This window comes from Rhizobium sp. CFBP 13644 (genome assembly GCF_014842165.1).
GTDB lineage: Bacteria > Pseudomonadota > Alphaproteobacteria > Rhizobiales > Rhizobiaceae > Agrobacterium > Agrobacterium tumefaciens_C.
Map to the genome: position 1 here is coordinate 173015 of NZ_JACYVF010000003.1, position 57671 is coordinate 230685.

46 protein-coding genes and 1 riboswitch (2 of these 47 running past the window's edge) are annotated in these 57671 nt (G+C 56.9%); of the genes, 26 read left to right on the forward strand and 20 right to left on the reverse strand.

Features of this window, described 5'->3' with window-relative positions; translation table 11 throughout:
• Positions 1-1375: the 5' portion of a serine hydrolase domain-containing protein gene (locus tag IFT53_RS10325; protein ID WP_192064626.1), read on the reverse strand. 140 nt of this gene lie to the left of the window's left edge; 1375 of the gene's 1515 nt are visible here — the first part of the coding sequence; the start codon lies at positions 1373-1375; its stop codon lies beyond the left edge, outside the window.
• Between the two features lie 116 nt (positions 1376-1491).
• Here IFT53_RS10325 and IFT53_RS10330 point away from each other — a divergent pair, with 116 nt between their 5' ends.
• From IFT53_RS10330 to thiD, 9 genes are all read left to right on the forward strand, one after another.
• Entirely contained in the window at positions 1492-2529 is a 1038-nt protein-coding gene (locus IFT53_RS10330; protein WP_192064627.1) for a dipeptidase, read from the forward strand.
• A gap of 220 nt (positions 2530-2749) precedes the next feature.
• Entirely contained in the window at positions 2750-5350 is a 2601-nt protein-coding gene (gene mprF, locus IFT53_RS10335; RefSeq protein WP_192064628.1) for a bifunctional lysylphosphatidylglycerol flippase/synthetase MprF, read from the forward strand.
• On the forward strand, positions 5347-6714 hold the full coding sequence (locus tag IFT53_RS10340) for a virulence factor family protein (protein WP_192064629.1): 1368 nt from the start codon (positions 5347-5349) through the stop codon (positions 6712-6714). The genes mprF and IFT53_RS10340 overlap by 4 nt, the downstream gene beginning before the upstream one ends.
• An 86-nt stretch (positions 6715-6800) precedes the next feature.
• A complete protein-coding gene (locus tag IFT53_RS10345) occupies positions 6801-7943 on the forward strand; it encodes a M24 family metallopeptidase (RefSeq protein ID WP_192064630.1) in 1143 nt (380 codons plus the stop codon).
• 76 nt (positions 7944-8019) lie between these two features.
• Complete coding sequence (locus IFT53_RS10350) at positions 8020-9357, forward strand: telomere resolvase (protein ID WP_192064631.1); 1338 nt, start codon at positions 8020-8022, stop codon at positions 9355-9357.
• 120 nt (positions 9358-9477) lie between these two features.
• The gene (gene iolG, locus IFT53_RS10355) at positions 9478-10470 is read left to right on the forward strand and encodes an inositol 2-dehydrogenase (RefSeq protein WP_192064632.1); all 993 of its coding nucleotides are present in this window, start codon (positions 9478-9480) and stop codon (positions 10468-10470) included.
• Between the two features lie 79 nt (positions 10471-10549).
• Positions 10550-10653, forward strand: a riboswitch (TPP riboswitch).
• 64 nt (positions 10654-10717) lie between these two features.
• Positions 10718-11455, forward strand: coding sequence for a hydroxyethylthiazole kinase (locus tag IFT53_RS10360; RefSeq protein ID WP_192064633.1), 738 nt, complete (start codon positions 10718-10720; stop codon positions 11453-11455).
• A complete protein-coding gene (gene thiE / locus IFT53_RS10365) occupies positions 11442-12101 on the forward strand; it encodes a thiamine phosphate synthase (protein ID WP_192064634.1) in 660 nt (219 codons plus the stop codon). The genes IFT53_RS10360 and thiE overlap by 14 nt, the downstream gene beginning before the upstream one ends.
• The gene (thiD, locus tag IFT53_RS10370) at positions 12098-12898 is read left to right on the forward strand and encodes a bifunctional hydroxymethylpyrimidine kinase/phosphomethylpyrimidine kinase (RefSeq protein WP_192064635.1); all 801 of its coding nucleotides are present in this window, start codon (positions 12098-12100) and stop codon (positions 12896-12898) included. Before thiE ends, thiD begins: the two co-directional genes overlap by 4 nt.
• 4 nt (positions 12899-12902) lie before the next feature.
• Here the strand turns inward: thiD and IFT53_RS10375 are convergent, their stop codons facing one another.
• The gene (locus tag IFT53_RS10375) at positions 12903-13364 is read right to left on the reverse strand and encodes an Lrp/AsnC family transcriptional regulator (protein ID WP_192064636.1); all 462 of its coding nucleotides are present in this window, start codon (positions 13362-13364) and stop codon (positions 12903-12905) included.
• A 125-nt stretch (positions 13365-13489) separates the two neighbouring features.
• Between IFT53_RS10375 and alr the strand changes: the two genes are divergently transcribed.
• Together alr and IFT53_RS10385 are read left to right on the forward strand one after the other, a co-directional pair.
• Positions 13490-14644, forward strand: coding sequence for an alanine racemase (gene alr, locus IFT53_RS10380; RefSeq protein ID WP_192064637.1), 1155 nt, complete (start codon positions 13490-13492; stop codon positions 14642-14644).
• A gap of 6 nt (positions 14645-14650) precedes the next feature.
• The gene (locus tag IFT53_RS10385; RefSeq protein ID WP_192064638.1) at positions 14651-15907 is read left to right on the forward strand and encodes a D-amino acid dehydrogenase; all 1257 of its coding nucleotides are present in this window, start codon (positions 14651-14653) and stop codon (positions 15905-15907) included.
• A 6-nt stretch (positions 15908-15913) separates the two neighbouring features.
• On the opposite strand, the gene IFT53_RS10390 is transcribed toward IFT53_RS10385, so the two are convergent.
• Positions 15914-16624: a GntR family transcriptional regulator gene (locus IFT53_RS10390; protein WP_192064639.1), complete on the reverse strand. Its 711-nt coding sequence runs from the start codon at positions 16622-16624 to the stop codon at positions 15914-15916.
• A 265-nt stretch (positions 16625-16889) separates the two neighbouring features.
• Here IFT53_RS10390 and IFT53_RS10395 point away from each other — a divergent pair, with 265 nt between their 5' ends.
• The 6 genes from IFT53_RS10395 to IFT53_RS10420 all read left to right on the forward strand — a co-directional run bounded on the left by IFT53_RS10395 (position 16890) and on the right by IFT53_RS10420 (position 22463).
• Positions 16890-17975: an ABC transporter ATP-binding protein gene (locus IFT53_RS10395; RefSeq protein WP_192064640.1), complete on the forward strand. Its 1086-nt coding sequence runs from the start codon at positions 16890-16892 to the stop codon at positions 17973-17975.
• A 29-nt stretch (positions 17976-18004) separates the two neighbouring features.
• On the forward strand, positions 18005-19294 hold the full coding sequence (locus IFT53_RS10400; protein ID WP_192064641.1) for an ABC transporter substrate-binding protein: 1290 nt from the start codon (positions 18005-18007) through the stop codon (positions 19292-19294).
• Positions 19295-19367: 73 nt separating this feature from the next.
• Positions 19368-20279 carry an ABC transporter permease subunit gene (locus IFT53_RS10405; RefSeq protein ID WP_192064642.1) on the forward strand — a complete coding sequence of 304 codons (912 nt, stop codon included), beginning with the start codon at positions 19368-19370 and terminating at the stop codon, positions 20277-20279.
• A gap of 1 nt (position 20280) precedes the next feature.
• Complete coding sequence (locus IFT53_RS10410) at positions 20281-21099, forward strand: ABC transporter permease (protein ID WP_192064643.1); 819 nt, start codon at positions 20281-20283, stop codon at positions 21097-21099.
• 8 nt (positions 21100-21107) lie between these two features.
• A complete protein-coding gene (locus tag IFT53_RS10415) occupies positions 21108-21854 on the forward strand; it encodes an aspartate/glutamate racemase family protein (protein ID WP_192064644.1) in 747 nt (248 codons plus the stop codon).
• A 129-nt stretch (positions 21855-21983) separates the two neighbouring features.
• Positions 21984-22463, forward strand: a complete 480-nt coding sequence (locus IFT53_RS10420; RefSeq protein ID WP_192064645.1) for a BA14K family protein — start codon at positions 21984-21986, stop codon at positions 22461-22463.
• A gap of 32 nt (positions 22464-22495) precedes the next feature.
• Here the strand turns inward: IFT53_RS10420 and IFT53_RS10425 are convergent, their stop codons facing one another.
• Both IFT53_RS10425 and IFT53_RS10430 read right to left on the reverse strand, forming a co-directional pair.
• Positions 22496-23854 carry a sigma-54-dependent transcriptional regulator gene (locus tag IFT53_RS10425; protein WP_192064646.1) on the reverse strand — a complete coding sequence of 453 codons (1359 nt, stop codon included), beginning with the start codon at positions 23852-23854 and terminating at the stop codon, positions 22496-22498.
• Between the two features lies 1 nt (position 23855).
• Positions 23856-25676, reverse strand: coding sequence for a sensor histidine kinase (locus tag IFT53_RS10430; protein ID WP_192064647.1), 1821 nt, complete (start codon positions 25674-25676; stop codon positions 23856-23858).
• Between the two features lie 254 nt (positions 25677-25930).
• Here IFT53_RS10430 and IFT53_RS10435 point away from each other — a divergent pair, with 254 nt between their 5' ends.
• Positions 25931-27271 (forward strand): dicarboxylate/amino acid:cation symporter, encoded by a 1341-nt coding sequence (locus tag IFT53_RS10435; RefSeq protein ID WP_192064648.1) that lies wholly within the window; start codon positions 25931-25933, stop codon positions 27269-27271.
• An 89-nt stretch (positions 27272-27360) separates the two neighbouring features.
• Here IFT53_RS10435 and IFT53_RS10440 read toward each other — a convergent pair whose 3' ends face one another.
• The 5 genes from IFT53_RS10440 to bcsN form a co-directional block, all read right to left on the reverse strand.
• Entirely contained in the window at positions 27361-29613 is a 2253-nt protein-coding gene (locus IFT53_RS10440; RefSeq protein WP_192064649.1) for a cellulose synthase, read from the reverse strand.
• Positions 29604-30653, reverse strand: coding sequence for a glycosyl hydrolase family 8 (locus IFT53_RS10445; protein WP_192064650.1), 1050 nt, complete (start codon positions 30651-30653; stop codon positions 29604-29606). Before IFT53_RS10445 ends, IFT53_RS10440 begins: the two co-directional genes overlap by 10 nt.
• A complete protein-coding gene (locus IFT53_RS10450) occupies positions 30650-33028 on the reverse strand; it encodes a cellulose biosynthesis cyclic di-GMP-binding regulatory protein BcsB (protein ID WP_192064651.1) in 2379 nt (792 codons plus the stop codon). The genes IFT53_RS10445 and IFT53_RS10450 overlap by 4 nt, the downstream gene beginning before the upstream one ends.
• Positions 33025-35220 carry a UDP-forming cellulose synthase catalytic subunit gene (gene bcsA / locus IFT53_RS10455; RefSeq protein WP_192064652.1) on the reverse strand — a complete coding sequence of 732 codons (2196 nt, stop codon included), beginning with the start codon at positions 35218-35220 and terminating at the stop codon, positions 33025-33027. Before bcsA ends, IFT53_RS10450 begins: the two co-directional genes overlap by 4 nt.
• Positions 35221-35331: 111 nt before the next feature.
• A complete protein-coding gene (gene bcsN / locus IFT53_RS10460; RefSeq protein WP_192064980.1) occupies positions 35332-36216 on the reverse strand; it encodes a cellulose biosynthesis protein BcsN in 885 nt (294 codons plus the stop codon).
• A gap of 338 nt (positions 36217-36554) precedes the next feature.
• Here bcsN and IFT53_RS10465 point away from each other — a divergent pair, with 338 nt between their 5' ends.
• A complete protein-coding gene (locus tag IFT53_RS10465; protein WP_274604077.1) occupies positions 36555-37742 on the forward strand; it encodes an AGE family epimerase/isomerase in 1188 nt (395 codons plus the stop codon).
• Between the two features lie 49 nt (positions 37743-37791).
• Here the strand turns inward: IFT53_RS10465 and IFT53_RS10470 are convergent, their stop codons facing one another.
• The 5 genes from IFT53_RS10470 to IFT53_RS10490 all read right to left on the reverse strand — a co-directional run bounded on the left by IFT53_RS10470 (position 37792) and on the right by IFT53_RS10490 (position 43980).
• A complete protein-coding gene (locus IFT53_RS10470) occupies positions 37792-39795 on the reverse strand; it encodes an aldo/keto reductase (protein ID WP_192064653.1) in 2004 nt (667 codons plus the stop codon).
• A 37-nt stretch (positions 39796-39832) separates the two neighbouring features.
• A complete protein-coding gene (locus IFT53_RS10475; RefSeq protein WP_192064654.1) occupies positions 39833-40918 on the reverse strand; it encodes an ABC transporter ATP-binding protein in 1086 nt (361 codons plus the stop codon).
• Positions 40919-40933: 15 nt separating this feature from the next.
• Positions 40934-41770: a carbohydrate ABC transporter permease gene (locus IFT53_RS10480; RefSeq protein ID WP_192064655.1), complete on the reverse strand. Its 837-nt coding sequence runs from the start codon at positions 41768-41770 to the stop codon at positions 40934-40936.
• Positions 41767-42627, reverse strand: coding sequence for a carbohydrate ABC transporter permease (locus tag IFT53_RS10485; RefSeq protein ID WP_192064656.1), 861 nt, complete (start codon positions 42625-42627; stop codon positions 41767-41769). The genes IFT53_RS10480 and IFT53_RS10485 overlap by 4 nt, the downstream gene beginning before the upstream one ends.
• 78 nt (positions 42628-42705) lie before the next feature.
• Complete coding sequence (locus IFT53_RS10490) at positions 42706-43980, reverse strand: ABC transporter substrate-binding protein (protein WP_192064657.1); 1275 nt, start codon at positions 43978-43980, stop codon at positions 42706-42708.
• Between the two features lie 90 nt (positions 43981-44070).
• On the opposite strand from IFT53_RS10490, the gene IFT53_RS10495 reads away from it, so the two are divergent.
• The 4 genes from IFT53_RS10495 (at position 44071) to recX (ending at position 47473) form a co-directional block, all read left to right on the forward strand.
• Positions 44071-44961 (forward strand): helix-turn-helix domain-containing protein, encoded by an 891-nt coding sequence (locus IFT53_RS10495; protein ID WP_192064658.1) that lies wholly within the window; start codon positions 44071-44073, stop codon positions 44959-44961.
• A gap of 196 nt (positions 44962-45157) precedes the next feature.
• Positions 45158-45388, forward strand: coding sequence for a helix-turn-helix domain-containing protein (locus tag IFT53_RS10500; protein ID WP_042616480.1), 231 nt, complete (start codon positions 45158-45160; stop codon positions 45386-45388).
• Positions 45389-45600: 212 nt separating this feature from the next.
• A complete protein-coding gene (locus IFT53_RS10505) occupies positions 45601-46854 on the forward strand; it encodes an adenylate/guanylate cyclase domain-containing protein (protein ID WP_192064659.1) in 1254 nt (417 codons plus the stop codon).
• A 64-nt stretch (positions 46855-46918) separates the two neighbouring features.
• A complete protein-coding gene (gene recX / locus IFT53_RS10510; RefSeq protein WP_192064660.1) occupies positions 46919-47473 on the forward strand; it encodes a recombination regulator RecX in 555 nt (184 codons plus the stop codon).
• A 3-nt stretch (positions 47474-47476) separates the two neighbouring features.
• On the opposite strand, the gene IFT53_RS10515 is transcribed toward recX, so the two are convergent.
• From IFT53_RS10515 to IFT53_RS10525, 3 genes are all read right to left on the reverse strand, one after another.
• Positions 47477-47860, reverse strand: a complete 384-nt coding sequence (locus tag IFT53_RS10515) for a c-type cytochrome (protein ID WP_244656307.1) — start codon at positions 47858-47860, stop codon at positions 47477-47479.
• Between the two features lie 100 nt (positions 47861-47960).
• Positions 47961-48491: a DUF992 domain-containing protein gene (locus IFT53_RS10520; RefSeq protein WP_042616483.1), complete on the reverse strand. Its 531-nt coding sequence runs from the start codon at positions 48489-48491 to the stop codon at positions 47961-47963.
• Between the two features lie 169 nt (positions 48492-48660).
• Entirely contained in the window at positions 48661-50091 is a 1431-nt protein-coding gene (locus tag IFT53_RS10525) for a mannose-1-phosphate guanylyltransferase/mannose-6-phosphate isomerase (RefSeq protein ID WP_192064662.1), read from the reverse strand.
• Positions 50092-50407: 316 nt separating this feature from the next.
• Here IFT53_RS10525 and IFT53_RS10530 point away from each other — a divergent pair, with 316 nt between their 5' ends.
• The 3 genes from IFT53_RS10530 (at position 50408) to IFT53_RS10540 (ending at position 55770) form a co-directional block, all read left to right on the forward strand.
• On the forward strand, positions 50408-52693 hold the full coding sequence (locus IFT53_RS10530) for an NADP-dependent malic enzyme (protein ID WP_192064663.1): 2286 nt from the start codon (positions 50408-50410) through the stop codon (positions 52691-52693).
• Between the two features lie 227 nt (positions 52694-52920).
• Positions 52921-54429, forward strand: a complete 1509-nt coding sequence (locus tag IFT53_RS10535; protein ID WP_192064664.1) for a glycosyltransferase family 39 protein — start codon at positions 52921-52923, stop codon at positions 54427-54429.
• Between the two features lie 87 nt (positions 54430-54516).
• Positions 54517-55770, forward strand: coding sequence for an NAD(P)/FAD-dependent oxidoreductase (locus IFT53_RS10540; RefSeq protein WP_192064665.1), 1254 nt, complete (start codon positions 54517-54519; stop codon positions 55768-55770).
• Between the two features lie 51 nt (positions 55771-55821).
• On the opposite strand, the gene IFT53_RS10545 is transcribed toward IFT53_RS10540, so the two are convergent.
• Positions 55822-56769, reverse strand: a complete 948-nt coding sequence (locus tag IFT53_RS10545) for a substrate-binding domain-containing protein (RefSeq protein WP_192064666.1) — start codon at positions 56767-56769, stop codon at positions 55822-55824.
• A 67-nt stretch (positions 56770-56836) separates the two neighbouring features.
• Positions 56837-57671: the 3' portion of an ABC transporter permease gene (locus tag IFT53_RS10550; RefSeq protein WP_192064982.1), read on the reverse strand. 173 nt of this gene lie beyond the right edge of the window; only the last 835 of its 1008 coding nucleotides appear in the window; its start codon lies off the right edge, out of view — the gene reads right to left on this strand; the stop codon is at positions 56837-56839.

A 57671-nucleotide genomic window follows, 5' to 3' on the forward strand; every position in this document is an offset into this window, starting at 1 on the left:
GCGCCTTTAGAGGCATGGATTGTTTGGTCGGGCCGATGCCCATGGACAGAGTACCGTTTTCGATCAGGAATTCAGCACCCTCATCACATGTCCAGCGGCCGGAAAGCGTGGCTGGCACAGGATGATCACCAAAGGGCAGAAAACGGCGCGGCGCGTGGCCCGCCTCTCCCACCAGCGAATCACCCTCAAGGCGAAGGCGCATGGGCGATGAGGCCGAGCGGGACGATGCAAAGCCATCGCCATCATCATATAGCGTATCATCCGCATCGATGAAGGTGCAGGTGCTTCCCTTGATTTCGAGCCAACATGGCCCCGTTTCCGTAACATAGAGACCATCGGGTAGATCGCTGGTCGGTTGCGGCAAGGGCAGACCGGTCAGCGCAGCCATGCTTTCCAGCGCGATTTTGAAGCCGTTTGTATCTTCCCGGTTGGATACCACGACAAAGCCAGTCCCCTCTTCAGGGTCCAGAAGGAAATAGGTCTTGTAGCCGGGGTGAGAACCACCGTGGCCGACGAAGCGACGGGCACCGAGATGCGTCCAGCGCAGGCCCAGCCCATATTCGCTCATGCGGCCATCCTCTATCGGGCGCTCCGCCGACAGCGCTTCGAGCACACCAGCAAATCCCTGCTCACCATTCAACAGCGCCTGCAACCAGCGCACCAGCGCCTCGGCGCTGCCCGCCAGGCTACCGGATGCGGAAATGTGCAGGCCAGCGGATGAAAGCTGCCAGCTATCTCCAGACTTCCAGTATCCCGGCGCAAGTCCCGCCACGGAATCGTTCCATACATCAGGCGCTCGCAGAACCTGACCGAGGGGTGTGGCGATCTTTTCCTGCACGAAATCATCGAAGCGCAGACCCTTTCGCTCAAGGGCCGCTTCCACCAACCGGTAGCCGGTGTTGGAATAAGAAACCTCGCTTCCCGCCGGGAAATTGAGGCGCTTGAGGCGGGCAACATAATCCAGAAGCGGTGCCGCCTTCGTCTCGGTGTAGACCGAGAGGCCCAGCAGCGACAGGCATTCGCGCACATCCGGCAAGCCGCCGCTCATATCCAGCGCCTGCCCGACCGTTACATCAGCCAGCGGTGGCTGCAATTCTTCAATATGCTTGCCGAGCGGGTCATCGAGGCCGATGAGATGGCTGTTTTCCAATACCATGGCGCAGAAAACATGCTTGGTGACGGAGGCGTAGCGTACAACCGTTTTCGGCGAGAATGGCGCAAAACTCGAGAGGCTTTCAACGCCGCCGGAAACGGCAAAACGCAGGCCAGACAGGTCAAAACCGATCACAGAACCGCCGGGCTCATTATTGCCCCATTGAGAAACGAAGTCTTCCGCGACGTTTGAGGCAGCACCCCAATCCTGATTGTCCAGCATGTATTTTTCTCTCCAAATGGTCACGGCAGCGCAAACAGCCCTGTTCAGACGATGCGTTTGCACCTATCTGACGGCTACAGCAATGCCCTGTCAGACCTTCCGAAAGCGACCAACATATGACCGACCACACCGCAGTGCCCGTATTCGATGGCCATAATGACGTTCTGCTGCGTCTGAAACTGTCCGGCCATCCATCGCCGGAAACGCTGTTCATCGAAGGCGATACGGTCGGACATATCGATCTGCCTCGCGCCAAAAAGGGCGGGCTGGAGGGTGGCCTCTGCGCCATCTTCGTGCCCTCGCCGAACGGGTTTGACGCGGACCGCAATTTCATTCCGCCAAGCCAGCCGGATGCGCTGGCCACCACGCTCGGCATGGCGAGCCTATTGTTTCGCATCGAGGCGGCATCTGCCGGAAAACTGAAGGTGTGCCGCAGCGCGGCTGATATTCGCGGTGCGATGGCTGAGGGTGCATTCGCCTCGGTCTTGCATATTGAAGGCGTGGAAGCCTTCGATACGGATCTTGATGCGCTGCATGTGCTGCATGAGGCAGGGCTTCGCACGCTGGGTCCGGTCTGGAGCCGTCCCAACGCATTTGCCTATGGCGTTCCCTTCCGCTTTCCCTCCACGCCCGATATCGGACCCGGCCTGACGGATGCGGGCAAGCGGCTGATCACGACCTGCAACGCCCTGAAGATCATGGTCGATCTGTCACACATGAATGAGCAAGGCTTCTGGGATATCGCCAAGATTTCGCAAGCGCCGTTGGTGGCCTCCCATTCCAATGCCCATGCGCTGTGCAACCACAGCCGCAACCTGACCGACAAGCAACTGGATGCCATCCGCGAAACAGGCGGGCTGGCAGGTATCAATTTCGGCGTGCTGTTCGTTCGTCAAGACGGCGTCAAGAACCCGGATACGGATCTCGGCGAACTGGTGCGCCATGTCGATTACATGGTGGAGCGCATGGGCATTGACCATGTTGCCCTCGGATCGGATTTTGACGGCACGACCATTCCCGCAGCGATGAAGGACGCGAGCGACCTGCAAATGCTGATCGATGCGCTGCGTAACGCCGGTTACGACCAAGAGTCACTCGAGAAAATCTGCCATGGCAACTGGATCAGAGTGCTCGAAAAAACCTTGGCCGCGTAGGCTGCGGAGCAATTTTCAGCCCCTACAGCCGCCGGTTTCTTGCATTCAACGCAACGAGGGCTCTAATGCCCTCGCAAGGCCTTTTCTTGCTGTTTTGCACCGCTATCCTTTCAAAGAATTTATGAAATAAAAATCAAATCTCCGTATTTCTGAAAAATACAGCGCACTAGCGTCACAATGCTGTGGTTGCCAGACGCAATCTGATCGTGTGGAAATGCAGATGACAGAGAAGACAGAAGTTAAGCAAATTGAAGAGACCGAAGATGGTCTCGAAAGCTTTTTCGAGCGGTACAAATCGCACATCACGTCCATCGCGGTGACCATCGTCTTTTTGATGATGACCTTTACGATCTACAAGCTGACTTCCGAGGTCCGATATGACGACATCGTTGAGGCTCTTGCCGATACAAGCTGGAAGGCCGCCGCACTTGCGGTTCTGTTCACCGGCTTAAGCTTTGCTGCGCTGATCTGTTACGACCTGAACGCCATTGAATATATCGGGAAAAAGCTGCCGCCGGTTTCTGTCGTTGCGACTGCATTCATCGCCTATGCCGTCGGCAACACCGCTGGGTTCGGCCCCTTGAGCGGCGGCGCGATCCGCTTTCGCGCCTATTCCCGAATGGGTCTGACCCCATCGGATGTTGCGCGTATCATCGCATTTGTCACCCTCTCATTTGGTCTTGGCCTTTTGGCTGTCAGTGCCATTTCCACCCTGATCGTCGCGCCTCGCATAGCATCCATCATCGGCGTTGAAGCGACGTGGCTCAGAGGCGGAGCGCTCGTCATCATCTTCATCATGACCGCACTGATGTTCCTGGGTCGCAACGGCCGCACCATTCAGATCAAGCGGTTGAAGCTGCGCCTGCCCGACAGTCGCACATCTTCGCGCCAGTTCCTCGTTTCCGCTTTTGATATCGCGGCATCCGCGTCCGTTCTCTACGTTCTTCTGCCGGAAACCAACGTCGGCTGGCCGAGCTTCTTTGCCATTTACGCAACAGCGGTTGGCCTCGGCGTTCTCAGCCACGTGCCCGCGGGTCTGGGCGTATTCGAAACGGTCATGGTTGCTGGTCTTGGCAATGCCATCAGCCTCGATCAATTGCTGGGCGGCCTCGTACTTTACCGCATGATCTACCATGTATTGCCGCTTGTGGTCGCCATCATCCTGATGCTGGTGACGGAAATGAAGCAATTCGCTTCAAAGCCCATCATGGCGGATATCGGCTATCTTGCAGGTCGGCTGGCGCCCTCGCTACTGTCCGCCGTCGCGCTCATTCTCGGCACCATGCTGATTTTCTCGAGCGTGACGCCTACGCCGGACAGCAATCTCGATTTCCTGTCCAACTTCGTGCCGCTGCCAATCATCGAAGCGGCGCACTTTCTCTCGAGTATTCTAGGGCTTGTTCTGGTCGTCGCTTCGCGTGGCCTCAGCCAAAGGCTGGATGGTGCCTGGTGGGTGGCAGTCGTCGCTGCTGCAGGCGGCCTGTTCCTTTCGCTCATCAAGGCGATTGCGGTTTTCGAGGCCATATTCCTCGGCATCTTCATCGTCGCCCTGATCTTCAACATCAAAAGCTTCAACCGGCATGCCTCGCTTCTGCGTCAGGCGCTGGGGCCCACATGGCTTGCCGCCATGGCGGTCATCGTTGCAGGTGCAGCAACAATTCTGTTCTTCGTGTACCGCGATACAGACTACAGCCAGACACTCTGGTGGCAGTTCGAGTTTTCCGAGGAAGCGCCGCGCAGTTTGAGAGCCTTGCTGGGTCTGGTGCTGGCATCATCCACCATCGCAATTTTCAGCCTTTTGCGGCCGGTCATGTATCGCCCTGAAGAGATCCATCCTGAAGACATCGAAAAGGCCACAGAAATCGTCAAAAGACAGGATGTGGCCGACGCCAATCTGGTGCGCATGGGTGACAAACACGTCATGCTGTCTGAAAGTGGCAACGCCTTCATCATGTACGGCATTCGTGGGCGGTCGTGGATTGCCTTGGCTGACCCCGTTGGCGACGAGAACGACTTTGCCGATCTCGTCTGGCAATTTGTGGAAACTGCCCGGGCATCCGGCGGCAGAGCGGTCATCTACCAGCTCTCGCCCGCCATCCTCACCCATTGTGCCGATGCTGGCCTTCGCGCCTTCAAGCTGGGTGAACTTGCCATGGTTGACCTCACACGGTTTGAACTCAAGGGCGGCAAGCTCGCCAATCTTCGCCAATCACTCAGCCGAGGCGCGCGCGATGGCCTGACCTTCTCCGTCATCGATACACCGCAGGTTCCCGAAATCTACGATGATCTGAAACGGGTCTCCGATTCCTGGCTTGAACATCACAACACCCGCGAAAAGACCTTTTCTCTCGGTGCTTTCGAACGAGATTACATTCTGTCTCAACCGGTTGCCGTGCTGCACAAGGACGGTCAGATCACAGCCTTTGCCAATCTTTTGATGACGGAAACGAAAAAGGAAGTGACCGTCGATCTCATGCGCTTTTCGCCGGATGCACCGCGTGGTGCGATGGATTTCCTGTTTGTCAGTATCATCGAACATATGCGCGCTGAAGGTTATGCCTCGTTCAATCTCGGCATGGCGCCGCTTTCGGGCATGTCCAAGCGCGAGTCCGCTCCTGTGTGGGATCGCATCGGCGGGACATTATTCGAACACGGTGAGCGTTTTTATAACTTCAAAGGGTTGAGAGCTTTTAAATCGAAGTTTCATCCGAAATGGGAGCCGCGCTATGTTGCGGTTTCCAACGGCACGAGTGCAGCGCTGGCACTGATGGACGCGACCGTTCTCATCAGCGGCGGCGTCAGAGGAGTGATTGGTAAATGACGGGCCTGACATATCTGAAAGCCGCACTTTTGGCCGCAACGCTCTCCATGCCCATGACGGCATCGGCACAAGATGCCAATGAATTTCAGACAGGCATGATCCCGCCAGAGCATATCATGCTACCCGATGGCGACGTTTCAGCGAACATATTCCTTCTCTCTGGCCAAGCCGGTTGGGGAGAGACCGAACAGGCGCAGGCAGATGCGCTGGTAGAAAAGGGTGCGGCAGTCGTCGGTATCGATCTGCCGAAATACCTTGCTGCCCTGAAGGCCAATGAAGACGAATGTATCTACATGATTTCCGACATTGAGGAGCTTGCGCAGGAAATCCAGCGCAAGGCCAATGTGTCAAGCTACCGCCCTCCCATCATTGCCGGCACCGGTGAAGGTGGTGCGCTTGCGCTGGCCATGATTGCGCAAAGCCCGGCTGCGACGATTGGTGAAGCCGTAGCGGTTGATCCGCTGGCCAGCATACCGCTCGGCGACAAGATACTCTGCACACCGGCAACGAAAGAGCCAGACAACGGCCGTACGATCTATGGCCTGACCGATGGCCCACTGCCGGCGCCAGTCAGCGTGGTGTTCACCGGCAAGGCAGACGCCAAGGGCCGGACGCATGTTGAGAACCTCGTCAAATCCCATTCCGATATTGACGTGAAGAATGTGGATAGCGATGCGCAGGCAGCGCTTGGACAGACCCTGCAAGACCGGATAGACGCTGCCGGAAATGCCGACAACCCGCTTGGTCTGCCGCTGACCGTGCTCGAAGCCAAGCCGACGATGGATACGATGGCAATCATCTATTCGGGCGATGGCGGCTGGCGCGATCTGGACAAGGATATTGGCAGCTTCCTGCAGCAGGACGGCGTGCCGACGATCGGCGTCGATTCCCTCCGCTATTTCTGGTCTGAAAAGAAGCCAGAAGAGATCGCCAGCGACATGACGCGGATCATCGACACCTACCGCAAGGAATGGAAGGTCAAGAATGTGTTGCTGATCGGCTATTCCTTCGGCGCGGACGTGTTGCCTGTGACCTACAATCTTTTGCCGGAAAAAGAGAAAAGCCGGATTGTACAGATGAGCCTTTTGTCGCTCTCCCATGAAGTATCCTACGAAATATCAGTGGGTGGATGGCTCGGCGTTTCCGGATCTGGGGAGCAGGACCCGGTGACCGATCTCGCAAAAATCGACCCGAAGATCGTTCAATGCGTCTACGGCACTGATGACGAGGACGCCGCCTGCCCGGCGCTCAAAGACAAGGGTGCGGAAGTGATCGGGATTGATGGCGGCCACCATTTTGATGAGGATTACGAAGCCCTGACCAAGCGCATCGTTGCCTCGCTGAAAAAGCGTCTGGGGCAATGACCTGGGCTCAATATTCTTGCCGACATATTGAATACAAGGCCTGAAAACTGTATCCCGTTGTCACCATGTCAACGAAAGATCCGCATATGTTTTCCGGTACCCGGCCACCCATCATCACCGACGCAGAGCGCGTCGAACGGCTGGAGCGCCTGCGTGTCGTGATGGCCAAGCGGGACATTGCAGCACTGCTTCTGGGTTCAAGTGAGAGCCTTCGCTACTTTACCGGCCTTGTCTGGCACCAGAGCGAGCGACTGCTGGGAGCGGTGGTCACACAGACTGGTCTGCATTACATAGTGCCGGGATTTGAAAAAAGCCGCGTCGATACGCTGCGCCATATCGCGGGTGACATCCACATCTGGCAGGAAGAGGAAGCCCCTGCGGCGCTCGTTGGCTCGCTGGTTGGTGGGCGTGGGCGAGTCGCGCTGGATGATGCGCTGCCTTTGTTCATATATCACAGCCTTGCCCGAGAGCTTGGGCAGGAACGCTTAGTGGATGGCGGTCCGTTGATCAGTGGCTTGCGGGCACGAAAATCAGCGGCTGAAATCGCCATCATTCAGTATGCAATGGATCTGACGATTGAGGTGCAGAAGCGCGCCCATGGCATGATGAAGCCAGGAATACGCGCCTCGGATGTCATCCGGTTCATTGATGAGCAACATGTTGAGCTCGGTGGCGAAGGCGGCTCCTATTTTTGCATCGTATCCTTTGGCTCAGCCACCTCTCTGCCCCATGGCGCAGAGGGCGACCAGATTTTGAGCGCGGGCGATGTCATTCTAGTTGATACGGGCACCCGTATCGATGGCTACCACTCCGATATTACCCGCACTTACATGATCGACCAGCCGACAGCAGAATTTGCAGAGGCTTGGGCGATCGAGCGGGAGGCCCAACAAGCGGTTTTCGATGCTGCACAGCTTGGCGCGTCATGCAGCGACCTGGACGATGCCGCACGCCGCGTGATGGCGTGCCACGGCCTTGGGCCGGACTACAACCTTCCCGGCCTCCCGCATCGCGCCGGCCACGGGCTCGGCTTGGAAATTCACGAAGCGCCGTATATTGTGCGCGGCAACGCCATGCCGCTTGCCCCGGGCATGTGCTTTTCCAACGAACCGATGCTGGTTTATCCCGACCGGTTCGGCATTCGGCTTGAAGACCACATTTACATGAGTAGTGAAGGCGCGAAATGGTTCACGCGACCTGCGACTTCGCCAACGCAGCCATTTTCCTGATTGATCATTAACTGTGCGTTACTTGCATCTATAATATATATACTTTTCAAACCCGAATCATATTGTGGAGCTATCGATGTCCGCTGCCGAAAAAAGGAAAACAAAAACACCTGTGCTGGTGGATCGGATCGCGGAATTTGTCGAGAATATCAAGGCCACCCGAAATGCTGATGGCACATTCGATACCAAGAAAATCAGCGCGCTCTGGAATGAAGAAGTGCGCTTCCACTTCGACAATGGCCGAACAGAGAAGACGCTCGAACTCTATATCGTAAAATATAGATATGCGCTGAAAGACGCCTTTGGCCCGAAGACGACGCCGCTGGCAATCTGCAACATGAAAAAGCTGCGTGAGCGCCTCAACACCTACATCAAGACCGCTGAATACCCTATGCGTGGTGTTGCACATTCGATCCGGGAAAAACTGGAGCGGGCCGAATACAGCATGGTGGGTCGCAAGCCCCGTTTTCTGTTGCGCGTTTCGGACTTCATCAATGCTACGAATGGCGTAACGACAAAGCCGGAAATGCAGGCGCTGTGGGATGCCGAGATGGCGTCCATGGGCGACAAGGCGCAGGCCACGGTCATTTCCTACATCACCAAATACCGAAATGCGCTGCGCGAAGCCTTTGGTGACGAGCACCCGATGCTGCGCATCGCCGCGGGAACGCCGCAGCTCTATGATGAAGCACGCAAGATCAAAATGGCGAAGATCGCCAACAAGCATGGATCGCTGATTACCTTCGAGAACTATGCCGAGGTGATGCGTCGCTGTCGTCGCTACCTGCAATCCTCCGATATCATGACGGTCGCCATCGGCCTGATGGGCACGACAGGTCGGCGTCCCTACGAGGTCTTCACGCAGGCAGAATTGACGCCAGCGCCCTACGGCAAGGGCGTTTCGAAATGGAGCGTGCTGTTCAACGGTCAGGCAAAGACAAAGCAGGGCGAAGGCACCAAATTCGGCGTGACCTATGAAATTCCGGTGCTGGAACAATCGCGTATTGTTCTCGATGCCTACAGCCGCCTGCGCGAAAGCAGCGACGGAAAATCCTGGCTTGGGCTGAATGTGGACGATTTTACAGCAGACGTGCGCCTGCCACTGCGCGATGCAGTGATCGCCAAATTCGAGGATATCTGGCCCAAGGAAGAGCCACCGAAGCCTTACGGTCTGCGCCATCTCTATGCCGAAATTGCCTATCGAAATTTCGCGCCGCCCAGCGTGACCAAGAACAGCTATTTCGCCGCCATCCTGGGCCACAACAACAACGATCTTGAAACATCGCTGTCTTACATGACCTACACATTTCCAGAGGATGCGGAGCAATCGAAGGTCCGGGCCGAGCGTGTTGCGGAGCGCACGATCCAGCAGATGACAGAGGTCAACCGTATCCCTGGCATGCCTCAGGCTTAAGGCTCCAACCCACGCCTTGACACCGACAAAATGCCGCTCTAGCAAGTTGGAACATATATTCCAAAATAGCTAGGGTTCGCATGTGCGTTCCATTAGCAGAAACCGGATCGGGAGGATACGATGGTAACGAGATTGGCTTTGCTGGGTGCAGGTCGCATCGGAAAAGTGCACGCGAAGGCGATTGCCTCTGACGCCAGAGCAAAACTGGTGGCTGTCGTGGATGCGTTCCCTGAGGCTGCGCAGGCAATTGCGAATGAAAGCGGCTGCGAGATCAGCACCATCGATGCGGTTCTAGCGAACCCTGATATTGATGCCGTCATCATCTGCACACCCACCAACACCCATGCCGATCTGATTGAGCGTTTCGCGCGTGCAGGCAAGGCCATTTTCTGCGAAAAGCCCATCGATCTGGATGTCGCCCGCGCGACAGCCTGCATCAAGGTTGTCAAGGAAACCGGCGCGAAGATTATGCTCGGTTTCAACCGTCGTTTCGACCCGCATTTCCGCGCCGTGCGCAAAGCCATCGATGACGGCCAGATCGGCGATGTCGAGATGGTGACAATTGTCAGCCGTGACCCCGGCGCGCCACCACCTGAATATATCAAGGTCTCCGGCGGCATTTTCCGCGACATGACAATCCATGATTTCGATATTGCCCGCTTCCTGCTGGGCGAAGAAATCGTCAGCGTGTTTGCAACAGGCTCCGTTCTGGTGGACCCGAGAATCGGTGAACTCGGCGATTACGATAGCGCCAGCATCATCCTGACAACGGCAAGCGGACGCCAGGCAAGCATTTCAAACTCGCGTCGTGCGACATACGGTTATGATCAGCGCATCGAAGTACATGGCTCGCTCGGCTCGGTCGCCGCTGAAAACCAGCGCCCCGTTTCCATCGAAGTCGCCACGAAAGATGGCTACACCCGCCCACCGCTGCATGATTTCTTCATGACGCGCTACACCGAAGCCTATGCGGCAGAAATCAAGGCCTTCATCGATTCCGTCGAGAATGATGTCGCGCCTTCGCCCTCTGCCCATGATGGCCTGATTGCGTTGAAGCTGGCCGATGCCGCACTGAAATCGGCGCGTGAGAAGGTTCTCGTCCAGATCGTTTGACGACATGCTGAAAGACGGAGGTCATCCGCCTCCGTCTTTCGAATATGATTGACAGCAAACTTAAAAAACGACAGTTTCCAGACATTCCGAGGGGAGCATCTTAACGATGCTGAGATGGCGCTGAGCCGGACCCTTGAACCTGATCCGGGTCATGCCGGCGTAGGAACGGAACAGTCGCCATTGGCAATGCTTTTCTTTTCTCCGCTTGACCTGGATCTCCGTGATTAACGTCTGGAGTTCATTTGTTATGGCGAGTTTTCCAACGGCACAAATAGCCGCAGAGCTTCTGGCGCGGGTGCGACAAAGACGACCGCGTGTGCATTGCCTGATGAACACCGTGGTGCAGAAGTTCACCGCAGATGGCATCACCGCCATTGGCGGCATTCCGTCCATGACGTCGTCCGAGGAAGAAATCGAAAGCTTCGTCTCCAAGGTCGATGCGCTGACGATCAATCTGGGAACATTGGATGCGGCCCGCCGCGGCGTCATACGCTTGGCAGTGAATATTGCGAACGAGCGTGGCAAGCCATGGATCATCGATCCCGTGCACTGCGACTACTCGCCATCCCGACTAGATTTCGCGCATGAACTGATCGGACTTCAGCCCACCATCGTGCGCGGCAATGCTGCCGAAATGGCTGTGATCGGTGATGTTGGCAAGGCGCTGCGCATCCAGACCGGGCCGGAAGACCTGCTGCGGGACCATATCCGAAATATCAAAATTCAGAACGGCCACCCTTGGATGGCGAAGGTGACGGGCACCGGGTGCCTTTCCGGCGGCGTCATCGCTGCATTCATGGCGGTGGAAGGCGATGCGATGCAGGCGGCGGTGGCAGCGCTTGTCGTAACAGGTGTCTCGGCAGAACTCGCTGCCTCACATGCCCGTGGCCCCGGCACATTCGAGGCCGCATTTCTCGACGCGCTGAACGCCGTCACCGAGCAAGATATCCTGTCCCATGGGAGGATTGACCATGATGAAGATTGATTACCGGCTGAATGCGCTGGTCGACGCATCGCTATGTGATATTGCCCCATTGCCGGAACTGGCAGCCGTTGCCGCCCTGCACGGTGCTACAATCATCCAGTACCGCGACAAGCATGGCTCGACCCTACACATGATCGAACAGGCGACGCTTATTCGCGAGGCGCTGAAGGCAACTGGTGTTCCCCTTGTTATCAACGACCGTGTGGATGTGGCGCTAGCATGCGGTGCAGATGGCGTGCATCTGGGTGCAGATGACATGGATGCCCATATGGCGCGGCGTCTTTTGGGCGAGAATGCTATCATCGGAATGACCGTCAAGAACATGGACGATGCGAAGCGCGTCGCGGGTTCACCGGCTGACTATGCCTGTATCGGCGGTGTTTTCGAGACCGTTTCCAAGGTCAATCCCGATGCGCCGGTGGGGCTTGAAGGCTTTCGGCTGTTGCGCGCTGAGCTGAAACGCGACCGACCAGACATGCCAGTGGGTGCCATCGCAGGCATCTCGCTGGAGACCTTGCCGGGTGTGATCGAGGCTGGTGCGGATGGCGTTGCTGTCATTTCGGCCCTGTTCCGGGCAGTTGATATTGCCGGTGCCACACAAGCGTTCCGCCATGCGGTGGATGTGGCTCTGGAGGCACGCCAATGACAGCGATTGCCTTGACGGTTGCCGGTTCCGACAGCGGTGGCGGCGCAGGAATACAGGCAGACTTGAAAACTTTTTCTGCCTTGGGTGTATACGGCGCCAGCGTCATCACCGCGATCACCGCGCAGAACACGCGGGGCGTGACCGCTGTCGAAGATATCTCCGCAACGATGATCGCGGCGCAAATGGAAGCCGTTTTCTCCGACATCAACATAGGTGCGGTCAAGATCGGCATGGTATCGCGGATCGAGACGATTGAGACTATCGCCGCTGGTCTCCGCAGCATCGCCAAGCCCATCGTGCTGGACCCGGTGATGGTCGCGACATCGGGTGACCGCTTGTTGCAGGAGGACGCCATCGAGACGTTGCGCAGCCGCTTGTTGCCACTCGCATGGCTTGCCACACCGAATCTGCCGGAAGCAGCTCTTCTCAGCGGCCAGCCGATGGCGGAAAACAACAAAGACATGGTCCGTCAGGCAGAGGCGATCCTCAAGACCGGCGTTCGTGCTGTTCTGATAAAAGGTGGGCACGGCACGGGCCGCGACAGCGTCGATCTGCTGCTGGATGGCAACTCCGTGCAGGAGTTCTCATTGCCGCGCATTGAGACCCGCAACGACCACGGCACCGGCTGCACGTTAGCAGCCGCCATCACCGCACATCTGGCGCTTGGACATCAGCTGTCGCAAGCCGTTAGACTTTCAAAAGAGTTTCTCCACGGCGCGCTTGCTGCGGGAAAAGACCTTGATATCGGAGGCGGACACGGGCCGGTGCACCACTTTTACCGCTGGTGGAACGCCTGATGTTTCAGGCCCTTGGCTTTGGGCTGGCGAGGGCGTTGCGGATGGCGAAGCTGGAATGGATGCGTGAAACGCCGGGCAATTTGGACAGGACTTCTTTGTGAACCCTCTCGAAATCACCGGCTGTTTCGACCTCGACCCGCAAGAAATAATCAGAGCCGCCGGTCATCAGATAGCACTCACGTATCTCGGGGTATTTACGAACGGCGCTTTCGAACCGGTTGAGAAAATCTTCGGTCTGCCGGTCCAGCGTAATCTGGACAATGACCGAGATAACTTCACCACCAGCCGCGCTGCCCGTCAGCGCCGTATAGCCTCTGATAACCCCTTCCCGCTCCAGAATATCGACCCGACGCAGACAGGCAGAAGCCGACAGGCCGACCTCTGCCGCAAGCTTGGCATTGCTGATGCGGGCGTTCAATCTCAGCACTCTGATGATATGGCGATCGGTAGCGTCCAAAGCTGACATGAAATCATTCCGTTCTGTCGCTGAATATTGCGCGAAATCGAATATCTTCGAACGATCCGCGCATCAAATTGCAGAAATTCGATGATCGTTGCAATACCATCTTATAAAATAACAAGGGAACGATGATGGACATGACGATCAGTCGCCAAACGGCGAGTGGCGGTGCCAGCGGTTATCTGACCATAGATCTGGGCGCGCTTCGCGACAATTATCTAACCCTATGCCGGCTCGCTCCGAATGCGATGACCAGCGCGGTCGTCAAGGCCGATGCCTATGGTCTGGGTGCCGATGTCGTGGCCCCCGTGCTGTATGATGCGGGATGCCGCCACTTCTTCGTCGCCCATATCGATGAGGGAATTTCGCTGCGCAGGCGCATTGCGGGTGACGCTGATATTTTCGTTCTGAACGGGCTCCAGCCCGGCAACGAGATATCCTGCGCGGACATGTCGCTGACGCCCGTCATCAACTCACTGGAACAACTGGCGCAGTGGACCGCCCATGCGAAAACGCTGGGCAAGACACTGCCCGCGGCCCTTCAGTTTGATACCGGCATGTCCCGGCTTGGAATGGCGCCGTCCGAAGTCGAAGCGCTGAAGAATGCTCCCGAACTGCTGGATGGCGTCGCGATTACCTTCATCATGAGCCACCTGGCCTGCGCCGACGAGCCTGAGCACGCGGCCAACGGCGCGCAACTGGCCGAAATGCGCAAGACAGCGCAGATGTTTCCTGATGTGCCGGTGTGCTTTGCCAATTCCGGCGGTGTGTTCCTCGGCGCTGACTTCCACAACGCCCTCATGCGCCCGGGCATCGGGCTTTATGGCGGCGCGCCTTCGACACTGAGGCCGAACCCGATGAAGCCTGTCGTGCGGCTGGACGTGGCAGTTGTGCAGACACGCACGGTGCCTGCCGATACCTTCGTTGGTTATGGCGGCACGCTTCGCACAGCCAGCGAAACGCGATTGGCGACGGTTGCTGCGGGCTATGCCGATGGCCTTCCCCGCTCTCTCAGCAATCGGGGCGCGGCCTATTTCAACGGCGTGCGTCTGTCTATTGCGGGCCGCGTATCGATGGATAGTATCAGCCTTGATATCACGGCTCTGCCGGAGGGCACGCTAAGCCATGGTAGTCTGGTTCAGCTCATCGGCCCGGACCAGACGCTGGAAGACATGGCCGAGGATGCCGGAACGATAGCCTACGAAATTCTGACCGGCCTCGGCCACCGGTATCGCCGAGCCTATATCCAGCCGCAGCAGCCTGACGCAATGAACGAGGGGGAGTGAGCCAACATGAACATCACAATTCTTGGAGCGGGTGTCGTCGGCGTCACATCCGCCTGGTATCTGGCAAAAGCCGGTCACTCCGTTACCGTCATCGACAGGCAGCCGGGAGCGGCTCTCGAAACCAGCTTTGCCAACGCGGGCGAGGTTTCACCGGGCTACTCATCGCCCTGGGCGGCACCCGGTATTCCCATGAAAGCCATGAAGTGGCTGTTTATGGAGCACTCTCCGCTCATCATTCGGCCAACACTGGACCCCGCGGCTCTGCGCTGGATTGGCCAGATGCTGCGCAACTGTACATTCCAACGCTATTCCATCAACAAGAGCCGCATGGTGCGTGTTGCCGAGTACAGCCGTGATTGCCTGATGGCATTGCGCGACGAAACCGGCATTCAATATGATCAACGCACGCAAGGCACGCTTGAGGTTTTCCGCACCCAGAAGCAGTTCGACGGCATCGGCAAGGATGTGGCGGTGCTGAAGGCAGGCGGTGTTCGCTACGAGGTTCTGGATCGTGACGCTTGCGTTGCTGTTGAACCCGGCCTTTCTCAATCCCGCGACAAGATCGTCGGCGGCTTGCGCCTGCCCGGCGACGAGACCGGCGATTGCTTTATGTTCACCACCGAGTTGGCAAAGCTTGCCGAACAGGCTGGCGTGAAATTCGTCTACGGCACCGGCATCATGCGCCCGGTGACGGAAGGCAACCGCGTCAAGGCAATCGAAACCACCAAGGGGCTGGTTGAAGCGGACGTCTTCATTGGCGCATTGGGAAGCTACACCCCTCACCTGCTCAAGCACCTCAACATCGACCTGCCCGTCTATCCGGTCAAAGGCTACTCGATCACCGTGCCGATCATTGATGCGGCGCGCGCACCGATATCGACCGTCATGGACGAGGCGCACAAGATTGCGATCACGCGCCTTGGCGACCGTATTCGTGTAGGTGGAATGGCCGAAATCGCCGGTTTCAGCACGGACCTGCCCGCCAAGCGTCAGGCGACCTTGACCCATTCCGTCGAAGATCTCTTCGGCGGCGCGGGCGACCAGTCACGCGCAAAATTCTGGAGCGGTCTTCGCCCCATGACGCCTGACGGTACGCCGGTCATCGGGGCCACCCGCTACAGCAACCTTTTCCTCAATACGGGGCATGGCACGCTGGGATGGACGATGGCCTGCGGATCGGCCCGCGTTCTCGCCGATATCGTCAGCGGCAACAAGCCGGAGATTGAAACCGCGGATCTGGCTATTTCCCGCTACGCAGCGTGAAACGGATCAAAGCGACAGCGCATCCTTGAGGGCAAGGCCCTCCTTGTTGCGCAGGTCAAGATCGGCTTCGATGTGATCGATGTGGTGAAGCATGAGATGTTTGGCTTTCTCCGCATCTCCTGCCTCAAGTGCATCGAGAATGGCAGCGTGATCGCCGTGGCCGCAGCTTGAAATGCCCGAGCGACCATAAAGAGCAATGACCAGCGACGAGCGGGCGACGAGTTCCGCCATAAACTTTTCAAGAATGGCGTTGCCAGCAACCGCCGCCAGCATCAGGTGAAAATCACCGGACGCCTTGATTTCCGCGCGCCGTGCGCTGGGGCCGCGCTCATGCTGGTGACGTGTTTCTTCCTCAAGATGCAGCCGCATATCCGAAATGACCTCAGGCGTGAGGCGCTCAATGGCGGCATTGACAATGCCGGGTTCAATCAGCCGCCGTGAGGCGAAGACTTGAAGCGCTTCATCCGGTGTCGGGTTGGAAACGAAAGCGCCACGATTTCGCTCCGTCTTTACCAGCCCCTCGAAGGACAACATCTGCAGGGCTGCACGAACGACCGTGCGGCTGACTTCAAACAGCGTACCGACCTCGGCTTCCGAAAGCTTGGTTCCGGGGGCCAGACGCCTGTCGACTATCGCATCCCGCAACGTATCGCGAATGGCTTGCGCCCGGTCTTCCTGGCTGTGGTCGGTTTCTGGGCTGATGTGAGCAATCGTCATGTCGGCATCCAAAGCTGTCTAGCCCTTTCTACCCCGAAGCGACGAAAGTTGAAACAGCAAACGTTCTCATTCAGGCTTGATGATTGAATACAATCCTTATGCAACATCGAAAACAATCGCTCGTTTTTTGGGCATCTGCAAATAGCTGCACGTGCCACCGGCACCCGTCGAATTAAAATACGTCGTCATTTCATAATCTTAAGCGCCGGGCATCGAAACTGGCACGGCTTATGCAACGTCTTCTGCGACGAGCAGAGGAAAACACATGAGCAAAGCCGCCGAGATCGATATTGCTTCCGTGTCCAAGATATATGGCACCACGACGGCTGTCCACGCGATCAGCCTCAAGATACCGGCGGGAAGCTATTGCTGCCTGCTGGGTCCATCCGGATGCGGCAAAACATCCACCCTGCGGATGATTGCGGGACACGAGAGCATTACCAGCGGCGATGTGCGGCTGGGTAACGTCGTGGTAACAGACTTTCCACCCGCCAAGCGCGGCACGGCGATGATGTTCCAGTCCTATGCGCTTTTCCCACATCTGGATCTCATCGACAATGTTGCCTTCAGCCTGAAGATGAAAGGTGTAGACAAAGAAGCCCGGCGCGAAAAGGCCATGGAAATGCTGCAACTGATGCAGCTGGAAGCCTATGCTAATCGCCGCCCCGCCCAGCTTTCCGGTGGCCAGCAGCAGCGTGTGGCGCTTGCCCGTGCGCTGATTACCGATCCTGAAGCGCTTCTTCTGGACGAACCCTTGTCCGCCCTCGACCCCTTCCTGAAAATCCGCATGCGCGCCGAACTCAAGAAGCTTCAGACAACACTGGGCATCACGTTTGTTCACGTGACCCACAGTCAGGAAGAGGCCATGGCGCTGGCCGATGTCATCGTCATCATGAATGACGGTCGAATCGAGCAGGCGGCCACCCCGCGTGAGGTGTTCGAGCGCCCGGCAACCAGTTTCGTGGCGCGCTTCATGGGCAATCACAATGTCATTTCAGGCCGCGTCCGCGAAAAGAGCGGCGATCTCGTGACCATGGATGTTGTTGGCGGTGCTTCCTTCAGCGCCGCCGGTGATCCGCCAGAGGATGGGATAATGGATATTGCCGTCCGAACCGATCGCGTTCGCATCGGCCCTGAGGACGTACCGGGTCACGGCTTTACCGGCATCGTCTCCAACGTCGAATACCACGGCGCCACCGTCAAGATTGTGGTGACGGGTGCTGGAATCGAGGACTTCAACGTCATTCTGAGTGACGTCGCCTTCTTCGAAAAACCCATCAAGGTGGGGGAAGCGATACCCCTGTCCTGGAATGCGGCAGATGCCATCGTGCTCGGCCGGGTCAAGAAATAAACCTAAAAACAACCAGAGGAGAATGTGTCATGACCAATCCAACCAACACGAAAAAGGGCTTGTCCCGTCGCGGTCTTCTGAAAGCGGGTGCCGCGGCCACCGGCGCTGCCATCGGCTCCGGCCTCATCACCGGTTTCCCGACCATCTGGGCGCAGAACCCGATCACGCTGCGCCAGTTCGGCACCGGCGTGTCGAACCTCAATGCCATCGCTGATAAATGCAAGGCAGACCTCGGCATCACGCTGGAAATGACAGCAACGGATTCCGATGCCGCCGCCCAGCGCGCCGTCACGCAGCCGAACTCCTACGACATTGCCGATATCGAATACTGGATCCTCAAGAAGGTTTATCCATCGGGCGTCATCCAGCCGATGGAAATCAAGAAGCTGAAATATTACGACAAGATCGTTCCGCTGTTTAAAAACGGCAAGCTCACGCCGGACAGCGTCATTGCCCAGGGCACCGCGCCCCACACTGTCGGTTTCGTGGAAAAGCCGGGCGACAAGAAATTTGCCAAGGGTGAAACAGACTATTTCACCATGGTTCCGACCATCTACAACGCCGACACGCTCGGCATCCGCCCCGATCTTGTCGGTCGCGAGATCACCAGCTGGGCCGACATCATGGACCCGGCCTTCAAGGGTAAGGCATCCATCCTCAACATTCCATCCATCGGCATCATGGATGCTGCGATGATTATGGAAGCCATGGGCAACCTGAAATACGCAGACAAGGGCAACATGACCAAGGAAGAGATCGACAAGACGATCGACTTCCTCATCAAGGCCAAGAAAGATGGCCAGTTCCGCGCCTTCTGGAAAAGCTTCGATGAAAGCGTCAACCTCATGGCATCTGGCGAAGTCGTCATCCAGTCCATGTGGTCGCCAGCCGTCGCAGCCGTGCGCTCCAAGGGCATCGCCTGCAAATACCAGCCTTTGAAGGAAGGCTACCGTTCATGGGGCGGCGGTCTTGGTCTTGCCAAGCACCTGTCAGGCGCAAAGCTCGATGCCGCCTATGAATATATCAACTGGTACACATCCGGCTGGGTCGGCGCCTATCTCAACCGTCAGGGCTACTACTCCGCCGCCATGGACACGGCCAAAGAACACATGACAGCTGACGAATGGGGTTACTGGGTCGAGGGCAAGGCAGCGCAGGGCGACATCATCGCTCCTGACGGCAAGGTCATGGAAAAGGCTGGCGCGGTGCGTGATGGCGGTTCCTTCCAGGAGCGCATGGGCAAGGTGGCCTGCTGGAACTCCGTGATGGACGAAGACCGCTACATGGTTCGTCGCTGGAACGAGTTCATCGCCGCCTGATCAGGTTTTCACGACAATGGGATATGCGGATCCAAGTCCGCATATCCCGCAACCAGAAGCGAGGAGACCGGCCGTGGTAACAGTAAGATTGATCGGCGTCAGTGACAAGGCGAACAAGAAAAGCCGCAGCTTTGCACTTGCGCCAAAGCTCGTTGCCTATATTCAGGCGGCACCGCTTGCCCTTATTCTCGGCTTTTTCCTCGCCTTGCCCATTCTGATGATCGCCATCGTCAGTTTCTGGGATTATGATTTCGCGCAGATGTATCCGGGGTTTGTCACCTTCAACTATGGTGAAACGCTCGGTTCCTGGGTCACATGGCAGACCTACCTCAACACGCTGAAATTTGCGGCTATGGTCTGGGCCATAACGCTGTTTTGCGGCTTCTGGGTCGCCTATTTTCTCGCATTTCACATTCGCACCACGACCATGCAGATGGTGCTATTCCTGGTCTGTACCGTACCGTTTCTCACCTCAAACATCATCCGCATGATTTCCTGGATACCGGTGCTGGGCCGAAACGGGCTGGTCAACAGCGCGCTGGTCAATATGGGCATCGTGCCAGCCCCTGTGGAATGGCTGCTCTATTCGGATTTCGCGGTCGTTCTTGCCATGGTGCATCTCTACACGCTGTTCATGGTCACACCGATTTTCAACACGCTGATGCGCATCGACAAGTCGCTGGTGGAAGCTGCGCGGGATGCGGGTGCCTCAAGCTGGCAAATCCTCTGGAATGTCATCATTCCCCTGGCCAAACCCGGAATCGCCATCGGCACGATTTTCGTCGTGACGCTCGTCATGGCAGATTTCTCGACGGTTCAGGTTATGTCCGGCGGGCAGAGCGCATCCGTGGCGCTGATGATGAAGAACCAGATGTCGCTGCTGCAATATCCCGCAGCCGCTGCCAACGCCGTCATTCTCCTCGCCCTCGTTCTCCTGATGGTGGCCGGAATATTGCGCGTCGTCGATATCAGGAAGGAGCTTTGACATGCATTCGGAAAAACGCGGTCGTGAGTTTTATGTGCTCTGCTTCTTTTTCTTCCTCTTCGTGCTGTTCCTCTATGGCCCGCTCTCAGCGATCCTTATCCTTGCCTTTCAGGGCCCCAATGGTGGCCTGACCTTTCCGTTGAACGGGGTCTCGCTGCACTGGTTCGCCAATCTGTTCCAGCAACAGGCGGTGGGTGACTTTGGCGGGTCCTTCCGCCGCTCTCTGCTGCTAGGCATCATGGTCATGAGCGCCACGGTGCTGGTGTCGCTTCTAGCGGGCCTCGCCTTTCGCCGGAAATTCGTCGGCGCAACGCCGTTGTTCTATCTGGCCGTCGCCAGCCTCGTTGTGCCCTCCATCATCATATCGCTGGGCATCGGCGTTCTGTTCCAGCAGCTTGGTCTGGAACCATCATGGTACACCTCCGCCTTCGGCGCCCATATGACATGGACGCTCCCCTTCGGTGTGCTGATCATGCTGGCCGTCTTCAACCGCTTCTCACCCTCTTACGAGGAAGCGGCGCGTGACCTTGGCGCAACATCCTGGCAGACCTTCCGCGAGGTCGTGTTGCCGATGATCGCACCGAGCCTGATCGGCATCGGCCTGTTCGGCTTCACCCTTTCTTATGACGAATTTGCCCGCACCTTGATGACATCTGGCACCTACAACACCCTGCCTCTGGAAATCTACGGCATGACCACGAACGTTACGACGCCGGTTCTCTATGCCCTTGGTGCTGTCACGACGTTCTTCTCATTCCTGGTGATTGCTGCAACGCTCGGTCTCATCGTCTACCTCAACCGCCGCCAGTTGAAAGCCTGATCGACAAAATGCGCATTCTCATCGTCAATCCAAACACCACCGCATCCATGACCAAGACCATCGCCGCCGCTGCAAAAGCCGTTGCGGCACCGGGCACAGACGTCATGGCTGTCACCTCGCTGATGGGACCGGTTTCCATCGAAGGCTATTACGATGAAGCCTTTGCTGTGCCGGGCATGCTGGCGGAGATTGCCAAGGGCGAAAAGGGTGGCGCGCAGGCGGCGATCATTGCGTGTTTTGACGATACGGGGCTGGACGCGGCAAGGGCGCTGGCCTCCATCCCGGTCATCGGCATTTGCGAAGCAGCGGTTGCGACCGCATCCTTCATTGCGCAACGCTTCACCGTGGTCACCACCATGGAGCGTTCGCGGCTGCCAATTGAGCATCTTGTCGAACGCTATGGCATGGGCCGCCGTGCCAAGGTGCGCGCTGCCGATATTCCCGTGCTGTCGCTCGAAGACCCAGCCTCCAACGCGCTAGAGCGTCTGCGGTCCGAGATCAGCGCCGCAATCCGCGATGACCGTGCAGAAGCAATTGTGCTGGGCTGCGCTGGCATGGCAGACCTCGCCGCCCAGCTCTCCGCAGAATTTGGCTTGCCGGTGGTCGATGGCGTATCGGCTGCCGTCAAACATGCGGAGGGGCTGATCACGCTCGGCCTCAGGACTGCGAAAAACGGAGCCTATGCGATACCCGTGGCGAAACCATACGTCGGAATGCTTGAGAGTTTTGCTCCCGCTGATCTGCTGAAACTCTAGGGAAAAGCCCAGCCATCACCGCCTCTACACTGCCACAATTCGTTCAGCGCCGGTTCAGCCGCAGGCCGCTAATTCTTAACCATTGAATAACAACTGGCAGTTTTTCTGCCCTTTGGATGGAAAACGAAAATGGCCTCGTTTGCAGCTAAAACTCTTCTGGCTCTCGCAGTCTCTGCAGCCGTCATTGCCCCTGTCAATTCAGCATCTGCCGATGAATGGCGTCGCCACCACCGTGACGATGCGCTGATTGGCGGTATGCTTGGCCTTGCTGCCGGTGTGGCGGTGGGCTCCGCGCTGGCCCAGCCGCGTTATTCCGAGGAACGGGTCTACGACGAGCCGCCGGTGCGCAGCTACCAGACCTATCAGCCGCGTTACACCTATAGCGAACCTGATTACAGATATGAGCGGCCAGCGCCGCGTCCAGTCTACCGCGCCCAGCCGGTTTACGACACGCGCCCGGCTTACCAGCCACGTCCGCGCTACCGCACCATCGAGCCATGGTCTGAAGCGTGGTTTGACTATTGCTCCCAGCGCTACGGTAGCTTCAACGCCCGCACTGGCACCTATATGGGCTACGACGGACAGAGCCACTTCTGCGTTGCAGGCTGAAGCCTCGACTTAAACAAAAGCAGCCGCGCAGGCTATGATCCCTTACGGACATAGTCGGCGCGGTTGATGCTGTGCCGCTGCAGCTTGTCGTAAAAGGTCTTGCGCGCGATGCCCAGCGCGCCGATCGTGCCCGCCACATCGCCTTCGAATGTTTCAAGCGTCTCCCGAATGATCTGGGCCTCTTCCCGGTCAATGCGCTCCGAAAGCGTGCCTGATGTGTGCCGAGGCGCAGCAGGCGTCGTCTGAGCCGCCGTATCTTCCAGCCCAAGCACCACACGTTCTGCAAAGTGGCCGAGTTCGCGCACATTGCCCGGCCAGTCATGGTCGTTGAGGTGACGCGAAACAGATGATGTGATGGTGGGCATGGCCATGCCGAACCGCTTGGAAGCCTTTGTGACGAAGTGGGAAAACAGCAACGGGATATCGGCTTTGCGTTCTCGCAGTGGCGGAATGGACAGCGTGACCACGTTCAGACGATAATACAGATCATCACGAAAATCGCCGCGCTGCTCCGGATTTCCCAGATCGACCTTGGCAGCAGCCACCACGCGAATATCGACAGACCGCACCTCATTGGAACCAACCGGCGAGACCTGCCGTCCTTCAAGCACGCGCAGCATTCTGACTTGGACTGCAGGCGGCATGCTTTCGATTTCATCGAGGAACAGCGTTCCACCGCTGGAATGTTCGATACGGCCAACGCGTTTCTTTTGCGCGCCAGTAAAGGCGCCGGCTTCATGGCCGAAAAGCTCGCTTTCGATGACCGTTTCCGGCAAGGCACCACAGTTGAGCGCAACGAAATTGCCCTTGGCGCGGCGTGTGCTCCAATTGTGAAGGGCCGTGGCGACAACTTCCTTGCCGCTGCCGGTTTCACCCGCAACCAGCACATCCACATCCGTATCGGCAATGTGGCGAAGCGTATTGCGCAGGCGCTCCATGGCTGGCGTCTGACCAATCAGCGGCAGGTCGTCCTCTGCCTGCTGCGCGGCTTGTTTCAGCGCCCGATTTTCCATGACCAGTCGGCGCTTTTCGAGAGCGCGGCGCGCGCTTTCCACCATCCGCTCTGCCGGAAACGGCTTGGCAATGAAATCGTAGGCACCGTTTTGCAGCGCTGCCACCGCCATGGGTACATCGCCATGGCCTGTGATGAGAATGACCGGCAGATCCGCGTCGATCTGGCGCAGGTGATCAAAAAACTGCAACCCATCCATGCCGGGCATGCGGATATCTGTGACGACGATCCCGTCAAAGTCTTGCGATATCGCCTCCAGAGCCAACTCGGCTTTTGGAAACGGTGTGACCATCATGCCGTGCAGCTCCAGCGTCTGACGCATGGCTTTGCGCAGTTGCGAGTCATCATCCACAAGGTAGACCGTGCCATGGTTCGTCATATCATGCTCGCTTCAGGTATACAGAGAAACAGGTTCCGGTCTCGCCCGTGACGACAGCGATGCGACCGCCATAATCTGACGCAATATCCCGGGAAATAACGAGGCCAAGCCCAAGGCCACCCTCCTTTGAGGTGTTGAATGGCGAGAACAATTGCCCAAGAATGTGAGGTGCGATGCCCGGCCCATTATCGGCAATTTTCAACACGATCTCTCCCTCCGCATCCTCAGTGCGCACGGTAACGCTGCCATCCGGCTTATCCTCGACCGCTTCAAGTGCGTTTTGCAGAAGGTTGATGACGATCTGCTCTAGCCTGATACGGCTGCCTAAAACCATCACAGTTTCATCCGGCAACTGAATGTCCAGAGCATCCATGCGCCCGGCGAAACGACTGCGCAGCAGAACGACGGCACCTTCGATGACCAGACGGATGCTGACCGGCTCCGCCGCCGTGCGGCCTTTTCGCGCCAGTATCTTGAGATCGCTGGTAATCACACCGATCCGCTCCGTCAGCGACGCGATACTCTCCAGGTTCTCGTCCGCTTCCGCCTTGCGACCTCGTTGGAGGAATATCCGAGCATTATCGGCAAAGGCGCGGATGGTTGCGACGGGCTGGTTGATTTCATGGGCCACACCTGCTGCCACCTGACCCAGAATGGAAAGGCGGTTAGCCTTGACCAGTTCGTGCTGAACGCTCTGCAATTCCTCCGCCGTCTGTTCATGGCGCACGATTTCAGCCTGAAGCCGATCCCGCGCCATCGTCAGATCAATCGTTCTTTCCTGCACGCGGCGTTCCAGTTCGGCGCGATCCCGCTCTGCTGCGGCACGGGCTTCTGCGGCCTTTTGTCTGCGCCGAAACCATATGGCCGAAAACGCAAAGACGGGCATGAGCCCTGCCGCAGCGATAATGCGGTTTTCACGAATGGCACCGTTCATCGTTGCCTGCATCGGCTGGAGATAATGCAACGACCATGCCGTTGATGGTACCGGCAGTTCCAGCCGCAAATATTCACCAGCCAGGGCCGCCGGAGAAGTAACACTCACCATCGCCACCTCCGGCCCCGGTCTGGACAATGTCTTAACCGGCATGAGGGAGAGTTGCTCATCACCGAACTGGAGACTTTCGGATATTGCCTTACGGCGCGCATCATCAACAGGTGCCACCGTCTTGAACCGCCATTCGGGAATGCTGGTCATCAGCACCACGCCGTTTGAATCGACGATGTAGACCGGGCGGCCACCGATATTCCAGTCTGCCTCAAGGCGATTGAACTCAACCTTGGCAATGACAACCCCAAGAGGGCTTCCATTCGGCCCATCCACGCGCCGCGAAATGTAGAGACCCGGCCTGCGGCTGACATTTCCCAGCGCGTAATGCTCGGCCAGCCCCGTATCCATCGCTCTCTTGAAGTAATCTCGAAATGCATAATTGGAGCCGACGAAACTTTCAGGCGTTTGCCAGTTGCTCGAAGCAATCGTGACACCATCCATATCTGCCACGTAAATGACGGAGGCCTGCGTACCTTCAATCAAGCCTTCAAGCTTTCGATTGAGTTGCTCCAGAAGAGGACCACGGTTCTGGAGTGCGTCGATCAGGTCCCGATCCTTCGAAAGGACGAGAGGAAGAACACGCGGGCGCTCCAATGCCACATTCAGCAGAGCCGATTTCAGCTCGCCATCGGTACTGGCTGTGGCCAACAAGGTCTTGGTGGCCTGAACCCTCCCCAACTTGTCGGCAGCAACAAACACGCCAAAGGCAATGACAAGCCACATGACGCCAAAGGCGATCCAACGAAATCGAACTCTATCTAGATTACCGGCCATCGAAACCTCAAGTCAGATGGCTTCATTGTGTGGATTTCCGCACAAAATGCAAGATTTCACGAGCGGATAAACGCACAAATCATGACACCGATCACAGCGTCAGATTTTTTATATCGCTAAATCAATCGCTTAATTCTTAAGTCGGCATTTGGCACAGTCTTTGCTGTCCTCAGCTAGAAACGGTCTTTGACCGCGAGCCAGTTCGTCAAACCCGGGAGGCCATCAGGCAGGGTTGTGACCGAGGAGGAAAGAACATGATTGATAGCACCGCCGTGGCATCCAGCCACGTCAAACTCCCATTTTATCGCCACCTCTATTTTCAGGTTATCGTCGCGATTATTGCGGGCATCGCGCTCGGCCACTTCAACCCGACCCTCGGCGAGCAATTGAAGCCACTGGGCGATGCCTTTATTCGCCTTGTGAAGATGATTATCGCCCCTGTGATCTTCCTGACCGTTGCCACCGGCATTGCCGGCATGAACGACATGAAGAAAGTAGGCCGCGTTGCCGGCAAGGCAATGATCTACTTCCTGACATTTTCGACACTCGCGCTGATCGTCGGCCTCATCGTGGCCAATGTCGTTCAGCCGGGCGCTGGCATGAACATCGATCCGACCACGCTGGATGGCAAGGCCGTTGCGACCTATGCCGCCAAGGCGCATGAGCAATCCATCACCGGCTTCCTCATGAACATCATTCCGACAACCATTGTCGGCGCGTTCGCGGAAGGTGACATTCTTCAGGTTCTCTTCTTCTCCGTGCTGTTCGGTATTTCGCTGGGTATCGTCGGAGATCGTGGCAAGCCTGTCGTCGATTTCATGCATGCCTTGATGTACCCGATCTTCAAGCTGGTCGCGATCCTGATGAAGGCCGCACCAATCGGTGCATTCGGTGCCATGGCATTCACCATCGGCAAATACGGCATTTCGTCCGTTACCAATCTGGCGATGCTGATCGGTACATTCTACTTCACGTCGCTCTTCTTCGTCATCGTCGTGCTTGGTGCCGTTTGCCGATACAACGGTTTCTCGATCTTCGCGCTTATCCGCTATATCAAGGAAGAGCTTCTGCTCGTTCTCGGCACGTCATCTTCGGAAGCCGCACTACCGGGCCTGATGAGCAAGATGGAAAATGCAGGCTGCAAGCGGTCCGTCGTTGGTCTTGTCATCCCCACCGGCTATTCCTTCAACCTCGATGGCACCAACATCTATATGACGCTGGCTGCTCTCTTCATCGCGCAGGCGACCGGTATTGAACTGACTTGGGGTCAACAGATTTTGCTGCTGCTCGTGGCAATGTTGAGCTCCAAGGGTGCGGCTGGCATCACTGGTGCAGGCTTCATCACGCTGGCAGCGACGCTCTCGGTCGTTCCGTCGGTACCAGTTGCCGGCATGGCGCTCATTCTTGGCATCGACCGCTTCATGTCCGAGTGCCGCGCGCTGACGAACTTCGTCGGTAATGCTGTGGCAACGATCGTTGTGGCGCGCTGGGAAGGAGAACTTGACGAGGCCCAGCTTGCCCGGGTGCTGAGCGGTGAACAGATTCCCGCAACAGGCGAAGTTGAGCCTGCCGCTATTGCACAACCTGCCGAATAAAGCATGTAGACCGCACACAAAAGGCCCGCCCGATTTCATCGGCGCGGGCCTTTTCTTTACGTGAGACCTTCTGAAATTCGAGAGACGGATTACCCGCCGCTTGGGCCACGGCTCGGCCGCGCATCCCGCGCTGCTGCAAGCCCTCGTACAGCATCGCGGTGGCCGGTCGATGCAGGCCCCTCGAACACCTGAATGGCTTCCGCATAACGCTGAAGATTGAGGTAGGCATACCCTCTGATCACCATCAGATCACTGCGCTCTGTGGCAAAGCGGGCGCGTTGATCAAGCAGGATCAGCGCCTTTTCATATTGCTTGCCCTGATAGGCAGCCAAGGCTCGGTCAGTCAGAATAGCGACCTGAAGCTCCGTTGCCTTCGTCTTGTCCATGCCGGATCTGGTCGCGGAAACGGCGGCATTATCCGTCAGACCCATGCGCAGATAGGCAAGGCTTTGGCCATAGGCGGCGTCGCTTCGAACGGTTTCCTGCCCACCTCTGAGTGCCGAACCGAATGCTTTCAGCGCTTCTGCCGGTCTGTTCGCATCCATAAGGCACCAGCCCTGTTGCAAGGCTTGTTGTGGCGCAAGACCATCCGGGTTCACGAATGTTGAGCAACGACCTGATTTGGACGTGGTCTGCGTGCGTGTGACGACACGGCCTTGGCGTGCTGCAACCGTTGGCGCTGCCGTTCGGTAGACCACTTCCGCTGGCTGGGCGCTGGCGGCGCTGGCAGGGGTACGCGCACCAGCGACCTCTACGACGGCCGGAACCTCGCGGCCATCGGGCGTGGTGCGCCCGATTTCCAGAATGCGTTGCGATTGCGCACCCCATTGGCTCTGAAGCCGACGCACCTCCGCCGCATTGTTCAGTTCCTGATAGGTCAAGGCCAGACCATAGGCGGAAGCCTCATCATCGGCCTTCCAGCCCAAGGCTGTACTGAACCACTGCAAGGCCAGTTGCGGCTGTTTGAAGGCTCTCGAATACCAGCCAAATTCCTGGGCAGTGGCAGGATCTTTTTGCGAAACAGCTTCTTCGGCGATGCGCTTGAGGACATCCGCTTCAAGCGCGATCGGCGGATCCAGCGCCAGGAGGTTTGCAGCTGCGGCGAGATAGGTCTTTCGTGCATCCTCGGATGAGGAGCGCCATTCATACATAACGTCTTCTGCTTCCAGAGGATCACCACGTGCGATGAGCGAAAGCGCAAGGCCCTGCGACGCGGCAGCCGAATCTTCCGCCGCTCTAGCACCACGAAACCACTTTTCCGCGTCCGCAGCTTTATCACGCCGTATGTTATACCAGCCCAAGAGCAAGGCATCGCTCGGAAGCTTGCTGCCTTCAGCCAGACGCTCCATCCTCAGCAGATATGCGGTGGGTACGGTGATGTCCTTGTTTTCGCCGGCATTGGCAACGAACTGGCGCGCAAGATCATCCTTGATCGGATCAAACTCGAGTTTTCCGTCGGCACTGGGCTTCTCCTTGGACAGGAGGTCATCCATCATGGCAATCGGCAAGAGGGTTGACGCCTTCTGCACCGTGGCAAGCCGTTCGGCCGCCCCATCGCAATTGCTCAGCACGTAGTTATAAGCGTCACGTGCGCGCTCGGGTTTATCGGTGCGCACGAACGCTTCCGCCAGACGCCACAAGACATCGACTTCGCTACAGGTCAGCAATTGCGGATTGGTGGCTGCCGTCTCCACCACTGCATTATACTGTTTGAGGTCCGAAGAATTGACGAGCCGCTGCCGTGCTTCGGCCAGTTTCAGCATGTCGGTCAGATTGGAAGGCGGTTGCCACGCGGGATCTGCGACCTGACGGTCTGCGATTGCCTTTCGAGCCTCCGCATATCGACCATTGGCATAGAGCTGCCACATCGTCTCCAGTTGCGCATCGCCCTGCTCGGGCACAGCCAACGGATCTGCCGGTGGCGTCCAGTCCGGATAAAGCACTTTCAAACGCGCGATTTCGGCTTCCAGACGTGCCTTATCCCCCTGCGCTGCAAAATAGCGAAGGGCACTTTCATCCACTTTGACCAAGGAAGCAGGCGAAGCAACGGGCGGTGCTGGCGGGCGGGTAGCTTGCGAAAGCATCTGCCCCGCAGCCCCAACGGGCGAGGGCACGGTGACTGGCGGAGAAGGCTGTGTGTCATTCTGCGCGACGCGGATTGCATCGGGCAACAGCGATTTTTCGCCAAGCTGCCGATTGGTAAAAGCATCACTGCCAATCGACCCGGTGGTCTGAACCGTTGCGGTGCTTCCCATAAGCTGATCGCGCCAATGATAGGCGCTGCCCGCACCGATGGCCAAAACAGCCGCCGCTATGTAAACCGGTTTTCCGATCATAGGCATTCCTGACGCGTCTGCGTTGCAAAAGACAATGCGAGGAGATGCAACGTCGATGGATAGTAGAGTGTCGGCTTGAACGACCTCAGCTCTTCTGGAATGGGGGCATTAGTCGCCACGCAGGCCAACAGGGCCGGAATGATCTTGTAACCCGCATCTGACAGCACGTCCTTGGGGTTGCCGGTGCGCAGGTCGAATGTGGCCATGCTTCCGCCCTCCACCGTTGTCGAAGCGATCAGTCTTTGATTGAGCGCGGCATCCCCCAATCCGGACCGAACCAGATAGAGCGGTATTCTCACGGCATTATAGCCGAATTCCTGCGGAAAGCCGTCAGCGGGACGAGGTCTGGTTTTCAGGGATACCCAATCGGCGGGAAGCTTTCTGGGGCCAAAGACATAGGCTTTGATTTCGCCAAGACCATCCTTGCTCAACGCAGCCCAAAGAGGCGATGGTGCGACCTCGTTCAAGACGGGAAAGGCTTCGAAAATGAGATAGGACGGATTGACGACCGGGCCATCCGAGCGGTCAGCTTCAGCAAATCCGACCGTGCCCGGCAGCAGGATCGTGCGCCCGGCCCGCTGAACAACCGTCTTGGCAAGAACGGTTTGAGCAATCACCCGTGCCGCTTGGCTGTATTCCGGCTTGTTCCACTGCTTGGCGGCAAGCGCCAGAGCGTAAGCAATCAGAATATCGCCATCTGTGGCGTTGTTGATGTCGGCTATATGGGGTTCTGTCGCGGGGTCCCATTTCCATGCGGCAAGGCCGTCATCCCGCACCAGAAGCTCAGTTCTGGTAAAGGACCATATCAGCTCAAAATCGGCTGGACTATCGGCAAGAACGGCAAGCCACATGCCATAGCCTTGGCCCTCGCTGTGGCTGATGCCCTTGTTTCCAGTATCCACGATGCGGCCCGCCGGATCCAGAAATGCGGTCTTATAAGCGCTCCAATCGGCTTGAGTGATCGAGGCGGCAGCTGCGTGAGCGGGAAAGAGCATCATGACGAACAGTGCAAGAGTTTGGAGCCAAGGCGCGACGCGATGTTTCATTTGTGACGCCCCATACCGCGCAGCATCAGGTATGTGACAAAGCCGAGCAGCGTTAGAAATCCGATAAACACAAGAGAATAAGACAGGGTATTCGAAGACAGCCAATTGGCCGCAATCAGGCGCCAGTTCCAGAAGCTGAAGGACCGTGTGACGATGAAGCTTGGCTGTTCGGCAGCGATCGTTTCCACCTTGTCAGCCGCTGCATCATAGGTGGCAACGCGTCCGGCGAGCGTGGTCCAGCGTTTCTGTTCCGTCATCGCCGCCATGCCGGTGCGCAGATCTGATGCGGTCGGTGCTGTGGCCATTGTCCACACGCCTTGACCGCCCGGGCTCAAACCCTGCGCCAGCATGAAAGTTACGTTGGCAGGCGGTGTATATATCTGCTCTGCACCGGGGAGAAAACGCAATGTATCGGAACTGATATCGAAATTCCGCTTCATCCACTCCTCGAATGAGGATACCTGCCCTTGCCACAGTCCACCATCCACCCGCTCCCGCCAGTCGTCAAAAAGCTGATCGGTCTGGGCTGGACGTGTCGCTCCTTCATTTTCCTTCCACGCCACCTGACTGGCGGATGCAAGATCAAGCTGGCTGACCAGCGCCTGCGGCATCTGGCCTAACGTTCCAAAAAACAGTGCGTTTCTTTCACCAACTGCGGCAGGGGTTGCCACCATTTCGACATTGACGGGATGGCCGCCCGCTATGGCAAGTCGGCTGAGAAGTGTCGCAGCGGCAGACATGGTGTCGGTGTCCACCCGCTCCAGCCAAACGGCCACGGGCTGGGCATTGGCCCGGTAAGGCTGGCCCACGCCATTCGTCGCCGCAAGATCAGGCGCCCTGCCAATCAGCGCGAAATTGGGCATGTGAAACTCTGTCGTATCGAACAGGGCAAAGCGCGGGGTCTGGGCTGCTGGCGCACCGGGAAGGCAGGCTGCGTCCGCGTCCGTGACAAGGATGGCCTCGATGGCCACAGTGTTCACGCCGGGCACGAAGTGGCGCAAGGTGACATTGATTGGCAGATGCCGGAAAATGCCGCCACCGCGATTTGAAATCGGCACCGTTGAGGCGATGTTGCCGTTTACGTAGACATCAATGTGGCTGCCGGGAAGAATTTCGTTTGAATAGGCAGCATCCAGAAGCAGCGTGGCCTCACCATAAGCCGAGGCGTAGAAATCGGCCGGCGTGCCGACGGTAAAGTCCGTTCTGAAGCGCCTGCCGGAAAACTCGCTGCTTCTAACGCCGAGGGTAGAGAGGGCAATGCGCCGATCAGACATGACCAGCGGTGCATCCGGCGTGTGCCAGGATCTTGTCGAAAGGGTAGAGCGCCCCGAACCCACCGGGCGTTCAACAGCTGCCGACAGCGTATCGATTGCCTGCGCCAGCGCCTGCGGTGTCGGGCCACTGACCACCAAAGCCGACGTGCCTTTAACGATATCGTTCTCAAAACCGGAGAAAGGGCCGACAAGCGCTTCTGGCGGAACTGCCTGCGTTGCAGTTGCGATCTCGCGCGATGTCCCGACCAGAACGGTCAGCGTTCCAGGCTTCCTGTCAGGCGGCACCTTGGTATCAAACGTGAATTTCTGGTTCGGCATCTGCGTGCGCAAGGCAAGGGCCTGAGCCAGTTTGAGCAATGGTTGAGCAAAGGCAGGGTTTGAAAGCCCCGGCGCCACGATATTGATCGTCGTCGTGCCAGAAGCGTCCGCGCCTATCGCTTGAATGTCATCGACAGTATCAAACCGGTTGGCCACATCCCCATTGAAAGCAATGTATGTTCCAGCCGGGCTGACATCGGTCCAGAGATCATAGGTGGATTGCACAGTACAATCGGTGCGATGCCGCTGCTGGACGCCAAGCGAAATGGTGTTCGCACCAGCCTGAAGCGCGCCAGCCGGGAATGGCATCGAAACATTGCCTTCACCATCGGGCGAGGACACGCTTTTGCGGTCGAGTGCAACGTTGTTAACGGAAACCTGGAGGTTGGAGCTTTCAGGCGCGACCACGATGGCATTCTGATAGCCGATATTGAGGGAAACAGCGGCTTTTGCCTGCTCCGGCGTTAGATAAAGCGTCCACTGGCGCTGGTCCATCTCTCCCGAAAGTCCGAGTTCAGCAAATGGCAAGATATAGCGGCGGCGCTCGTCCGTGCTAGCTGTCGCAGGCAAAGCGGCTGGTTTCGCAGGGGTAAGCACTGGTGCCGTGACCTCAGCAGGTCTTGGCACCGCAGGCACAACCGGCGCAACAGGCGCTGGCGGTGTCACCGGCGAAGGCGTTGGAGCCTGCGGCTTTTCAGGAGACATGTCGAAAGGCGTGGACTGCGCTAAGGCCACGCCTGAGATGGACGCAAGCAATGCGGCGAGAAGGATGGGTTTCATCATGTCTTCACCCTTTCCACCGTCGGCTTTGGCTTTTTCTCCGGCACGAATGAGCGGAACAGATAGAAAAGACCACGATTCGTCTGGAACACCGCGATAGCGAGGAAGGTCGCCGTTCCCTTGATGAGGCCGGGGTTCTTTCTGCGGCTGCTTTGCAACTCGCTCCATTGGTCGGAATTGGCAAAAATGAGATCCGCGATCAGGCGATGGTCCACCGCCTGCTGGGGTGAAAATGTGCTGCCGACCGATGTGTAACCGTTTTGGCGAACCGATCTGACGATGTTAATCGGCATCGTTTCCGGCACGCCATCACTATGCGGCTTGACGCGGATGACCGCTTTCGAACCCTTTTCGACGACGGACAAGCCTTCTTCGAAAATATGGATCAGCATGCCGTTCACAGACACGTTTTCAATGGTGGCGGCCATCCACGCATCGTTATCGCCAATCTTCAATTCACACCGGCGCTTGACAGTAACGCGGCGAGACGCGGATTTTTCACCGCGCTCAGAAACAACGCCCAGGGCGCAGCCTGCAAATATGATGTTGAGCAGGTTCCACCCGCCCACAACGAGGGTCACGTCCGCCTTGTAGGGCTCTGCATAAACGCGATAAATCGCGAAAATCATCGCGATGACCAGCACACCGAAGATGACGAAGAACGGCCTGCTAATTTCCGACAATCTGGCTTCGCTGATCGACTCATCCTTGGCCGTGACCTTGAAGGTAGGCTTGGACGGGTTGAAAATGACCGAGACGACAGCAGGCAACAGATGAACCGTCTGCACATATTCATAAAGCTCAGAAATCCATGGCCAGCGGAAACGGCCAAAGAGGAAGTTCTGCATCATGAGGTTCACCAGCATGTATGCGGCTGTATAGGCCAGAAATTCGCCGCCGGATGCGACAAAAATCTGAAGGTCGAAGAACAGGTAGAACAGCGGCGCAAACAGAAAGATGGTGCGGGGAAACGGAAACAGCCAGAACAGCGTGGACGACATGTAGCAAAGCCGCTGCGTAAACGAGAGCCCACGGCGAAACAGTGGCTGACGGAAAATCAGAATCTGCATCATGCCCTGCGCCCAACGGCTGCGTTGGCCGATGAAGCTGGCAAATGTCGCAGGCTGGAGACCGGCAATCAACGGCTTGTCCACATAGAGACTGTTCCAGCCACGCGAATGAAGTGCCAACGCCGTCTCGCAATCTTCGGTAATGCTGACGCCGCTGAAGCCGTCCGTTTCCTTCAGTGCCTGACGGCGCAGCACGGCGGCGGAACCGCAGAAGAATGCGCCATTCCATTTATCGAGACCGCGCTGAATGATGCCGTAGAACATTTCGTTCTCGCTCGGCATCGTTTCAAAGGTGCGCAAGTTCCGCTCAATCGGATCCGGGTTCAGGAAGAAGTGTGGCGTCTGGACAAGAAACAGGCGCTCGTCTTCTTCGAAATAGCCGACCGTTTCCTGCAGAAAATCTCGCGCAGGGGCGTGATCGGCATCGAAAACGACGATCAACTCACCGGTTGAGTGATCAAGCCCGTTGTTCAGATTTCCGGCCTTGGCATGCACGTTGCGCTCACGGGTGAGGTAATTGACACCCAGATCGGAGCAGAGCTTTTTCAGCTCTTCATGACGCCGCGTTGCGGCTTGCGCTTCAGGAACATTGGAGGCGTTGCGCTTCTGCACGCTCCCACCATCGTCCAGCAACCAGACGACAAATCTGTCTTGCGGATAATCAATATTCTTCGCGGCAGCCAACGTATTGGCCAGAAGCACGGCATCTTCATTATAGGTCGGCACGAAAATATCGACCGTCGGGACATAGCCGGGTGATCCAGGGCGGGTTTTTCGCGATGGCAGAGGCATCGAAACGATGACAAGGCTGAGCGCCAGCATGAGCACGCTGTACATTTCCGCCATATACAGCAGAAAGCCCGGAATGAAATTTTCCGGCTGGTTGATGGGCGGCAGTGTGCTGGTGGTTCGCCAGTAGACGTAACGCAGCACGATGGCGGTTCCAAAACCAAGGCCGATCAGCCGCCATGCGCCTTTGCCATTGAGGGATTTGATCGTGGCCAGAAGCACAAGCGAAATCGCTGTTGCAATCAGGTGAGCCTGCAAACTGACCGGCAGCGTGATGATGACAAGCACGCAAACGGACACGAACATCCAGATGATGACGGAAATAACCTTGCTCATCTGCAAACCCCTGTTTTCAAACCGGTACGAGGCAAAATGCCTCGACCTGGCCCGCAGTTTGACGGCGACGCTTTACAATAGCGCATTATAAATAAGTCAACGCTAAATATGTTATCTGCATCTTTGCGACCCCTCCCCTGACGACATGCAATCAGGCGATGGAATGACGACACGTTTTGTCTCTTCGGCATTGACCGTGGACGAAACGTTTGAGGGCCGCGAGGCGGCGGCTCCCCCGACCATGGGTGACGGTATTACGACGCGCGATGGCGCAGCCGCTGCAACGGGAATTGGCGCGGGCGCTGGCTGGGCTGGCAGTGAAACACGACGGACCATCGGCGGTGCGGCCTGACCCTGTCGGGGTGCCGGCGTCTGCATGCCGGGCTGCATCGGAAATTCACTGGCAGTTAAGGGGTAGATCGGATTTCCCGAACGACCCAGTCCCTCTGGCGGCTTCTGCGCGGTTCCGTAAGGGTTCCAACCTTCAGCATCATAGCTTCCGGTGATCGTGTAATTATACATGACCGATAAGAGATCGCGTGTCGTCACGCCAGACTGGCACAACCGCAGCGTAACATTGATGCGTCCGAGGTTCTTGAAGCCCTGCCGCATATCTTCAGGCGAGCGGATGTGCTGCCAAGCATAGAGACAGGCATCATCCCCCGCACCTCGACCGGAGGCGTAGGAGAAAGCGCCATAGGCGTTCTGAAGATATTCAGCCGAAGGCGCGATCTGTGCGCCCGGAAAGGCCGTGCGGATTTCCCGGGAGATCGAAGACGCACGCAAGCCCCCGCTGGACAGGCCATCCCGGCCCGTATCTTCCGCACGCTGCGGGCCAAAAAGTTCGATCTTCAGGTAATTCTGGCCCGGCGTGCGCGCATCGGACCGCAGAATAACCTCCTGCTGAACCGCATTCGAATAGGTACGGCTGATGACATTGATGACTTCAGGACCACCGGGTGGCGGAAAGATGAGGGCCTCTTCGGGTGGCAGCATCTTTGGCGCGCCTGATGAACGGATGCCGCCGGGGTTATTGCATCCCGAAAGCATCAGCGCGACGCCAGAAAATATGACAAAGGCGGCGAGTTTCCCCACCGCCGCTCCCGCTGCACCCCATATGCAGGCGAAGGTGCGCATAAACCGAATCAACCATGACCAAACCATGTTCATGGAATACGTGAGCATTAAAATTTAGCAATATTAAATCTTACCCATACGGGTCGCCTCTCGCCGCCAGCGCGCACCCAGAAATGTGGAACTCAACCCGCAAAATATAAGTTGGAGTTGGACTGCATTTACAAACCCGCCTAAGAATCCAACTGAAAAGAAGTGAAATGGCAGATCAAACAATGACCGCAACCAACCAGCTTTCAAATGAAGTCAAAAGGTTACGACGTTGGCTCGATGAAAGCGCTTTGCCGATATGGTGGGAGGTCGGGGCGGCCAAACCATCTGGCGGTTTCCATGAACGTATTGGACAAGACGGCACGCCGATGCTGGGTGATGACAGGCGCGCCCGGGTGCAGCCGCGCCAGGCCTATTGCTACGCCGCCGCTGGCCAAAACGGCTGGACCGGGAGCTGGCAAATCGCCGTTGACCAAGGCCTAAGCTGGTTTGACAAGGTTTATCGTCTTGAGAACGGGCTGTATGGCAATCTCGCGGATGCTTCCGGCAAGCTGATCGATCCCACATTTGATTTCTACAATCAGGCCTTCGCGCTCTTTGCAGCCTCGCAGACCGCGATGGCGTTTCCAGACCGACGAGATGCAATGCGCACCCGCGCCTTGGCATTGCTCGATGTCTTGCAAACTGACTACGCCCATCCAGTCGCGGGTTTTGAAGAAGCAAACCCTCCGGTAGAGCCGCTCTGCTCCAACCCACACATGCACTTTTTCGAAGCGATGCTGGCATGGGAACAGGTGGACCCTGATGGACAGTGGCACAAGCTGGCAGATGAGACCGCAAAGCTCGCCATGGAGAAATTCATCGACGCCAAGTCCGGCGGTCTGCGAGAGTTTTTCGATCATGACTGGAACCCCATGCCGGGCGAAAAGGGCCGCATCATGGAGCCCGGCCATCAGTTTGAATGGGCATGGCTACTGACGCGCTGGGGAAGCCTACGAAACCACGATGAAGCCATAGCCAAGGCAAAACGTATGTTCGAGATTGGCGAGACATACGGAATTTGTGCGCGCCGGAAGGTCGCGATCATGAGCCTCTATGATGATTTCACAGTCCAGGACTCCCTTGCGCGTCTGTGGCCACAAACCGAATGGCTGAAGTCCGCTTTGCGACTTGCCTCAATCAGTCACGGCGAAGAACGGCAGCGTTATCTGGCCTCTGCTCTGAAAGCCATTGGAGCCTTGCAGCCATTTCTCGATACGCCGGTGCCCGGCCTATGGTTCGACAAATGGCCCGAAAATGCGCCGATCCTAGATGAGCCAGCGCCGGCCAGCACCTTCTATCACATTGTCTGCGCTATCTATGAGGCAGAGGATATGCTGAAATCGATGGCAAGATAATGGATCATTCGCCACCCTTGGTGATGTCCAAGGGTGGCGAATGCTGCGATCATGCTTCGAGGTAGCGTACTTGCTCCGGCGTCAACTTGATGTCGAGTGCGGAAAGGCTGTCTTCGAGTTCCGCTATCGTGCGCGGCCCGATCAGCGGAATGACCGGGAATGGCTGCACGATGACATAGGCCAAAGCGATATGGATAGGATCACGTCCCAGTTCACGCGCCAGTTCGATCGCCCTATCACGTCGGTCGAAATTGCGATCCGAATACCAGACGCGCACGACCTCCTCATCGTCACGCTTGTCCCGTCCGGCTCTTTCCGTGAAGAAGCCACGGCCCTGGCTTGACCAAGCGAAGTTCGGGATTTGACGCTCACGCTGCCAGTCCTTCCACGCATCGTCAGAGGCAGCCACACAACCGGCCCAAATGGGATCCAGCATTTCCGCAAGCGAGAAATTGTTGGAAAGTGCCGCCGGTGCTGCCTTACCGTTTTTGCGGGCGTAGTCTGCAGCCTCATCCATGCGCTCGCGTGTCCAGTTGGAGCCGCCGAAAATGCTGCGGATGCGACCGCGTTTCACCTCAGCATCCATCGCATCCACAAACTCACCGACAGGCACGTTGGTGTTGTCCCGGTGCATGAAATAGATGTCGACATAATCCGTCTTCAACCGGTCCAGCGATTGATCGAGCTGCTTGGCAATCATGTCAGGGTAGCAAAGCGGCGAGTGCGCGCCCTTGCCGATAACGACGATCTCTTCACGCGGGACGTTACGGCTGGTGTGCCAGTCTCCGAAAATGGCTTCGGTTTTGCCGCCACCATAGACATAGGCCGTATCGAAGAGATTGCCGCCTGCCTCGTAGAATGTGTCGAGCGTCAGTGACGCGGAGGCAAAATTGGGGAAGAATTCGAAACCCAACGCGACAACGGATGCGGGCTTGGCGACGCCTGGGATCGTCCTTTTCGGAACCGAGTTTCCGGCAACAACCGCAGCACCGCTGATGTTGCGCACGCGCTTTGCAGCCGTTTCGACGCCATATTCCAGACCGACAGATTGACGCCATTGATCCATAGCACGCAGGTTGCCGAGGCTGTCTGCCCAGCTCATGCCGGGATAGGTAAATTCCGTGTGACCGGCGCGGATTGCCTCACCTGCTGCATCAACTTCAAAGGAATAGAGCCAGCCGTCTTCCTGCACCTCGACGATTTGCCGCTCCGCAACCTTGATGATCTCGATTTTGCCGACACCGCCTTTGTGGCCTGAGGCAAACCAGAAATTCTCGACCTCGATCCGTCCTTCCGAGCCGATGATGCGCAGAACATTGTCCTGCTGGGCCATGATGGAGCATGAGACTTCGGCGACGATGCCATTTGGAAATTTCAGCACGGCAGACGCCCATTCATCCACGCCGGACTGGCCGAGATGCGCCACGCCGGACACTTTCTCAGGCTCCAGAAACGGCTTGCCTGCAACCGCACCGGCAATGAGGCGCGCCATGGAAACGGGGTAGCCGCCGACATCGAGAATGCCACCGCCAGCCGCATCATTGGCAAACAGGCGGTGCTCCGGCTTGAAGCCGCCCATGTTGAAGCCAAAGCTGGTCCTGATCAGGCGGACCTCACCAATTGTTCCGCTTTTGACGAGTTCGACGAGTTTCGCCGTCTGCGGGTGAAGGCGATACATATAGGCTTCGCCAGCGAACACCCCGGCCTTCCTTGCCTCGTGGAAAACTGCATCGGCATCATACGAAGTCAACGCAATCGGCTTTTCCACCAGCACATGCTTGCCCGCACGCACAGCTTTGATCGCCCATTCGGCGTGGCCCGTGTGGGGCGTTGCGAGATAGACGGCATCCACGTCAGGATCAGCCAGCAGAGCCTCGTAACCGTCGATGATGCGCGCACCGGGAAAACCATCACCAAGTCCCGGCTTGCCGGGATTGCGGCTGGCGATTGCCACGAGCTTGCCCGTTTTAGAGTGCGCGATACCATCGGCAAAAGTGCGCGCGATTGTTCCGGGGCCGATGATGCCCCAACGGATGGGTTGAACGTCAATCATTGCATGTCCTCATATTATTAAATTCGAGATTGCGCTTTCAGCGCAGGCGCTGGCCCTTGCTGTCAAAAAGGAAGGTCTGCTCAGAGATGATCGAGACTGTCAGGTTCTGCGCCGCAGCGATGTGGCGCGTATCGGGGCGCTCGATGATGATGGGCGTGCCGCCTGCAAGGCGGGCATAGATATAGCTGGTGTTGCCCAGATGCTCGGCAACATCGATCTCGACGGTGATATCCGCATCGCCGCGGCCAGCCTCGCCGAAACGCTCCGGTCTCACACCTAGAACGACCTCGCTACCATCAGCGACCCGTGAGGTAAGCGGCAGTGTCAGCTGCACCGATGGATCATCCACGAGACGCAGCATCACATTGCCCGGCCCGTTGCCTATGATGGTGGCGGGCAGAAAATTCATCTTCGGCGAGCCAACGAAACCGGCAACGAAGCGGTTGGCTGGGTCGTCATAGAGATCAAGCGGGGCGCCGACCTGTTCGATGTGACCTGCGCGCAGCACCACGATCTTGTCGGCAAGCGTCATCGCTTCCGTCTGATCGTGGGTCACGTAGATCATGGTCGTGCCGAGTTGTTTGTGCAGTCTGGAAATCTCCACCCGCATCTGCACGCGCAACTCCGCATCAAGGTTGGAAAGCGGCTCATCAAACAGGAAGACACGGGGTTGACGCACGATGGCACGGCCGATGGCCACGCGCTGGCGCTGACCGCCGGAAAGCTGCTTTGGCCGGCGGTGCATCAGTTCGTTGATCTGTAAAATATCGGCAGCGCGGCGCACCCGCTGTTCCGTATCGGCCTTCGGGTTGCCGTTCATGCGAAGGCCGAAGGACAGGTTTTGCTCAACCGTCATGTGCGGATAAAGCGCATAGGACTGAAACACCATGGCAATGCCACGGTCTGTCGGCTCGGCGTCATTGACCACTTTGCCGCCGATGCTGATTTCTCCACCGGAGATATCTTCCAGCCCGGCTATCATGCGAAGCAATGTAGATTTGCCGCAGCCAGATGGCCCGACGAAGACGACAAACTCGCCATCCTTGATGTCCAGATCAGCCCCATGGATGACCTCCAGAGCGCCATAGCGTTTGACGACATTTTTGAGCGAAAGTTCCGCCATTGGGTTTCTCCCGGATTACTTGACGGCGCCGGCAGAGATGCCGGCGATGAAATGGCGCTGCAACAGCACGAAGATGACGAGGATGGGCGCGGTCAGTAGCATGGCGCCCGCCATGATGCCGCCCCAGGAGACTTTGGTAAGCCCGATCAAGGTGCCGAGTGCGACCGGTGCCGTCATCATGCCGGGCTGTGAGTTGACCAGCAGCGGCCAGAGGTAGTTGTTCCAGGAGGCAAGAAAGAGAATGATGGACAATGCCGCCATGGTGGGACGCGCCAGCGGCAAGGCAATGCGCAGGAATATCTGCCATTCCTTGACGCCTTCGACGCGCGCTGCATCGAAAAGCTCGTTCGGCATCATGGAAAAGGATTGCCGCATGAAGAGTACGCCAAGCGAATTGAACAGGGGCGGCACGATGAGCGCGACCCATGTGTTGGCAAGCTTGAATTCCCGAGCCACCATGATGAACTGCGGGATAACCACAACCGCATATGGCAACGTAATCGTTCCCAGGATGATCGCCACCACCACACTACGACCAGCGAAGCGGTACCGCGCCAGAGCCCACCCAGCCATGGATGTCAGCATCACGGACAGGACCGTGTAAATAACGGCCACACCGATGGAGATGAACAGAGCACGCAGGAAATCCGTATCCGCCTGAAGATTTCGGAAATTCTCCATAAAATGCGTCGATGGCAGCAGCACGATCTCGGGGCTGAAAATGCCTTGATCAGGCATGGTCGAAAAGATGAACATAACCCAGATGGGAAACAGCCAGATGATGGCAAGCGGCGTCAAGGCGGCATGAAGCGCGATTTTCTGCCACAGCAGGGACTTGGACTTCGATTTCATTTCGCTTCCCTCCCGATCCACAGGTTGAAAATCGAGATAACGACGGCAAGCGCTGCAATCGTGTAGGCGATGGCCGATGCGTAGCCGAAGTTGAGCGACGTGAAGCCTTGGCGATAAAGGAAAATGCCAAGCGTCTCGGTTGCCCCACCCGGACCGCCTCGGTTGGTAATGAGGAAGGGTTCGGTAAACAGCTGCATGGTTCCGATGACGGACAAAACAACGCAGAACAGGATGATGGGCTTCAGCAGCGGCAGCGTGATATGCAGGAATTGCTGGCGCTTGCTGACATGATCCAACGTTGCCGCCTCATAAACATCGCCCGGAATGGACTGAAGACCGGCCAGAATGATGATGGCGTTGTACCCCGCCCAGCGCCATGTGACGGCAATGATGATGAGCGCCATGGCTGCGGTGGAATTATCGAACCACGCGATAGGGGCGAGCCCCATTGACGTAATGAGCTTGTTGATGATGCCAAAATCCGCGGAAAACATCAGCCTGAACACAGCGGCATAGGCCACCTCACCCACCACAACTGGCGCGAAAAAGGCGAAGCGATAAAGGGGGCGCGCCTTGAGGAGCGGCGAATTCAACAGCACCGCCATGATGGTGGCGAGCGCAATCATGATGGGGACCTGCACGATGAGAATGATCAGCGTATTCTGCAGCGCATTGTAGAATGCGGGATCACCGATCAATCGTCCCCAGTTCATGGACGGCGCGAAACGCCAGGGATTGATGCGCGTATTCTGGAAGGACATCAGGAACGAACTGATGATCGGCCACAGCCAGAATGTCGTGAAAATCAGAAGATACGGTGCCAGAAAGGCATAGGCGACCCTATTGCGCAAAGGCATTTCGACCTCACAAAGCCAGAGGGTTATGGGAGCCGGACGCCCGTGAGATGGGCGCCCGGCAACGGTCGGCTTGGGAGACTATTCGGCAATCGGCACGCCTGTTGCGGATTCGATCTGCTTTGCAGCGTCATCGAGCGCGGTCTTGGCATCAGGGAAACCGCCTGCCAGATATTTGGTCTGCGTTACGCGGTAGATGCCTTCGGCATCAGACTGAAAGGCTGTGCCACGGCTGGGCACGATTTTCGGTAGCGTTGCCAGAATGTCGGCCCAAATCGCCTGCCCACCCCAATAGGGCTGCGCTTCCTTGGCGAAGGCGTCCTTATCCGCCGTGAGCAAAGATGGCACCAGACCAAAGGATTTCAGCATGGTCACCTGACCCTCATTGGTCAAAAGCGCATAGTCGACAAACTTCCATGCCGCTTCCTTGTTTTGGGAGGCGGAACTTATGGCCAGCGAAGAGCCACCAAGATTGGCTGCATGCGGGCCATCTGCGGTGATGCTCGGCATCGTGTAGACGCCCCACTTGCCAGCAAGATCTGGCGAACCGGACCGAATGGTGCCTTCATACCAGCCGCCATACATTTGCGTGGCGACTTTACCAGCGGTGTTGGACTGGATTTTCTCGTCCCAGATAGCGGCCGTAATGATGCCTGCATCTTTCATCTGCTTGAGCTTTTCAAGCGTCGCAACGCAGGCTGGCTGGTTGATGGTTATGCTTTGGCCATCGGTCGAAAAGTAACCGCATCCCTGCTCATTGGAGATCATGCGGAACCATTCGCTATCACCGTTGAAATCGGCCTGCGTCATGACCGTGCCGGGATTGGCTGCCATGATCTTCTTTCCGGCGGCAATAAAGTCATCCCAGGTCTTGATCGTTGCGGGATCAACGCCCGCCTTTTCATAAAAATCGCGACGGTAGAACATGGTGACAGGGCCGCTGTCCCATGGAACGGCATAGGCAACGCCATCGACTTCAAGCTCTGTGCGCTTGAACTCAGGGAAGAGTGCCTGCTTCTCAGGCGTGTAACCAAGCTTGGTTGCGTCCGTGAAGCAATCCGGGAAACGGTTCCAGAAAACCTCGGCTTCATAGTTTTCGACGGTCACGATATCCGGCAAGCCCTGCCCACCAGCCGCGCAGGCCGCCAGCGCCTTGTCATAAACCTGATTGTTGCCCAGATCCTGAACATCCACCTTGATATCGGGGTACTTCTTGTTGAAGCCCTCCAGCGTTGACTTCAAAGCAGACGCGGCGACGTTCCAGCTCCAGACGGTAACAGTGGTGGATTGCGCGGCAGCCGGTGCAGCAGCCATGAGTGCCAGCGAGACAGACGCGCCGATAAATTTGAAATTCATTGAAAACCTCCCTTTTCAATTGCCGTCCTCCAACGACACGGGCAGATTAGCCGGACTTGAAATTCTGTCTCGTAAATTGGGAACATCGATTTGGCGGAAAGTAAGGTCGAGGGGAGAGCGATTTATCAGCCGGGTGCCAGCAGCATTGAGGGCGCACCCAACCGTTTGGAGTTTTTCCGGGCTCATCCATCCATTATGCTGATGCCGCACTGGCATGCCCAGATTGAAGTGAACTACATCACTTCGGGCAGTGTCCATTACCGAATGGGGGACCATGCCTTGCAGCTGGACGCCGGGCAGATATGCCTTTTCTGGGGTGGTCAGGCGCACAGGATGGACTGGTCATCAGACGATTCCTTTTACGCAGGCGCTCATCTGCCACTGGTTCATTTCTTTCGGATGCGTCTGCCGGTGGCCGTCTCAGCCAAGCTGATTGGCGGGGCTACGATGGTAACCTCTGTCACCGATCCGTCCGACGAGGAAAACTTTTCTCGGTGGTTTCGCTATGCGAAATCCGGTGATCCGCTGAAGGCTGAGAATGCGGTGGAAGAGTTGCTGCTGCGGGTGGAGCGCATGTTTCTGGAGCCCTACACCGTCATATCGCCTCAGTCTCGCGACGTGAAATCCGGCGATGCCGAAAGCACTAGCTCGGCCAGCGTCGTGCGGATGTGCGACTTCATCGCCGCAAATTTTCTAGAGGATATTGATGCGACAGACATTGCCCGCTCTGCCAGCCTTCACCCCAAATACGCCATGAACCTGTTTAGAAAATCCACAGGCATGACCTTGATCAAGTATCTCACGCTGCTGCGCCTTTCCCGCGCACAGGCTATGCTCATCAAGGACAACGACAATATCCTGCAGGTGGCGATGGAGAGCGGTTTCGGATCCGTCAGCGCCTTCAACAAAGCATTTCGACAGGTGGCGGGCATGTCGCCATCGGATTTTCGTCGCGATATGCGTTTCAACAACACGTTGTGATCGCCAATCCGGTTTCCCGCTGCAAAAACTCGCACGCAATTCTTACGAAAATTTAACTGTTGCTCCAGCCGGAAAGATGGCTATTTTCCGTGCTGCGTTGCAGCATAGCCTCTCCTTTACGCAACGCGGCTACATTATAGGCCGGTCACTCCGCTGGACCCCGGTTCCATTCAATGTCCATTCTAGGGAGATTATAATGACAATATCTGTTTCTCAGCCCCATTCCGGTGATCGCACGGATGCGCCCTTCGCAGCCAAGATTTCCGCAGCCAGAGGCGAGTGTGGTTACACAGTCGAACAACTGGCCATTACGTGCGGATTGACGACTGAAGAAATCGTCGCACTGGAAGACGGCTCCGATATCAATCCTTCCCACATTCAGCGTGTGGCAGCGGCGTTGCAAATCCCGCTTGCCCAAGCCGTCTAAGGGTTTCCCGCCCTTTTTATAGAAGGGCAACGCCCTGCCCGTCGCGCATGAGCTTTAAATCTTTGCAGGACGGGCTGGGATAACCGCTTATCTAACTAGCGATTTTCTGGACACCTATTACAAATAGGGTTTCTCCTTACCACATGCAGGGCTATTATCCGGCGCATAATCAATGATGCGCGCATACGAGTAGCCATGACTGTGAGATATGAATGACAGACGCAAACGCCGCTGACCTGTCTCTATTCGGCGCATCCAAAACCCTCTGGCCGTCAAAGCGATCTGCGATCCTCGACTGGCTGATGCTGGAAACCAGCGATCAACGTTTCATCGACAATCTTCTGGTGCAACTATGCGAGCGTTTGAATGAAGCCGGCATATCGGTAGCACGCGGCACGATCAATTTTCTCGTTGACCATCCGCAATGGAGCGGCGCACGCATGTTGTGGACAACAGGGCTGAAAGACGCCGAGTTCACGACTTACGCCTACGGCATGGAAAAAAGCGCCGAGTATCTGAACAGTCCCGTCTATGCGATCCAGTCCGGCACAGAAGAAATACGCCATCGCCTAGATACGGCAGCGGTCGCCGGAGAACCCGGAATCTATGCCGAACTTCGCGCTCAGGGCCTGACAGAATATTGCGCCTGGCCGCTGAAGCACACCCTGAACAAACGACATGTCTTGACGTTTTGCAGCGATGTTCCGGGTGGCTTTACGGACGCGGAAATTGAACTCTTGCGAACACTCGTGCCAGCTTTTTCACTGGTTTCGGAAATACGTCTCAAAAATCGCATCGCACGCACACTTCTGGAAACCTATGTAGGACCACATGCCGGTCAGGCCATTCTCGATGGCGCGACGCGGCGCGGGAGTGGCATCACCGTCAGTGCTGCAATCCTCATTTGTGACCTGCGCGATTTCACCCAGATTTCCGACATGTGGCCGCGAGACGACGTTATCGAATTGCTGAATGCCTTCTTCGACGCCATGTCGGACCCCATTGAGGAATTTGGTGGAGAGATTCTGAAATTCATGGGCGATGGGCTGCTGGCGATTTTCCCCCTCAGCGACGCCGACGCCTGCGCGAACATCATCACCGCAATTGAAAAGGCACAAGTTCAGCTGAAGGCGCTGAACGTGACCATTCGTGAGAGCGGGCGCGAACCGCTGGGATATGGCATCGGCGTGCATGTAGGGGATGTCATGTATGGAAATATCGGCTCAAAGAGCAGACTTGATTTCACAGTCATCGGCCCGGCGGTCAATATTGCATCCCGGCTGGAAACGCTGACCAAAACACTCAAGCGCCCGGTGCTGATGTCTGAAGACTTCATTGAACTGGCGGGCGATATCAGAGCGTTTGAAGGATTGGGCGAACACAAGCTTCGCGGCCTCGATACATCCTTCAACGTTTATGCCTTGCCCGACCCGGAAATCGTCGCAGAGGCCGTGATTGAGAATTAACATCGACCGCCATTTCCTTTAGACGACTGCCAGAACGCGTTAGCAATCGACAGGACACGGCCCGGTGACGGAAGAAGCAGACAGACCGACTGCTCCCACTGCAAGAATGCTGACATGGGTGCGCAACTCCACGATTTACCGGCTGGAGCGGCGCATGATGACCGAGCGGCAGCTGTTTGATGCCATCACTCGCAAAGCAAAACAGAAATTCGAAGATATCAGTCCCGAACAGATCGAAGCGCTGGGCCACGCGGCCGTAAAATTCGCCTATGACATCAAAGCGCTGGATGACGTTGCCTATGCCGAAATCGCGACACGCTCAGCCATACGCGGGGGAAAATCCCGCAGGGCTATAGCCCAGAAACTCAAGATGAAAGGTGTTGCGCCTGATATAACCGAGCAGGCCCTCGTTGACACCGACGATCTCTATTCAGCCGTCATCATGGCACGCAAGCGCCGCTTCGGCCCCTTCCGCCGTGAGGAAGCCGATCAAAAAAGGATGAACAAGGAAATCTCGGCATTTGCCCGAAACGGTTACAGCTTTGAAATCGCAAGTCGGGTTTACAGAATGAGTGCGGATGAAGCCGAAGCCATCCTCGATGGGCAACAGGCCCTTTAATGTTTACTGCGGAGCGGGCACTGTTTTCATGTAGGCGATCAGATCGTTGATCTCATCCTCGCTCCAAAGCCCAAAGAACCGCATGGACGTGCCCGGCACGAGTTTCTTTGGGCTATAGAGAAATGCCCGTAGATTATCCTCCGTCCAGACCATTCCTTTCGCCCCGGCATCCTTCATCGCGGCAGAGTAGTTGTAGTCCGCCACTGAACCGGCCGGTCGTCCCACGACGCCCATCAGATGAGGACCCATGCGTGTGCGTGGGTTGTCGATAATGTGGCAGGCGGAACACTTGCTGAATGACCGCTCACCTCTGGCGGGATCACCTTCCGCATATGCAATGGTGACGGACAATAAAACCAAAACACCAGACAGGCATGCGCGTATCATCACCATCTAACCACAACTCCGCTTTTGAAACCAAAACGCCCTTTTCATCATACGATGAAAAGGGCGCGATGTTGTATGCGTCAGATTGACTTTATAAGGATCAACCGTTGATCGGCGTCAGCGTGACCGATGTGCCGGTCGCCGCAAGATTGAGGCCGACCTGACCAGTTACGCTGATGGTCTGGAGCTGGATGGAACCAGCTGTGCCGCCAACCAGAACGTTGGCACCAACGCCGAGACCAAGCGTGGCTTCAGCTGTGGCGCCCTGATAGAGACCGCCGAGCGAGCCGCGATGATATCCAGCTGTCGGAGCGAAGACGGCCCATACGAGTTTACCCTGGGTCGTGAAACCTAGATCGACGCCCATTTTGCGAATGGCACCGCTGTAGTGGTCAGTGCGACGAGCACCCATGGTCGACTGGAACGTGCAATCGAGTTCCTTGGACGAACCGATGACATAGCCAACGCCGCCGCCCACTTCGCAGGTCAGATAGCCGATTTTGACGCCGTTACGGTCATCCTGATCCTGCACAACAGGTGCAGAATAGGTCATATCGGCAGCGATTGCGCTTGCAGTTCCACCGAGGCCCAGTGTCATTGCGGCGAAAGTTACGGCTAAAGCCTTTTTCATTCTTTTTTTCTCCTGTTTGATCTTCTTATGTCCGCAGCAGCCCCGCGTACCCAATTCGGATCATGAATGGCAACGTCATAACGTTTGTTCCGCAAAAACGATCCATTTAAGGCATCAATCGCGTCTCACGGTGCCAGAGATAGTCTCGATAGTTATATAAGATGCTTTCTCAGTCCCGCTTGTAGTCATCCTGCAAACGGATGATGTCATCGTCTCCAAAATAGGACCCAGTCTGGATCTCGATGATCTCCAGAGGAATTTTCCCATCATTGGCCAAACGGTGTTGCGCGCCAATCGGAATGTAGATGGACTGGTTCTCCGTCAACAGTTGGGTGGTGTCTCCAAGCGTTACCGTCGCCGTGCCACGGACAATGATCCAGTGTTCCGACCGGTGATAATGCTGCTGCAGTGAAATCTTATGGCCAGGCTCCACCTTGAGATGACTGACGCGGTAACGCGCACCAGAATCGGTCTGCTCGATGTGCCCCCATGGACGATAGGCGCGCCGGTGTATTTCGGTCTTGCGAGCGTGGTCGCTCTCTTTCAACGTCTCGACAAGACCCTTGACGCTTTGCACCCTGTCCTTCGGCATGACCAGAACAGCGTCTTTGGTGGCCACGACCATTAGATCCTTTGCGCCGACCACCGTCGTCAGAAGGCTGTTGGAGTGAATGAGGCAGCCCTCGGAATCAATGAATATGCCCTGACCTTCAACCGCATTGCCATTTTCCTGCTTGTCAGCGATTTCCCAAATCGCATCCCAGCTGCCGATATCCGACCAACGAAAATGACCGCGCACGACGGCCATCCGCTTCGTGTTTTCAATCACAGCATAATCAATGGAGTTCTTAGGCGAGGCTTCGAAGCTCTCCTTATCCAGCCTGACGAAACCAAGGTCGCTTTTGAAAGACTCCACCGAGCGCGTCACCGCCTCCAGAATTTCGGGAGCATGGGCGGCAAGCTCCGCAATCATCACATCTGATCTGAACAGGAAGTTACCAGAATTCCAGAGATAGCCCTTCTCGACATAGAAAATTGCGGTTTCCTCGTCGGGCTTTTCAACGAAGGCCTCAACCATGCACAGATCTTCATTGCCACCGATCGGCTGGCCGGGATTGATGTAGCCATAGGACGTGCGAGGCTCTGTTGGCGTGAGGCCGAAAACGACGATGTTGCCCTGTTCCGCCGCCTCAGCACCGAGCTTGACGGCGTCCGTGAACTTATCATTGTCGAGAACAACGTGATCAGCAGCCAATGCGAGAACAAGGGAGCCCGGCTCGCGTTTTTCGGCAAGCACTGCGGCCGCCGCCATGGCGGCGGCACTGTCACGGCGGGCAGGTTCCAGGACAACGGTCGCGGGAATATTCACCTCTTCTGCCTGCCGGAGTGCAAAGAAGCGGAAATCTTCGTTGGTGATGACGTATGGCTCGTCATAAACCGTCTCGTCGCTGACGCGCATCAGCGTCTGTTGGTAGGTCGAGAATTCGCCAACCAATGGCTGAAACTGTTTTGGCAACTGGTCCCGCGAAACCGGCCACAAACGCGATCCAGCCCCGCCTGCCAGAAGTACGGGGATAATTCTTCTGTTTTGTGCGCTCACGTCATGCCCTTTCAAATTCCAATGCTTTATCTCGTAACGGCCATAAGCAAAACATGTGTGGGCGCCATTGCCAAGGTCGCATTCTCACAACCATGTCCTGCATCGCTTCTGCCGTTTGCACCAAGCCGTCTGATGACGAACGACGACAACCCGCTGTGGTTCCGATCAATCCGGAACGGCTAATCGATTGAAGTGTTCGACGCCCGTATGAATCTGTCGTTTTACAACATTGAATCCCGGTTCAAGGCTTGGCACTCACTTCGATATTACCATAACTACGTCCAGAATTTTAAAATCAACGAATTAGGGTGGGGACATGCCAGACAAAACCAACTCCGCGACGGGCAAAACATCTGTGACAGATCAGGAGGCTCTGGACTTCCACTCGCAGGGCAGACCGGGAAAGCTGGAGATAACGCCTACCAAACCGATGGCGACCCAGCGCGACCTTTCGCTCGCCTATTCTCCGGGCGTCGCGGTTCCCGTCAAGGCAATCGCTGAAAACCCCGATCTGGCCTATGATTACACCACACGTGGAAACATGGTCGCCGTTATTTCCAACGGAACCGCGATTTTGGGTCTCGGCAACCTGGGCGCGCTCGCCTCAAAGCCCGTGATGGAAGGCAAGTCGGTTCTGTTCAAGCGCTTCGCAGATGTCGATTCTATCGATCTCGAGGTCGATACAGAAAATGCCGATGAATTCATCAACTGCGTGCGCTATCTGGGCCCGTCATTCGGCGGCATCAATCTGGAAGATATCAAGGCGCCGGAATGTTTCATCATTGAAAGCCGCCTGCGCGAAATCATGGATATTCCCGTTTTCCATGATGACCAGCATGGTACGGCCATCATTGCAGCCGCCGGCCTTATCAACGCAATCGAACTGACGGGCCGCGATTTCAAGACCACGAAACTCGTCTGCAATGGCGCAGGCGCTGCGGCCATCGCCTGCATGGACCTGATCAAGGCCATGGGTTTCAACCCTGCCAATATCACGCTCTGTGATACGAAGGGCGTGATCTATCAGGGTCGCACCGAGGGTATGAACCAGTGGAAATCCGCCCACGCCGCAAAAACCGATAGCCGCACGCTGGCTGAGGCCATGAAAGGCGCGGATGTCGTATTCGGTCTTTCCCAGAAGGGCGCCTTCAGCGAAGACATGATCCGGTCCATGGCTCCCAGGCCCATCATTTTTGCCATGGCCAATCCTGACCCGGAAATTACGCCGGAAGAGGTGGCGCGGATCCGCGATGACGCGATCATGGCGACAGGGCGCTCCGACTATCCCAATCAGGTCAACAACGTTCTTGGCTTCCCCTATATCTTCCGCGGCGCGCTGGACGTGCGCGCCAGCCAGATCAACGATGCCATGAAGATCGCAGCCGCCAAGGCGCTGGCAGACCTTGCCCGCGAAGATGTGCCTGATGATGTGGCGGCAGCGTATCAGGGTGTGCGCCCGCGCTTCGGGGCCCAATACATCATTCCTGTTCCATTCGACCCGCGCCTGATCTCGGCAATTCCTGTTGCCGTGGCGCGTGCCGCCATGGAAACGGGCGTGGCCCGCAAGGGAATACCCGATCTTGACGCCTATGCTCGTGAGCTTTCCGCTCGCCGCGATCCCATGGCGTCGACAACCCAGCGGCTTTATGAACGTGTCCGCCGGTCGCCCAAGCGAGTCGTGTTTGCAGAGGCGGAAGAAGAGCAGGTCATGCGTGCGGCCATCTCCTTTACGGCGCAGGGTCTTGGCACGGCAATCCTGCTTGGCCGAGATGATATCATACGGGCAAACGCCGAACGTGCGGGCATCGATCTCGACCGGCCGACGATCCAGATCACCAATGCCCGGCTTTCCGAGCGGGTCGATGTGTACATTGATTACCTCTACGCACGTCTGCAGCGCCAGGGCTATCTGCTGCGCGACGTCCAGCGCCTCGTTCACAATGACCGCAACCATTTCGCGGCCTGCATGGTGGCGATGGGCGACGCAGATGCCATGGTAACCGGCACGACGCGCAACTACTCCACCGCGCTTGAAGATGTGCGCCGTTGCATCAATACGAAGCCCGGCCACCGCGTGATCGGGGTTTCGCTGGTCGTTTCGCGAAATCGCACCGTCTTTGTCGCGGATACCGCCGTTCACGACATGCCGTCAGCGGAAGACCTGGCCGATATCGCCGTAGAGGCCGCTGGCCTTGCCCGCCGTTTCGGTTACGAGCCGCGTGTCGCCATGCTGGCCTATTCCACCTTCGGACATCCGCTCGGTGAGCGCTCCGAGAAGGTTCGTGAAGCTGTGCGGATTCTCGACAAGCGCAACGTCAATTTCGAAGTCGATGGCGAGATGGCCGCGGACGTGGCCCTGAATTACCAGAAAATGCAGAGCCAGTACCCATTCTCCGGCCTTTCGGGCCCTGCCAATGTGCTCGTGATGCCAGCAATTCACTCGGCCTCCATATCGACCAAGATGTTGCAGGAACTGGGCGGCGCAACGGTTATCGGCCCTCTTCTCGTCGGGCTGGACAAATCCGTGCAGATCACGGCGATGGGCGCAAAGGACAGCGACATTGTCAACATGGCTGCCATCGCGGCCTATAATGCCGGCTGATTAACATGGCGCCCCTTGACTGGGGCGCCGATCTTGCACTTAGTCTGCGCCAAGAGGCAAATAACATTTAGGAGCGGCCAGACTCCATGGTTACGCCACATAGTTCGGATTTGACACCGCCATCAGCACATTGAAGTGGATTTGACGCTTAGCGGCACGACGGACGAGGCATGCACATATCTAGTAAGCAAACTAACTCAGGCGCGACCGTGAAAATGGACGGGGCAATGAAACGCCTATCCAATTACCTCTCAAAAACGCCAAACGCTGTCGTTGCACTTTTCGGGGCGTATTTTCTCCTTCAGATCGTCGTCCGTTACTTCACACCACCGACGTTGCGGGTCGACGAAGCCCAGCAGGTGCTTTTTGCACAATGGCTTGCGCTCGGCTACGATGCCCAGCCGCCCCTCTACAACTGGTATCAACAGGCAATCTTCGCGTTATTCGGCACATCGATGGTGACAATTGCGTTCGCGAAAAACCTCATCCTGTTTCTGACCTTTGCCGTCTACATAAAAACAGCCGAACTGGTGCTGGAAAACAAGCGGTTTGTCGCCGTATCGGCTTTCGCACTTTTTATAATTCCGCAAGTGTTCTGGCAGGCGCAGCGCGATCTGACCCACACTGCAATGCTGATGCTCACGTTTGCGTTGCTGATATATGGCAGCATAAGGCTTATAAAGCGCCCAAGCACGGTCGGCTATGTTCTTATAGGAGTGATCGCGGGTCTCGGAATGCTCTCCAAATACAACTTTGCGTTAGCTTTACCGGCCGTCCTGGTGGCGGTGTGGTTTCATCCTCAGGGCCGAGAGCGGCTACTCGACAAGCGTTTTGCGCTCACAATTCTCGCAAGTTTGGTTGTGTTCCTGCCCCATCTTTTATGGCTTACGGATAATCTAATTTTCGCTTCAGAGGTTACACTGGAGCGGATGGCAGAGGGAGCGCCCGAGAGCCGCTTTTTGCAAATCGCTCATGGGCTTGGACGTTTCATTTCAGGTTCACTGATAATTATCGCCTTGCCAGCCCTACTGCTATTCCTTGCGACGATCGCAGAAAACAAGATATCACATAGGTCACAAAGCGTCTGGTTTCGCTTCTTCCTCAACTATTTCATCGCCATGGTATCCTTGATGGCCATCGTTATCTTGATGACGACAATGACCGAATTACGGGACAGATGGCTACTCCCTCTTCTGATGCCCGCACCCATTCTGGCTGCGCTTTATCTCGAACGTTCCATTGCTGACTCAGAGCGTTTCATCGCCAAGTTCTTGCCCATTCCTCTTGTAGCCTTGGTGGTTGTCCCACTCGTTCTCGTCCTGTCCCATCCGCTATTCGCGGCACTTGGGCGCGCATCCAATTCGAATTACAACTGGGCGCAATTCAAGAGTCAGGTCATCGACGCGGGGAATTTATCTCCCTCTGTCATTGTTACCCCTAACTGGCCTACCGGTGGGAATGTCCGCTTTAATTTCAGCACCGTTCCGGTCGCATCAACAACCTACGACGACTACGATCCTGCCTTCACTCTTTCTGAGCACCACCCTGCGCTTCTGGTGTGGACAGGGGACGAAAACAAACTGCCTCTACTTTTGAAGTGGCTCGAGGAGCAGCTAAACGCCAAGTTCAGGAATGTGCCAATTTCGATTGCTGATGTGCAATTGTACTACCCTGTAGAGAACAAGGTAATGCGGGTCTACTACGCCGTGGTTCGGCCTTCTGATATCGAGCGATAGGCAAACTCTCACAGCATTAGCTTGTTGCTCTGTCGACAGTTTGCATTTAACTTGATATCTCATCCTATCAACTCTCGGGATGCTTGGATGAACTCTTCAGAAAAATGCGATGTTCTCGTCATCGGCACGGGCATCATCGGTGCCATGTCGGCCTTGTATCTGCAGAATGCGGGCAAGAGCGTCACGTTTCTTGAACGTGGCGAGATGGCGCGAGGCGCAAGCGCAGGCAATGCGGGAATCCTCGCTTTCCCGGAGATTATTCCGATCCCCGCGCCCGGCATCATGAGAAAAGCGCCGAAGTGGCTGATCGATCCCCTCGGCCCGCTGAGCGTACCGCCTGCTTATGCATTGAAAATCATGCCATGGCTCTGGCGCTTTTGGCAGGCCAGTTCTCCGCGCAAGTTTCAGCATGGCCTTGCCGTCCAGAAAAACATGATGCGGCTGGCCGCCAGCGAAATGCAGGCAGTGGCTGCAATGCCCGAACTGGCCCATCACATCACCAATACCGGTACGCTTGATCTCTACGACACGAAGGCAAGCTTCGATGCCGCGCAGAAAGATTGGGACGAGAAAGAACGCGCCGGGATTTCCTTCTCCCGTATCGGCAGAGCAGATATTGATCGCCTGCAATCAGGTCTCGCCCCGCAATTTCAGCATGCCGTGTTTACACCGGCGGGTTTGCAGGTTGGCGACCCCTATGGATTCACAAGGGCGATTGCCGATCTGGTGATCTCGCGTGGTGCTGCCCTTCGCAAAGGCGAGGCCATTCGCGTCGAGACCATCGGCGAGAGCACGATTGTGACGTTGTCGAATGGTGAGAAACTTGCCGCAGACAAAGTCGTGATAGCGTGCGGCGCCTGGTCCAAACCCCTTGCAGCATCCTTGGGCAACGCATTGCCGCTGGAAACCGAGCGTGGCTACAACACCACGCTACCAGCGGGTTCGTTCAACCTCACGCGCCAGATCTATTTTAACGACCATGCATTCGTTGTCACCCCACTTTCTTCCGGCATCCGTGTTGGCGGCGCAGTGGAGTTGGGCGGCCTTGAACTGCCCGCAAACTTTCGTCGCTCCGAGGCGATGCTGAAAAAGGCCGGGAAATTCCTGCCGGGTTTGAAAACCGAGGGCGGCAAGCAATGGATGGGCTTCCGGCCTTCCATGCCGGATTGCCTTCCCGTTATCGGCACATCCCGTGCCAGCAGTTCCGTGATCTATGCCTTCGGCCACGGCCATCTTGGTCTGACCCAGTCTGCGGCCACGGCAAAGCTCGTGACCGAACTTGCAACGGGCGTGGAGACATCCATCTCCATAGACCCATTCCGCGCGAGTCGTTTTGCCTGATCAGATGCGAAAAGGCCCGCTCTTTCGAACGGGCCTGATAGACCTTAGATATCAGAACGGTGAGTCCGGGAAGTAGAAGCTCTTGGCATTTTCCTTCGTGACGAGCGTAGCGTCCAGAATATAGGTTCCGCGAACAGGCACCTGATCATAGAAGTTGGCTGCGGTAAGCTGCATTGCAGTGGCCACCATGGCTGGCGGATAAAGAACGTCGACAGGGATCATCTTGTCGCCATCCATGACCTTCTTGATCATATCCTTGGAACCGGCACCGGCAACGACATACTGAATGTCGGTGCGCTTTGCCTGCTCGATGGCCTGCAACACGCCAACCGCCATATCATCATCCTGGCACCAGACAACATCGATCTTCGGATACTTGGTCAGATAGTCCTGCATGACCTTGAAGGCGTCGTCGCGGTTCCAATTACCGAACTGGCGTTCCAGAATTTTCACCTTCGATCCGGCAATACCCTTGTCGAAGCCATCCTGACGCTGCTGGTCGATCGGAATCGGCAAGCCTCTGATCACAACGACCTGCGCCTCAGGTGTGGTGTCTGCGATGTACTTGCCCGCAACTTCCCCCAAAGCCGGGTTGTTACCAGCAACATAGAGATCACGAACGGTATCGTCGTTGACGCTTGGCGCACGGTCCACCAGTGCCACGAACTTACCATTGTCCTTCACCTGCTTGATCGCGTTCACCAGTGGATCAGGGTCGGATGGCAGGATGACCAAGGCATCGATGCCCTGCGTCTCCAGATCCTGCACCGCATTTGCCTGGGTTGCAGCATCAGGCGATGTCTTGACGATGACATTCAGGCCGGGATGCTCCGCCATCAAAAGTTTGGCAACGCGCTCGGCATGGTAGACCACGCCGGACGTCCAGCCATGGTCGGCAGCCGGAATGGAAACACCGATTGTCACTTTCTTGTCCTGCGCCTGCGCGCCGCCTGCAAGCGCCAAGAGCGCAACAGTCACTCCCAATAGTCTTTTTCGCATGTGTCTTCCTCCCACATCAACAAAGGTCTTGGTTTCCTCACCCGGGCGACCCGTAGACCCGGTAACTCTATGATCGCCTCATCAGCGATCTTTGTACGAGCATCGCGATGATGATGATGGCGCCCTGGATTGCGCCGATCAGATATTCGCTGATGAAGTTCGAAAGCAGCATGATGTTGCCGACGAGTTCCAGAATGAACGCACCACAGATCGTGCCCCACACCCGGCCCGCGCCGCCCTTCAGCGCCGTACCGCCAACCACAACAGCAGTAATGGCCTGCAATTCCCACATCATGCCTGTTGTTGCCGAGGTGGAGCCAAGGCGTGGCACGTAAAGCAGTACCGCAATCGCCACGCAGAGGCCCTGAATGACAAAAGCAATCGTGCGGACGCGGTTGACGGAAACGCCGGAATATTTGGCAACATCACGGTTTGAGCCAACGGCCGTGACGTGGCGTCCATAGCGCGTGCGATAGAGAATGAAAGCTGCGATAGCCGTTACAATCAGGATGACCAGAATGGGGATTGGCATGCCGAGAACCGAGCCGAAATAGACTGGCCTGTACATCGTTTGCACCTGCGGATCGCGAAGCGTGATCGCCCCACCCTGCGACAGCCAGGTCGTCAAACCACGAAAGACACCCATCGTGCCCAGCGTAGCGATAAAGGGCTCGATCCTGCCGACTGTTGTGATCAACCCGTTCGCAAGCCCGCACAGCGACCCGGCGACCAGCGTGAATCCAACCGCAAGAACCAGCATCAACGCAGGGTCGGATACGGCGCCGGAGTTCATCAAAAGGATCATCAGACTGGCAACGAAGGCAACCATCGAGCCGACTGACAAGTCCAGATCACCCGCCGAAATCACGAATGTCGCGCCCACAGCAATGATCGCGATGAAT

Excerpts from the sequence above, each read along its gene's own strand:
- IFT53_RS10540 (WP_192064665.1), top strand. The coding sequence starts at position 54,517 with ATGAACTCTTCAGAAAAATGCGATGTTCTCGTCATCGGCACGGGCATC.
- IFT53_RS10410 (WP_192064643.1), top strand. The coding sequence starts at position 20,281 with ATGCATTCGGAAAAACGCGGTCGTGAGTTTTATGTGCTCTGCTTCTTT.
- IFT53_RS10475 (WP_192064654.1), bottom strand. The coding sequence starts at position 40,918 with ATGGCGGAACTTTCGCTCAAAAATGTCGTCAAACGCTATGGCGCTCTG.
- IFT53_RS10480 (WP_192064655.1), bottom strand. The coding sequence starts at position 41,770 with ATGAAATCGAAGTCCAAGTCCCTGCTGTGGCAGAAAATCGCGCTTCAT.
- IFT53_RS10520 (WP_042616483.1), bottom strand. The coding sequence starts at position 48,491 with ATGAAAAAGGCTTTAGCCGTAACTTTCGCCGCAATGACACTGGGCCTC.
- IFT53_RS10390 (WP_192064639.1), bottom strand. The coding sequence starts at position 16,624 with ATGACGATTGCTCACATCAGCCCAGAAACCGACCACAGCCAGGAAGAC.
- IFT53_RS10545 (WP_192064666.1), bottom strand. The coding sequence starts at position 56,769 with ATGCGAAAAAGACTATTGGGAGTGACTGTTGCGCTCTTGGCGCTTGCA.
- thiD (WP_192064635.1), top strand. The coding sequence starts at position 12,098 with ATGACAGCGATTGCCTTGACGGTTGCCGGTTCCGACAGCGGTGGCGGC.
- IFT53_RS10490 (WP_192064657.1), bottom strand. The coding sequence starts at position 43,980 with ATGAATTTCAAATTTATCGGCGCGTCTGTCTCGCTGGCACTCATGGCT.
- IFT53_RS10345 (WP_192064630.1), top strand. The coding sequence starts at position 6,801 with ATGTTTTCCGGTACCCGGCCACCCATCATCACCGACGCAGAGCGCGTC.
- IFT53_RS10505 (WP_192064659.1), top strand. The coding sequence starts at position 45,601 with ATGACAGACGCAAACGCCGCTGACCTGTCTCTATTCGGCGCATCCAAA.
- alr (WP_192064637.1), top strand. The coding sequence starts at position 13,490 with ATGGACATGACGATCAGTCGCCAAACGGCGAGTGGCGGTGCCAGCGGT.
- IFT53_RS10360 (WP_192064633.1), top strand. The coding sequence starts at position 10,718 with ATGGCGAGTTTTCCAACGGCACAAATAGCCGCAGAGCTTCTGGCGCGG.
- IFT53_RS10340 (WP_192064629.1), top strand. The coding sequence starts at position 5,347 with ATGACGGGCCTGACATATCTGAAAGCCGCACTTTTGGCCGCAACGCTC.
- mprF (WP_192064628.1), top strand. The coding sequence starts at position 2,750 with ATGACAGAGAAGACAGAAGTTAAGCAAATTGAAGAGACCGAAGATGGT.
- bcsA (WP_192064652.1), bottom strand. The coding sequence starts at position 35,220 with ATGAGCAAGGTTATTTCCGTCATCATCTGGATGTTCGTGTCCGTTTGC.
- IFT53_RS10420 (WP_192064645.1), top strand. The coding sequence starts at position 21,984 with ATGGCCTCGTTTGCAGCTAAAACTCTTCTGGCTCTCGCAGTCTCTGCA.
- IFT53_RS10395 (WP_192064640.1), top strand. The coding sequence starts at position 16,890 with ATGAGCAAAGCCGCCGAGATCGATATTGCTTCCGTGTCCAAGATATAT.
- IFT53_RS10470 (WP_192064653.1), bottom strand. The coding sequence starts at position 39,795 with ATGATTGACGTTCAACCCATCCGTTGGGGCATCATCGGCCCCGGAACA.
- IFT53_RS10425 (WP_192064646.1), bottom strand. The coding sequence starts at position 23,854 with ATGACGAACCATGGCACGGTCTACCTTGTGGATGATGACTCGCAACTG.
- IFT53_RS10350 (WP_192064631.1), top strand. The coding sequence starts at position 8,020 with ATGTCCGCTGCCGAAAAAAGGAAAACAAAAACACCTGTGCTGGTGGAT.
- IFT53_RS10415 (WP_192064644.1), top strand. The coding sequence starts at position 21,108 with ATGCGCATTCTCATCGTCAATCCAAACACCACCGCATCCATGACCAAG.
- IFT53_RS10385 (WP_192064638.1), top strand. The coding sequence starts at position 14,651 with ATGAACATCACAATTCTTGGAGCGGGTGTCGTCGGCGTCACATCCGCC.
- IFT53_RS10440 (WP_192064649.1), bottom strand. The coding sequence starts at position 29,613 with ATGCCTATGATCGGAAAACCGGTTTACATAGCGGCGGCTGTTTTGGCC.
- IFT53_RS10465 (WP_274604077.1), top strand. The coding sequence starts at position 36,555 with ATGGCAGATCAAACAATGACCGCAACCAACCAGCTTTCAAATGAAGTC.
- IFT53_RS10430 (WP_192064647.1), bottom strand. The coding sequence starts at position 25,676 with ATGGCCGGTAATCTAGATAGAGTTCGATTTCGTTGGATCGCCTTTGGC.
- IFT53_RS10530 (WP_192064663.1), top strand. The coding sequence starts at position 50,408 with ATGCCAGACAAAACCAACTCCGCGACGGGCAAAACATCTGTGACAGAT.
- iolG (WP_192064632.1), top strand. The coding sequence starts at position 9,478 with ATGGTAACGAGATTGGCTTTGCTGGGTGCAGGTCGCATCGGAAAAGTG.
- bcsN (WP_192064980.1), bottom strand. The coding sequence starts at position 36,216 with ATGCTGCCACCCGAAGAGGCCCTCATCTTTCCGCCACCCGGTGGTCCT.
- IFT53_RS10375 (WP_192064636.1), bottom strand. The coding sequence starts at position 13,364 with ATGTCAGCTTTGGACGCTACCGATCGCCATATCATCAGAGTGCTGAGA.
- IFT53_RS10330 (WP_192064627.1), top strand. The coding sequence starts at position 1,492 with ATGACCGACCACACCGCAGTGCCCGTATTCGATGGCCATAATGACGTT.
- IFT53_RS10400 (WP_192064641.1), top strand. The coding sequence starts at position 18,005 with ATGACCAATCCAACCAACACGAAAAAGGGCTTGTCCCGTCGCGGTCTT.
- IFT53_RS10535 (WP_192064664.1), top strand. The coding sequence starts at position 52,921 with ATGAAACGCCTATCCAATTACCTCTCAAAAACGCCAAACGCTGTCGTT.
- IFT53_RS10450 (WP_192064651.1), bottom strand. The coding sequence starts at position 33,028 with ATGATGAAACCCATCCTTCTCGCCGCATTGCTTGCGTCCATCTCAGGC.
- thiE (WP_192064634.1), top strand. The coding sequence starts at position 11,442 with ATGATGAAGATTGATTACCGGCTGAATGCGCTGGTCGACGCATCGCTA.
- IFT53_RS10445 (WP_192064650.1), bottom strand. The coding sequence starts at position 30,653 with ATGAAACATCGCGTCGCGCCTTGGCTCCAAACTCTTGCACTGTTCGTC.
- IFT53_RS10485 (WP_192064656.1), bottom strand. The coding sequence starts at position 42,627 with ATGCCTTTGCGCAATAGGGTCGCCTATGCCTTTCTGGCACCGTATCTT.
- IFT53_RS10515 (WP_244656307.1), bottom strand. The coding sequence starts at position 47,860 with ATGATACGCGCATGCCTGTCTGGTGTTTTGGTTTTATTGTCCGTCACC.
- IFT53_RS10500 (WP_042616480.1), top strand. The coding sequence starts at position 45,158 with ATGACAATATCTGTTTCTCAGCCCCATTCCGGTGATCGCACGGATGCG.
- IFT53_RS10435 (WP_192064648.1), top strand. The coding sequence starts at position 25,931 with ATGATTGATAGCACCGCCGTGGCATCCAGCCACGTCAAACTCCCATTT.